Origin of the sequence: Roseibium sp. AS2 (genome assembly GCF_038900065.1) — a bacterium.
Lineage (GTDB): Bacteria > Pseudomonadota > Alphaproteobacteria > Rhizobiales > Stappiaceae > Roseibium.
Genome location: NZ_JBBMQN010000003.1, coordinates 574911 through 631866, shown reverse-complemented (window position 1 = coordinate 631866; position 56956 = coordinate 574911). Strand labels below are relative to the sequence as shown.

55 protein-coding genes (2 of these 55 only partly in view) are annotated in these 56956 nt (G+C 61.1%); 36 read left to right on the top strand and 19 right to left on the bottom strand.

Annotated features, from left to right (window positions below):
- The 3 genes from WNZ15_RS11845 to WNZ15_RS11835 form a co-directional block, all read left to right on the top strand.
- On the top strand, positions 1 to 844 hold the 3' portion of the coding sequence (locus WNZ15_RS11845; RefSeq protein ID WP_342893172.1) for an NAD(P)-dependent oxidoreductase. It extends 44 nt beyond the left edge of the window; 844 of the gene's 888 nt are visible here — the last part of the coding sequence; the start codon falls outside the window, past its left edge; its stop codon occupies positions 842 to 844.
- The gene (locus WNZ15_RS11840; RefSeq protein WP_342893171.1) at positions 841 to 1173 is read left to right on the top strand and encodes a hypothetical protein; all 333 of its coding nucleotides are present in this window, start codon (positions 841 to 843) and stop codon (positions 1171 to 1173) included. The genes WNZ15_RS11845 and WNZ15_RS11840 overlap by 4 nt, the downstream gene beginning before the upstream one ends.
- 126 nt (positions 1174 to 1299) lie before the next feature.
- On the top strand, positions 1300 to 2316 hold the full coding sequence (locus WNZ15_RS11835; protein ID WP_342893170.1) for a LacI family DNA-binding transcriptional regulator: 1017 nt from the start codon (positions 1300 to 1302) through the stop codon (positions 2314 to 2316).
- A gap of 7 nt (positions 2317 to 2323) precedes the next feature.
- On the opposite strand, the gene WNZ15_RS11830 is transcribed toward WNZ15_RS11835, so the two are convergent.
- Genes WNZ15_RS11830 through WNZ15_RS11820 form a run of 3 tightly spaced genes read right to left on the bottom strand, consistent with a single transcriptional unit; the run spans position 2324 to position 5048 of the window.
- A complete protein-coding gene (locus WNZ15_RS11830; protein ID WP_342893169.1) occupies positions 2324 to 3307 on the bottom strand; it encodes a DctP family TRAP transporter solute-binding subunit in 984 nt (327 codons plus the stop codon).
- Between the two features lie 17 nt (positions 3308 to 3324).
- On the bottom strand, positions 3325 to 4605 hold the full coding sequence (locus tag WNZ15_RS11825) for a TRAP transporter large permease subunit (RefSeq protein WP_342893168.1): 1281 nt from the start codon (positions 4603 to 4605) through the stop codon (positions 3325 to 3327).
- Positions 4602 to 5048: a TRAP transporter small permease gene (locus tag WNZ15_RS11820; RefSeq protein ID WP_342893167.1), complete on the bottom strand. Its 447-nt coding sequence runs from the start codon at positions 5046 to 5048 to the stop codon at positions 4602 to 4604. Before WNZ15_RS11820 ends, WNZ15_RS11825 begins: the two co-directional genes overlap by 4 nt.
- 197 nt (positions 5049 to 5245) lie before the next feature.
- Between WNZ15_RS11820 and WNZ15_RS11815 the strand changes: the two genes are divergently transcribed.
- Positions 5246 to 6238 (top strand): LacI family DNA-binding transcriptional regulator, encoded by a 993-nt coding sequence (locus WNZ15_RS11815; protein ID WP_342893166.1) that lies wholly within the window; start codon positions 5246 to 5248, stop codon positions 6236 to 6238.
- Between the two features lie 72 nt (positions 6239 to 6310).
- On the opposite strand, the gene WNZ15_RS11810 is transcribed toward WNZ15_RS11815, so the two are convergent.
- A complete protein-coding gene (locus tag WNZ15_RS11810) occupies positions 6311 to 7336 on the bottom strand; it encodes a LacI family DNA-binding transcriptional regulator (RefSeq protein WP_342893165.1) in 1026 nt (341 codons plus the stop codon).
- A gap of 136 nt (positions 7337 to 7472) precedes the next feature.
- Here WNZ15_RS11810 and WNZ15_RS11805 point away from each other — a divergent pair, with 136 nt between their 5' ends.
- The 7 genes from WNZ15_RS11805 to WNZ15_RS11775 all read left to right on the top strand — a co-directional run bounded on the left by WNZ15_RS11805 (position 7473) and on the right by WNZ15_RS11775 (position 15576).
- On the top strand, positions 7473 to 8981 hold the full coding sequence (locus WNZ15_RS11805) for a sugar ABC transporter ATP-binding protein (protein ID WP_342893164.1): 1509 nt from the start codon (positions 7473 to 7475) through the stop codon (positions 8979 to 8981).
- An 11-nt stretch (positions 8982 to 8992) separates the two neighbouring features.
- Positions 8993 to 10015, top strand: coding sequence for an ABC transporter permease (locus tag WNZ15_RS11800; protein ID WP_342893163.1), 1023 nt, complete (start codon positions 8993 to 8995; stop codon positions 10013 to 10015).
- A gap of 23 nt (positions 10016 to 10038) precedes the next feature.
- A complete protein-coding gene (locus WNZ15_RS11795) occupies positions 10039 to 11088 on the top strand; it encodes a substrate-binding domain-containing protein (protein WP_342893162.1) in 1050 nt (349 codons plus the stop codon).
- A 132-nt stretch (positions 11089 to 11220) separates the two neighbouring features.
- Positions 11221 to 11994: an ATP-binding cassette domain-containing protein gene (locus WNZ15_RS11790; protein WP_342893161.1), complete on the top strand. Its 774-nt coding sequence runs from the start codon at positions 11221 to 11223 to the stop codon at positions 11992 to 11994.
- 9 nt (positions 11995 to 12003) lie between these two features.
- Entirely contained in the window at positions 12004 to 13131 is a 1128-nt protein-coding gene (locus tag WNZ15_RS11785) for an ABC transporter permease (RefSeq protein ID WP_342893160.1), read from the top strand.
- Positions 13132 to 13171: 40 nt separating this feature from the next.
- Positions 13172 to 14311, top strand: a complete 1140-nt coding sequence (locus WNZ15_RS11780) for a substrate-binding domain-containing protein (protein WP_342893159.1) — start codon at positions 13172 to 13174, stop codon at positions 14309 to 14311.
- Positions 14312 to 14652: 341 nt separating this feature from the next.
- Positions 14653 to 15576: an SMP-30/gluconolactonase/LRE family protein gene (locus WNZ15_RS11775; RefSeq protein WP_342893207.1), complete on the top strand. Its 924-nt coding sequence runs from the start codon at positions 14653 to 14655 to the stop codon at positions 15574 to 15576.
- Between the two features lie 198 nt (positions 15577 to 15774).
- On the opposite strand, the gene WNZ15_RS11770 is transcribed toward WNZ15_RS11775, so the two are convergent.
- A complete protein-coding gene (locus tag WNZ15_RS11770) occupies positions 15775 to 16647 on the bottom strand; it encodes an IclR family transcriptional regulator (protein WP_342893158.1) in 873 nt (290 codons plus the stop codon).
- 311 nt (positions 16648 to 16958) lie between these two features.
- On the opposite strand from WNZ15_RS11770, the gene WNZ15_RS11765 reads away from it, so the two are divergent.
- The 7 genes from WNZ15_RS11765 (at position 16959) to WNZ15_RS11735 (ending at position 23414) form a co-directional block, all read left to right on the top strand.
- On the top strand, positions 16959 to 17945 hold the full coding sequence (locus WNZ15_RS11765; RefSeq protein WP_342893157.1) for a TRAP transporter substrate-binding protein: 987 nt from the start codon (positions 16959 to 16961) through the stop codon (positions 17943 to 17945).
- Between the two features lie 82 nt (positions 17946 to 18027).
- Positions 18028 to 18639, top strand: a complete 612-nt coding sequence (locus WNZ15_RS11760; RefSeq protein WP_342893156.1) for a TRAP transporter small permease subunit — start codon at positions 18028 to 18030, stop codon at positions 18637 to 18639.
- Entirely contained in the window at positions 18636 to 20000 is a 1365-nt protein-coding gene (locus WNZ15_RS11755; RefSeq protein ID WP_342893155.1) for a TRAP transporter large permease subunit, read from the top strand. Before WNZ15_RS11760 ends, WNZ15_RS11755 begins: the two co-directional genes overlap by 4 nt.
- Positions 20000 to 21355, top strand: a complete 1356-nt coding sequence (locus WNZ15_RS11750; RefSeq protein ID WP_342893154.1) for an amidase — start codon at positions 20000 to 20002, stop codon at positions 21353 to 21355. Before WNZ15_RS11755 ends, WNZ15_RS11750 begins: the two co-directional genes overlap by 1 nt.
- A 4-nt stretch (positions 21356 to 21359) precedes the next feature.
- The gene (locus tag WNZ15_RS11745) at positions 21360 to 21557 is read left to right on the top strand and encodes a hypothetical protein (protein WP_342893153.1); all 198 of its coding nucleotides are present in this window, start codon (positions 21360 to 21362) and stop codon (positions 21555 to 21557) included.
- 4 nt (positions 21558 to 21561) lie between these two features.
- Positions 21562 to 22524 carry a D-glycerate dehydrogenase gene (locus tag WNZ15_RS11740; protein WP_342893152.1) on the top strand — a complete coding sequence of 321 codons (963 nt, stop codon included), beginning with the start codon at positions 21562 to 21564 and terminating at the stop codon, positions 22522 to 22524.
- A gap of 17 nt (positions 22525 to 22541) precedes the next feature.
- Positions 22542 to 23414, top strand: coding sequence for an NAD(P)-dependent oxidoreductase (locus tag WNZ15_RS11735; protein ID WP_342893151.1), 873 nt, complete (start codon positions 22542 to 22544; stop codon positions 23412 to 23414).
- Positions 23415 to 23559: 145 nt separating this feature from the next.
- Here the strand turns inward: WNZ15_RS11735 and WNZ15_RS11730 are convergent, their stop codons facing one another.
- Positions 23560 to 23835 (bottom strand): hypothetical protein, encoded by a 276-nt coding sequence (locus WNZ15_RS11730; protein ID WP_342893150.1) that lies wholly within the window; start codon positions 23833 to 23835, stop codon positions 23560 to 23562.
- Positions 23836 to 24029: 194 nt separating this feature from the next.
- Complete coding sequence (locus WNZ15_RS11725) at positions 24030 to 25469, bottom strand: short-chain fatty acyl-CoA regulator family protein (RefSeq protein WP_342893149.1); 1440 nt, start codon at positions 25467 to 25469, stop codon at positions 24030 to 24032.
- Positions 25470 to 25702: 233 nt separating this feature from the next.
- Between WNZ15_RS11725 and WNZ15_RS11720 the strand changes: the two genes are divergently transcribed.
- Positions 25703 to 26005 carry a LuxR C-terminal-related transcriptional regulator gene (locus WNZ15_RS11720; RefSeq protein ID WP_342893148.1) on the top strand — a complete coding sequence of 101 codons (303 nt, stop codon included), beginning with the start codon at positions 25703 to 25705 and terminating at the stop codon, positions 26003 to 26005.
- Positions 26006 to 26199: 194 nt separating this feature from the next.
- Here WNZ15_RS11720 and WNZ15_RS11715 read toward each other — a convergent pair whose 3' ends face one another.
- Together WNZ15_RS11715 and WNZ15_RS11710 are read right to left on the bottom strand one after the other, a co-directional pair.
- Positions 26200 to 27138 (bottom strand): LysR substrate-binding domain-containing protein, encoded by a 939-nt coding sequence (locus tag WNZ15_RS11715; protein WP_342893147.1) that lies wholly within the window; start codon positions 27136 to 27138, stop codon positions 26200 to 26202.
- Positions 27139 to 27362: 224 nt separating this feature from the next.
- Complete coding sequence (locus WNZ15_RS11710; protein ID WP_342893206.1) at positions 27363 to 28166, bottom strand: creatininase family protein; 804 nt, start codon at positions 28164 to 28166, stop codon at positions 27363 to 27365.
- A 175-nt stretch (positions 28167 to 28341) separates the two neighbouring features.
- Here WNZ15_RS11710 and WNZ15_RS11705 point away from each other — a divergent pair, with 175 nt between their 5' ends.
- The 5 genes from WNZ15_RS11705 to WNZ15_RS11685 all read left to right on the top strand — a co-directional run bounded on the left by WNZ15_RS11705 (position 28342) and on the right by WNZ15_RS11685 (position 32670).
- Positions 28342 to 29340, top strand: coding sequence for a putative metalloprotease CJM1_0395 family protein (locus WNZ15_RS11705; protein ID WP_342893146.1), 999 nt, complete (start codon positions 28342 to 28344; stop codon positions 29338 to 29340).
- Positions 29341 to 29492: 152 nt separating this feature from the next.
- On the top strand, positions 29493 to 30650 hold the full coding sequence (locus tag WNZ15_RS11700) for an MFS transporter (protein WP_342893145.1): 1158 nt from the start codon (positions 29493 to 29495) through the stop codon (positions 30648 to 30650).
- A 97-nt stretch (positions 30651 to 30747) separates the two neighbouring features.
- A complete protein-coding gene (locus tag WNZ15_RS11695; RefSeq protein WP_342893144.1) occupies positions 30748 to 31569 on the top strand; it encodes an ABC transporter ATP-binding protein in 822 nt (273 codons plus the stop codon).
- A 172-nt stretch (positions 31570 to 31741) separates the two neighbouring features.
- The gene (locus WNZ15_RS11690) at positions 31742 to 32263 is read left to right on the top strand and encodes a MarR family winged helix-turn-helix transcriptional regulator (RefSeq protein ID WP_342893143.1); all 522 of its coding nucleotides are present in this window, start codon (positions 31742 to 31744) and stop codon (positions 32261 to 32263) included.
- Positions 32264 to 32421: 158 nt separating this feature from the next.
- Positions 32422 to 32670 (top strand): hypothetical protein, encoded by a 249-nt coding sequence (locus WNZ15_RS11685; protein ID WP_342893142.1) that lies wholly within the window; start codon positions 32422 to 32424, stop codon positions 32668 to 32670.
- A 71-nt stretch (positions 32671 to 32741) separates the two neighbouring features.
- Here WNZ15_RS11685 and WNZ15_RS11680 read toward each other — a convergent pair whose 3' ends face one another.
- Together WNZ15_RS11680 and WNZ15_RS11675 are read right to left on the bottom strand one after the other, a co-directional pair.
- Positions 32742 to 33815, bottom strand: coding sequence for a tartrate dehydrogenase (locus WNZ15_RS11680; protein WP_342893141.1), 1074 nt, complete (start codon positions 33813 to 33815; stop codon positions 32742 to 32744).
- A 111-nt stretch (positions 33816 to 33926) separates the two neighbouring features.
- Positions 33927 to 34271, bottom strand: a complete 345-nt coding sequence (locus WNZ15_RS11675; RefSeq protein WP_342893140.1) for a methylated-DNA--[protein]-cysteine S-methyltransferase — start codon at positions 34269 to 34271, stop codon at positions 33927 to 33929.
- A gap of 244 nt (positions 34272 to 34515) precedes the next feature.
- Here WNZ15_RS11675 and WNZ15_RS11670 point away from each other — a divergent pair, with 244 nt between their 5' ends.
- The 4 genes from WNZ15_RS11670 (at position 34516) to WNZ15_RS11655 (ending at position 38064) form a co-directional block, all read left to right on the top strand.
- Positions 34516 to 35421: a DMT family transporter gene (locus tag WNZ15_RS11670; RefSeq protein WP_342893139.1), complete on the top strand. Its 906-nt coding sequence runs from the start codon at positions 34516 to 34518 to the stop codon at positions 35419 to 35421.
- A gap of 263 nt (positions 35422 to 35684) precedes the next feature.
- Complete coding sequence (locus WNZ15_RS11665; RefSeq protein WP_342893205.1) at positions 35685 to 36269, top strand: L,D-transpeptidase; 585 nt, start codon at positions 35685 to 35687, stop codon at positions 36267 to 36269.
- Between the two features lie 152 nt (positions 36270 to 36421).
- A complete protein-coding gene (locus tag WNZ15_RS11660; protein WP_342893138.1) occupies positions 36422 to 36853 on the top strand; it encodes an OmpA family protein in 432 nt (143 codons plus the stop codon).
- A gap of 119 nt (positions 36854 to 36972) precedes the next feature.
- Complete coding sequence (locus WNZ15_RS11655) at positions 36973 to 38064, top strand: LacI family DNA-binding transcriptional regulator (protein WP_342893137.1); 1092 nt, start codon at positions 36973 to 36975, stop codon at positions 38062 to 38064.
- Positions 38065 to 38374: 310 nt separating this feature from the next.
- Here WNZ15_RS11655 and WNZ15_RS11650 read toward each other — a convergent pair whose 3' ends face one another.
- The 4 genes from WNZ15_RS11650 to WNZ15_RS11635 form a co-directional block, all read right to left on the bottom strand.
- Positions 38375 to 40012, bottom strand: coding sequence for a BCCT family transporter (locus WNZ15_RS11650; RefSeq protein ID WP_342893136.1), 1638 nt, complete (start codon positions 40010 to 40012; stop codon positions 38375 to 38377).
- Positions 40013 to 40043: 31 nt separating this feature from the next.
- Positions 40044 to 40457 (bottom strand): universal stress protein, encoded by a 414-nt coding sequence (locus WNZ15_RS11645; RefSeq protein ID WP_342893135.1) that lies wholly within the window; start codon positions 40455 to 40457, stop codon positions 40044 to 40046.
- A 312-nt stretch (positions 40458 to 40769) separates the two neighbouring features.
- Positions 40770 to 42938 carry a diguanylate cyclase gene (locus WNZ15_RS11640; RefSeq protein ID WP_342893134.1) on the bottom strand — a complete coding sequence of 723 codons (2169 nt, stop codon included), beginning with the start codon at positions 42936 to 42938 and terminating at the stop codon, positions 40770 to 40772.
- 151 nt (positions 42939 to 43089) lie between these two features.
- The gene (locus WNZ15_RS11635; protein WP_342893133.1) at positions 43090 to 44271 is read right to left on the bottom strand and encodes a pyridoxal phosphate-dependent aminotransferase; all 1182 of its coding nucleotides are present in this window, start codon (positions 44269 to 44271) and stop codon (positions 43090 to 43092) included.
- 269 nt (positions 44272 to 44540) lie between these two features.
- On the opposite strand from WNZ15_RS11635, the gene WNZ15_RS11630 reads away from it, so the two are divergent.
- The 5 genes from WNZ15_RS11630 to WNZ15_RS11610 all read left to right on the top strand — a co-directional run bounded on the left by WNZ15_RS11630 (position 44541) and on the right by WNZ15_RS11610 (position 48883).
- Complete coding sequence (locus WNZ15_RS11630) at positions 44541 to 45608, top strand: GTP-binding protein (RefSeq protein ID WP_342893132.1); 1068 nt, start codon at positions 44541 to 44543, stop codon at positions 45606 to 45608.
- An 11-nt stretch (positions 45609 to 45619) separates the two neighbouring features.
- Entirely contained in the window at positions 45620 to 46597 is a 978-nt protein-coding gene (locus tag WNZ15_RS11625) for a WD40 repeat domain-containing protein (RefSeq protein ID WP_342893131.1), read from the top strand.
- Between the two features lie 28 nt (positions 46598 to 46625).
- A complete protein-coding gene (locus WNZ15_RS11620) occupies positions 46626 to 47126 on the top strand; it encodes a DUF2937 family protein (RefSeq protein ID WP_342893130.1) in 501 nt (166 codons plus the stop codon).
- 127 nt (positions 47127 to 47253) lie between these two features.
- The gene (locus WNZ15_RS11615) at positions 47254 to 48150 is read left to right on the top strand and encodes a LysR family transcriptional regulator (RefSeq protein ID WP_342893129.1); all 897 of its coding nucleotides are present in this window, start codon (positions 47254 to 47256) and stop codon (positions 48148 to 48150) included.
- Positions 48151 to 48334: 184 nt separating this feature from the next.
- Complete coding sequence (locus WNZ15_RS11610) at positions 48335 to 48883, top strand: TetR/AcrR family transcriptional regulator (protein ID WP_342893128.1); 549 nt, start codon at positions 48335 to 48337, stop codon at positions 48881 to 48883.
- Positions 48884 to 48935: 52 nt separating this feature from the next.
- Here the strand turns inward: WNZ15_RS11610 and WNZ15_RS11605 are convergent, their stop codons facing one another.
- Positions 48936 to 50009, bottom strand: coding sequence for a Glu/Leu/Phe/Val dehydrogenase dimerization domain-containing protein (locus tag WNZ15_RS11605; protein WP_342893127.1), 1074 nt, complete (start codon positions 50007 to 50009; stop codon positions 48936 to 48938).
- A 294-nt stretch (positions 50010 to 50303) separates the two neighbouring features.
- On the opposite strand from WNZ15_RS11605, the gene WNZ15_RS11600 reads away from it, so the two are divergent.
- On the top strand, positions 50304 to 52142 hold the full coding sequence (locus WNZ15_RS11600) for a DUF1007 family protein (RefSeq protein ID WP_342893126.1): 1839 nt from the start codon (positions 50304 to 50306) through the stop codon (positions 52140 to 52142).
- A 24-nt stretch (positions 52143 to 52166) separates the two neighbouring features.
- Here the strand turns inward: WNZ15_RS11600 and WNZ15_RS11595 are convergent, their stop codons facing one another.
- The 3 genes from WNZ15_RS11595 to WNZ15_RS11585 form a co-directional block, all read right to left on the bottom strand.
- The gene (locus WNZ15_RS11595; RefSeq protein WP_342893125.1) at positions 52167 to 52925 is read right to left on the bottom strand and encodes a gamma-glutamyl-gamma-aminobutyrate hydrolase family protein; all 759 of its coding nucleotides are present in this window, start codon (positions 52923 to 52925) and stop codon (positions 52167 to 52169) included.
- A 72-nt stretch (positions 52926 to 52997) separates the two neighbouring features.
- Positions 52998 to 53666: a response regulator transcription factor gene (locus tag WNZ15_RS11590; RefSeq protein WP_342893124.1), complete on the bottom strand. Its 669-nt coding sequence runs from the start codon at positions 53664 to 53666 to the stop codon at positions 52998 to 53000.
- A gap of 8 nt (positions 53667 to 53674) precedes the next feature.
- Positions 53675 to 55036, bottom strand: a complete 1362-nt coding sequence (locus WNZ15_RS11585; RefSeq protein ID WP_342893123.1) for a cache domain-containing protein — start codon at positions 55034 to 55036, stop codon at positions 53675 to 53677.
- Positions 55037 to 55224: 188 nt separating this feature from the next.
- Between WNZ15_RS11585 and WNZ15_RS11580 the strand changes: the two genes are divergently transcribed.
- Complete coding sequence (locus tag WNZ15_RS11580) at positions 55225 to 56325, top strand: TRAP transporter substrate-binding protein (RefSeq protein ID WP_342893122.1); 1101 nt, start codon at positions 55225 to 55227, stop codon at positions 56323 to 56325.
- Between the two features lie 73 nt (positions 56326 to 56398).
- Positions 56399 to 56956: the 5' portion of a TRAP transporter small permease subunit gene (locus WNZ15_RS11575; RefSeq protein ID WP_342893121.1), read on the top strand. It continues 477 nt past the right edge of the window; only the first 558 of its 1035 coding nucleotides appear in the window; its start codon is at positions 56399 to 56401; its stop codon lies beyond the right edge, outside the window.

Sequence of the window (56956 nt, the reverse complement as noted above, 5' to 3'; positions counted from 1 at the left end):
CGCAATCGGTGCGCGACTTGCCGAAACGGGCAACAGGCTGATGGTCTTTGATCCGGATTGCGAGAAAGTGGCCGCGCTGGTGGACAAGGGCGCGCTAGCTGCGGCGTCCGCCGCTGACGCCGCGAGCCGGTCGGATTATGTCATCACCAGTCTCAATTCGCCCGGAATCGTCGAGATTGCGGTCTTCGGCGAAAAGGGGATTGCCAGTGGCGCAAGGCCAGGAACGCTGATCATCGACATGTCCTCGATCGATCCGGATGCAACCAGGGAACTGGCCGGCAGGGCCGGGGCGGCCGGCCTGCGCTGGGTCGACAGCCCCCTTTCGGGCGGAGCGCCCAAGGCCCTGGTCGGCGAGCTGACGCTGATGGCGGGCGGCTCTGCCAAGGATGTCGCCGATGCGCACAATGTTCTGAAACATGTCAGCGCCAATTACACCCATATGGGCCCGGTCGGATCCGGACAGACGACCAAATTGATCAACCAGGTCCTGTGCGGGCTGGGGTTCCTGGCCGTGGCAGAAGCAACCCAGCTTGCGCTTGATGCGGGGGTTGACGCTGCAAAGATCCCGCAGGCGCTGAAGGGCGGGCGTGCGGACAGCGCGATCCTGCAGGAATACATGCCGCGTTTCGTGGAGCGCGATTATCGGCGCACCGGCCGGATCGACAACATGGTCAAGGATCTGAACGGGGCTCAGGATCTGGCCCGGCGCACGCACACGTCGATGCCGTTGACGTCCCTTTGTGCCGAAATTCACAGAATGCTGACCGCATCCGGACTAGGCGGCGAGGACCAGGCGGCGCTCATGGAGTTTTTCAAGGGACCAGAGAAGGAGCACTTCAAATGATCACCCGTTTTGCGCTGTTCGAAGGCAGTGTCAGACCCGGCAAGACCGAGGCCTTTCGCACCGCAGTCAAGGAACGGCTGGTTCCCCTGTGGACGCAGTTTCCCGGAAACAGCGATGTCCGCGTGATGTTTGGCGAGGAACGCGACGAGGGAGCGCCGGAATTTCCGTTGATCCTGGCAATCTCCTATCCGGACAGGACCGCGATGGCGGGGGCACTTGAAAGCGACGTGCGGGACCGCTCGCGTGAGGTGACCGGCGAAATCGTCTCCGAGTTTTTTGAGGGCAGGATCCATCACCACGTGACCGAAGCGAACGCATACGCAGAATAGGGTCTTTTCGGCGTTTTCCGGCGCAAGACAATACGGACCGGGACCGGTATGGATAGGGCCTGTCGCTGCGATTGCAGCGACAGGCCCATTTTGCGTAACTACAGGCTGAACTCAGGGCGGGAATGAATGCAGCGAACCGTAACGATGAAGGATGTGGCCCAGCGGGCCGGCGTGTCTGTCATGACCGTGAGCAGGGCGTTCAAGCAGCATGCGTCGGTCGGAGAGGACACCCGCAAGCGCATCCTGGAGATTGCCGAGGACCTCGGATATGTGTTCGACAGCAATGCGGCCACATTCCGGTCCCAGCGCACCGGCTTTGTCGCCGTGCTGATTCCATCGATCAACAACGCGAATTTCGCCGACACCGTGGGCGCGCTTTCAGAAGTCTTGAAAGATGCCGATCTGCAGGTGCTGCTCGGATATTCGAATTATGACATTCACGAGGAAGAACGGATCGTCGAACAGTTCCTGAGGCGCCGTCCGGAAGCGATCGTACTGACCGGCGGCCGTCATACCGACAGAACGCGCCAGTTGCTCGAGCGCGCAAACATTCCCGTCATTGAAACCTGGGATCTGCCCGAACAGCCGATCGGTCATGTGGTCGGCTTTTCCAATGCGGCCGCCATGGATGACCTTGTAGGGCATCTGGTGACAACAGGCCGCAAGCGCATCGCCTTTATCGGTGGCGACACGGATGGCGACACGCGCGGTGCGGACCGCCGGCGTGGCTTCATCGATGCCATGACCGGACAGGGGCTGGCGGCCGACCGGCTGATCGGCGCAGGCGACCCGCCGATTTCAATGCGCGAAGGGGCCGATGCCATGTCCAGGCTGCTGGGGAACTTTCCGGACACCGAGGCGGTCATCTGCGTTTCGGATCTGTCCGCATTCGGTGCGCTCACCGAATGCATGCGCAAGGGTGTGAAGGTGCCTGAAGACATCGCGATCGCCGGATTTGGTGCTTATGACATCTCTTCAATCTGCGTGCCGACCCTGACGACAGTCGATCCTCACCCGCTGGAGATCGGCCACAAGACCGGTGAGATCATTGTCTCGCTGCTTCGTGGCGACGGGGTCAGGGCAAACGGCCCGATCCGCCTTGAGATCGGGCCGCTTTTGAGTGTTGGAGGCTCCAGCGCGTAAAGGCTGCTTACTGTTGTGAAGCGTCCTGAATGGCGTTCACGAGCGCATCGCCGTTCTGCGAGATGAAGGCTTCCCAGACCGGCTTGACCTTTGCCTGAAATGCTGCGCCGTCGACATCGCGATTGACCTTCATGCCGGCTTCCTCAAGCGCGGTGATCATTTCGTCTTCCTTGGCAATGCTCAGCTCGCGCTGCATGGCGACGGCTTCGGCGGCGACCTCGACAATCGTGTTTCGCTGATCTTCCGTCAGGCCGTTGAACTTGTTGAGGTTCATGGCGACAGCCAGCGGTGAATAGGCATGCTGGGTGAGGCTCAGGTAGTCCTGGACTTCATAGAACTTGAAGGACAGCGTGACGCCAATCGGATGGTCCTGGCTGTCGACTACGCCGGTCTCGAGCGCCGTATAGAGCTCCGCAACCGGAATCTGTTGAGGGTTGGCATCCAGCGCCGCGAACATGTCGTTGAGGGCCTTGGAATTGTTGACCCGCATCCGCAGGCCGTTGACGTCGTCCGGCGTGCGGATCGGACCCTTGTTGTTGGTCATGTTGCGGTAGCCGTTTTCGGGAAAGCCAAGCCCCTTGAGGCCGTGGGTTTCGAAATCGGCCAGAACGCCTTGCCCGACCTCACCGTCCAGGACCGAGTAGGCTGTCTCACGGGTCGGAAACATGAAGGGAAGGGTGAAGGCTGCCGACTCGGGCATCAGACCCGAAAAGTTGTTGAGGCCGACCATGACAACATCGATGATGCCGGCGCGGGCGCCGTCGATCATCGTCGCGTCGTTTCCGAGTTGTCCTTGCGGGAAGATCTGGACCTTGACTTCGCCCTTCGTTCTCGCATCGACTTCTTTCTGGAAGAACTTGGCGAGATCCTGCTGCAGGTCGGTCTCGGGGGCCGCGTGGGCAAACTTCAGCGTGACTTCCGCAAGCGATGACGTCGCCATGCCCAGGCTTACCAGCGTGGCCAGGCCAATCTGTTTCAAGTGATGTTTCATTGAGAGTTCCTCCCTTCTCAACCGATGAACCATTTCATCGGAACCGTGATGATGCTCGGGAACACAACGAAGAGTGCGAGGAGCATCAGATAGGCGGTGATGAAAGGCCATGAGCCTTTCACCGCCGCAGACATCGGCACGCGGCCGACACCGCACACCACGTTCAGAACCGTTCCAACCGGCGGGGTGATCAGTCCGATGGAGCAGTTGATGACGAACATCAGTCCGAAATAGACCGGATCGATGTTGGCCAGCTTGACCACGGGCATCAGCAGGGGCACCAGGATGAGAATGGTCGGCGACAGGTCCATCACCATGCCGACACACAGCACCAGAACCATGATGACCGCCATCAGCAGGCGCGGATTGTCGACCAGCGGTCCGAGCAGTGCGGCGAGTTGCTGCGGCAGCTGGGCAACGGTGATGAGCCAGGCGGCGACCATGGCACAGCCGACCAGAAACATGACCATTGCCGTCGAGCGGCCGGCATTCACCAGAATGCGGAAAAAGCGCTGGAACGTCATTTCCCGGTAGATGACCGCCGAGACGAAAATCGCGTAGACGGCGGCGACAACCGCCGCCTCGGTCGGGGTAAAGACGCCGAACCGGATACCGCCGATAATGATCACCGGCAACAGAAGCGCCCAGACACCATCGGTGAAGGCGGCCATGCGTTCGGCGGCTGTTGCCCGTTCCAGTGTTTCGAGGTCTTCGCGGCGCATCAGCAGGTTCCAGACGAGCATCAACGCAGCGCCCATCATCAGGCCGGGGACAATGCCCCCCAGGAACAGGTTCTTGATCGAGATGTTGCCGGCAACACCGATCAGGATCAGCGGCAGGGACGGCGGAATGACCGGAGCGATGATACCACCAGCCGCCAGAAGGCCGACCGAACGCCCGTCGGGATAGCCGGCCTTTTGCATCATCGGATACAGGATGGCGACAAGGGCGGCCGCGTCGGCAACGGCGGATCCCGACAGGCCGGCAAGCAGGATTGCGGTCAGAATGGCGACATAGCCGAGACCGCCCTTCTTGTGGCCGATCATGGAAACAGCCATGCGCACGATGCGTTGGGACAAACCGCCCGTGGCCATGACTTCGCCGGCGACCAGGAAGAACGGGATTGCCAGCAGCGGAAAGCTGTCGACGCCGTTGATGAGCGCCTGCGCCAGGATGTCCGCGCTGAAAAGGTTCATTTGCAGCATCAGGGCGATGGCGGCCAGGAGCAGCGCAAAGGCTACCGGCAGTCCGAGCAGGATGGCGCCGATCAGGACGCCGAGGAAAAGCAGGAGGGTCACGGGGTGTTCTCCCGGTTTTCGTCAAAATCCAGAGCGTCCGGCGAGATAATGCGCACAGCCGCGATCACGGTCATGAGAACGGCTGAGATGACACCGGCCAGGTAAAACAGGGCAGAGGGGAGACCGGTGAGCTGGGAGATGTTGTTCCAGTTGGCGTTCATCTGGCGAAACGCCCCCCAGAACAGCATCAGGACCGATATCAGAATGACCAGATAGGCGAGGCGCCGCAGAAAGGGGACCAGTCGCGGCAGAAACGCCTCGGCAACTTCGGTCACCGCAAGGTGGTCTTCACGGCGCAGCACCACGGCGGCCCCGAGCATGACGACCCAGACCAGCCCCAGACGTGACAATTCGACCGAGGGTCGCAAGCCGGATGAAAATCCGTACCGCAGGACCACGTTGGTGAAAACCAACACGATCATTGCCAGGAGCAGTGCCGCCATTGTCCAATCAATGACGCGCCATAACTTCCGCCAAATAACCAACGTTTCCTCCCGAAAGTTGACCGCTCAAGCGCGAAACAGTGTTAGGTTATCGATAACCTGATTTATTTGTTATCGGTAACACGCTAGATTGTCAACGGAGCTGCGACAGATATCCGGGCGCGGCAACCAGCGCAGCCGGAGGGGAGGGTCAAGACATGGTCACGCTTGCGGACGTCGCCAGGCTCGCGAAGGTCAGCACCATGACCGTTTCGAAAGTTCTGCGCGGAACCGGCGCTATTTCAGACCAGACAAAGACGCGCGTCTTCGAAGCCGCTGACGAACTCGGCTATGTCCCCAACCGGCTGGCCGGATCGCTCAGCACACAAAAAAGCATGTTGGTTGCGGTGCTTATCCCCTCGATCGCCGATACGATCTACGCGGAAATCATCAGCAGTCTGCACAGTCTGCTGGACCGGGCCTCGCTGTCGATCTTCATAGCCGAAAGCCAGATGGACCCGGAGGTCGAAGAACGCCAGATCCAGGAGCTGCTCAGTCTGAGGCCAGCCTTTCTCGTGCGCAGCGGCGGGATTGCGTCCACCCAGCGCACACAGCTTCTGCTGCAGCGATTTGACGTGCCGCATATTCAGATCTGGGACGGCGACGATCCCCAGGGGCAGGTCACTGTCGGTCCGTCACATGTCGAGGCGGGAAAAATCGCCGCGCGTCATTTTCTGGAGCTTGGATTGGGCAAGGTCGCTTACGTCGGCGCGGAAACGCAACTGGACCTGTGTGCGTCCCGGCGCATGGACAGTTTCATTGCGGACATGAACGCGGCCGGTGCGCAGGTCAGCGTTGTGACGGATCCGGACGTCCCGCGGCAAGCCGAAAGCGGTGAACTGCTCACACGTCGGCTCTTGGAGGAGGGACCGAAAGTCGAAGGCATTTTTTATCTCAACGACGCCATGGCGATCGGTGGCTTGAGAGTTCTTCTGAAGGCCGGATGCCGGGTGCCGGAAGATGTCCGGGTGCTGGGTTTCAACGGCACGTCGCGGGAGCAGACGATCAACACCCGCCTGACCACAATCAGCACCGACGGCCACCGGATCGGCGAGGCGGTCGCCGACGCCATTCTGGCAAGCGCCGGCGGACAGGTTGCGGAAAGTCACATTCTGTGTCCGTTAACGCTGGACCCCGGCAACACGACCTAGGGTAATCAGGCTTTGCTCGAGACTTGGCGGATTTCGGTTTCGGCTGCGTCGGAAAGTCTTGGTGGGGCGGCGTCAGACAGTGTCTCCCGGGACAAGCTGAAAACCGACGTCGCTGACGGGTGTCGCGCTGTCTCCATTGACCTTGAGCAGAAGTTTTTCGGCCGCAAGCTGGCCGATGCGCAGATGGTTCACATGGACCGTCGTCAGGCGGTAGGGCAGCACCGAGGCGATCGGAAGCTCGCCCCAGCCGGCGATCCCGATGTCACCGGGTATGGAGATCTGTTGGGCCTGGCAGAAATGAACCGCGCCGACCGCCATGTTGTCGTTCTGGTAAAAGATCACCTCCACATGCGGATCTGACGACAGCAATTGCTCGGTTCCGTAAAATCCGGGATAAAATCCGGGAATGTCGTTGAGACAAAGCTGCCTGGTGAGCTTGCCGCCACCATCCTGAATTGCCTTGGCGTAGCCGTTCAGGCGCGATGTGGCCGCATTGGCCGCGTCGTGGGACGTTCCGACATAGCCGAAACGGGTGTAGCCTTTCGTCAGCAGAAAACGCCCCATGTCGTATCCGCTGTCGAAATGATTGAGCCCGACGCACATGTCCACGGGGCTTGAATTCAGGTCCCAGATTTCAACGAGCGGGACATTCGCGCCTCTCAGGATCTGGATGGCCCGGGGCGAGTGGGCGCGGCCGGTGAGAATCAGGCCGGCCGGCTGCCAGGACAGCACCGTTTCAATCCAGTTCTCTTCCTCGCTCTGAACATGCTGGGTCATGCCGAGCACGGTCTGGTGATTGAAGCTGGCCAGCTTGCGGTCGATCCCTTCCAGAACGTGGGTGAACACCTCGTTGCCGAGATCGGGAATGCTGACACCTATGAATGTCGACTTCTTGTCGCCCGCGAAGACCGTCGCGAGCCGGTTCGGCAAATAGCCCAGGCGCTCCACTTCCGCCATCACCTTGGCGCGCGTTTTTTCGGAGAAGCCGCCTTCGTCACGCAGCACACGGCTTGCGGTCATTTTCGAGACGCCGGCGGCCTTCGCAACTTCCGCGAGGCTTATCTTATTGTTTTTATTTTGTAATTTAGGTTCTGACAAAATTTACGTTACCGGTAACTTTTTGATTGACTTCGAATTGTGACGGGCGGATGATAATCCTACGTTACCGGTAACTCAATCACTGTCTTGAGGAGAAGGCCGTAAGGTTGGGGATGGTAACGATGGGAGGAAGACCGTGCCAGGAAGTTTGAAGAACCGTCTTTTCTTTGACGGTATCCAAAAGCATTTCGGTGGAACTTATGCCGTTCGAGACGTCTCGCTGTCGATCGACCGGGGCGAGATCGTCGCTCTTCTGGGCGAAAACGGTGCCGGCAAGTCAACGCTGATCAAGATCCTGGGCGGCATCCACAAGCCGGATGCGGGCAGGGTGCTGATCGACGGTGAGCCCTATGAGCATCGTCCGGGCGGCTTCGGCCAGCGGCAGGCCGTTGCGTTCATTCACCAGGACCTGGGGATGATCGAGTGGATGACCGTGGCGGAGAACATGGCTCTGGCGCTGGGCTTTTCAAAAAAATTCGGACTGATCAAATGGAACGACGCGGAGCAGTTCGCCGAAGTGGCACTGAAACGGGTCGGATGCGATTTCTGCCCGTCGACACGGGTCCAGGATCTTTCGCGGACGGAAAAGTCCCTTGTCGCGATTGCCCGTGCGCTGGCGGTCGATTGCGATTTTCTGGTTCTCGACGAGCCGACGGCCTCCCTGCCCACCGATGAAGTTGTCCGGCTTTTCGAAGCCCTGCGCCCGCTGCGCGACAGCGGTGTCGGCATGATCTACGTGTCCCATCGCCTTGATGAAATCTTCCAGATTGCCGACCGCGTTGCGGTCCTCAGGGATGGCGAACTGGTCGGTGTGCGTGCGATCCAGCACACGACCACGGAAGAGCTGGTTCACATGATCGTCGGGCGCAAGACCCGCCAGGTCAGCAAGCTGAACGAAGCTCCGGGGGCTCCGCTGCTGACGGTCAAGGGGCTTCAGACCAAGTCCGCCGGTCCGGTCGACCTGACGCTGTGCCGCAACGAGTTGGTCGGCCTGGTCGGATTGCGCGGGGCAGGGCATGAGGAAATTGCCCGGGCGCTCTACGGCCTGGAAGATCATCGCGGCGAGGTGACGCTCGCAAACAGCGAAGTCCCCGATCTGAAGTCTCCGAAAACGGCGCTGGATTCCGGAATTGGTCTGGTTGCACGGGACCGAACCGAAGAATCGGTCGCGCTGCCGCTGACCATTCGCGAAAACACGTTTTTGAACCCGCAAGCCACGGGCCGGGGTCTCTTTTCGATCCTGTCTCCCAGTGCCGAGGCCAAAATGGCCGAGGAAATCGGGCGGCAGGTGGCGCTGAGCCCGAATGACCAGAGCATGGCCATAGAGGCCCTGTCCGGAGGCAACCAGCAGAAGGTCGTGATCGCGCGCTGGCTGGCGACAAACCGGAAACTCCTGATCTGCGAGGACCCGACCGCGGGCGTCGACGTCGGCGCAAAGGCGGAAATCTACGCCCTGCTCAACAAGGCACTGAGCGAAGGGGTCGGCATTTTGCTCGTTTCGACCGATTTCGAGGAGGTCGCAACAATTTGCCACCGCGCCATCGTCTTCAGCCAGGGACAGATCGTCGACGAACTCTCCGGCACCAAGCTTTCGACTGAAAACCTGATTCAGGCTGCGTCAGCCAGCAACGCCGCGGCGGCCTAAGGACACCAACAATGCAATCACTTGAATCCCATGCGCTCGAGCCCACCAAGGCCGAAACCCAAGGTCTCTCGATCCGGGGGAAACTCCTGCGGCTGCTGCCGGTCTATGGTCTTGTGATTTTGACCGTCTTCCTGATCGTGTTGTTTTCGATCCTGTTGCCGACAACCTTTCCGACACTCCTGAACCTGCGGGCGATCGTTTCGGACAAGGCCATTATCGCGCTGTTGTCCCTGGGGGCCATGATCCCCATGGCCGCCGGCCGGATCGATCTGACCGTCGGCTACGGCATCGTGCTCTGGCACATTCTGGCCATCAGCCTGCAGACCCTGTTCGGAATTCCGTGGCCCATGTCGGTGATGATCGTGCTGCTGCTCGGGGCGATGACCGGGTTCTTCAACGGTCTGCTCGTGGAAGTCGCCAAGATCGACAGTTTCATCGCAACCCTCGGCACCGGCACGGTTCTTTACGCGATCGCCCTGTGGCACACCGGCGGGCGGCAGATGGTCGGCGTCCTGCCGGATGGCTTCTATGCGCTGAGCACGACATTCGTCTTCGGCCTTCCTATCACCGGTTTCTATCTGATCGCGATCACCGTCTTCATGTGGCTTGTCCTCGAATACACGCCCGTCGGCCGGTACCTCTACGCCATCGGTGCGAACCAGCGCGCCGCGCAGCTCAACGGCATTCCGACCCGCAAATTCGTGATTGGCGCGTTCATGGCCTCCGGAATGATGACAGCTCTCGCCGGCGTGCTTCTGGCGTCCAAGCTTCGGATCGGCCAGGCGAGCGTTGGACTTGAATTCCTGCTGCCGGCCCTGGTCGGTGCCTTCCTGGGCTCAACGACGATCAAGCCGGGACGGGTCAATGTCTGGGGCACGGTGGTCGGGGTTGCGATCCTTGCCGTCGGCATCTCCGGAATTCAGCAATTCGGCGGCTCGTTCTGGGTCGAACCGCTTTTCAACGGCGTCACTTTGCTGATCGCGATCGGCATCGCCGGCTACGCACAGCGCCGACGGGGGGCGTTGAAAAAATAACGTTCTTGCTCTGGGAGGATACTATGCAGAAACGTGATTTCCTGAAGGTTTTTCTTGCAACAACAATGCTGGCGGGGATGGGGGTTCCCACTCTTGCACAGACAGCGTGGGACGGCCCGACAACGGGACCGGCGGCCGCCGACGGCAAGACCGTCGTGGTGGTCGCGGCCGACCTGAAAAACGGGGGCATTCTGGGTGTCACCAATGGGGTGGAAGAGGCTGCTGCCAGGATCGGCTGGGACGTGCGCGTGCTTGATGGCGCCGGCTCGATACAGGGGCGCACGGCGGCAATCGGCCAGGCCATGGCCCTGCAGCCCGACGGCATCGTCATCAACGGTTTCGACGCGGTGGAACAGCAGGCCGCTCTGGAAGGCGTGGTCGCAGCCAGCATTCCGATGGTCGCCTGGCATTCCGGTCCGAAAATCGGTTGCGACGCCCCCGGAGGAATTTTCGCCAACATCTCGACCGATGCGATGAGTGTTTCGGAAGTCGCCGCGAATTGGGCGATTGACGACGGCGGCAAGGACATCGGGGTGATCATTTTCACCGATTCCACCTATCAGATCGCCATCGACAAGGCAGACCGGTTGCAAGAGACCGTCGAGGCGTCCGGCGGCAAAGTGCTTGAATATGTCGACACGCCGATTGCCGACACCTCGACCCGCATGGGGCCGCTGACCACGACCCTTCTGCAGAAATACGGTGACAGCTGGACCCATGCGCTTGCGATCAACGATCTCTATTTCGATTTCATGGGTCCGGCTCTTGCGGCGGCCGGCATTGCCGCCGCTGATGGACCGCAGGCAGGCTCTGCCGGTGACGGGTCCGAAGCCGCGTTCCAGCGCATTCGAACCGGTGGTTATCAGGCCATCACGGTTGCCGAGCCGCTGAACCTTCAGGGCTGGCAGCTTGTGGACGAGCTGAACCGTGCCGTACAGGGCGAAGCCTGCTCGGGCTACGTCACGTCCCCCGCTCTGGTGACCAGGGACGGGCTTGAGAAGATGGGCGACAGCAACGCTTTCGACCCGGACACACCCTACCGCGAAGCCTACGCCGCCATCTGGGGCAAGTAGTCTTCCTGGTGCGGGCCGCCGGCAGCAGCCGCGGGCGGCCCGCTTAGCGAACCAACTGACGAAACTGCAAATCATTTTTGCCGGGGCTTGGCCGCGGACAGGGAAGGTTTGTCTTCAATTCGGGGTGAACACATGCCTACCGGCGACAACAATTCCGGTCCCTTGGTGTCGATGCGCAACATCACGAAACGCTTCGGCGGCGTGACCGCGCTTTCAAACGTCGATCTGGACGCATATGCGGGCGAGGTCCTTGCCATCGTCGGCGACAACGGTGCCGGAAAATCGACTTTGATCAAGATCCTGACAGGGGTCTATCAGCCGACGGAGGGAGACGTCTTCGTCGGCGGCAAGAAACTGGTGATGAACAGTCATTCCGACGCGATCGCGGAAGGCATCGACGCCGTCTACCAGACGCTGGCGCTCGCGGACCATCTGGACCCGGCGTCCAACATGTTCCTCGGCAACGAACTGACCAGATCGGTTCTCGGGATCACCGTGCTCGACAACAAGCGCATGCGCGAAGAGACGGAACGGGTCCTTTTTGAACGTCTCGGGGTCAGGCTGCGCTCTCTCGATGTGCCGACGGCCAGCCTGTCCGGTGGACAGCGGCAGGCCGTCGCCATTGCCCGCGCGGTCTATCACGAGGGCCTGCGGGTGCTTGTCATGGACGAGCCGACGGCAGCGCTCGGACCCCAGGAAACGGCCCGCACCCTGAAACTGATCATGGCCCTCAAGGCCCAGGGACTGGCCGTCATTCTGATCTCTCATTCCCTTGACGACGTTTTCGAGGTCGCCGACCGGGTGCATGTGCAGCGGCGCGGCAAATGCGCCGGCGTCGTGAGTGTATCGCAGAGCTCCCCGCAGGACGTTCTGGGCCTGATCGTTGGCGCCGAAGAAGCGGCTTAGGAGAAAACAATGACAACGACAACGCATCCGGGGCAGCCGGTGAAGTTCTCCGAACGGATCGAGCCGTTCCTGGCGATCATCGGACCGATGGTCATGATCCTGGCCATTCTCCTGTTCATGGGCGTGGCCGACCCGGCCCGCTATTACAGGCTTTCCAATCTCAACCTGATCCTGCTGGACGCCGCGCTTTACATGCCGATGGCGATGGCAATGACCTTCGTGATCACCCAGCGCGGCATCGATCTGTCGATCGGATCCGTCGCCGCCCTGACCAGTATTCTCATGGCGTTTCTGATCAAGCAGTACGGCTTCTCCACGCCGGTCGCGATCACGGTCGCCCTGGTTCTCGGAGCCTTGTGCGGTCTGGTCAACGGATTGGTGATCACCAAGTTCAAGGTGCCGGATCTGATCGGCACGCTGGCCATGGATCTTGTCTATCGCGGCCTGGCGCTGGTGATCGCGAAGGGTCTCGTGCTTGCACGGTTCCCTGAACTCCTGACCGAAATCGGCAGGGGCCAGATCCCCGGTTTCATTCCCGTTCCCGTCGTGATCGGCCTTCTGACGATGGCGCTCGGCTACTGGCTGTTGAAACGAACGTATTTCGGCCGCTACACCGTCGCGATCGGTTCCAATCCGGAAGCCGCCGAGATGACCGGTATCGCGGTCGACCGTTACAAGGTCTATGCCTATGTGCTGATGGGCGCGGCAGCGGCCCTGGCCGGCGTCATGCTGACCGGCAAGCTCAATGCGATTCAGGCGACTTCCGCGCCCTATTTCAATCTCCACGTGATTGCGGCCGTCGTCGTCGGCGGCACATCGCTGTTCGGCGGACGGGCGTCAATGCTTGGCTCGCTCGCCGGCGTGTTGCTGCTGTCGATGATGATCAACGCGCTGGTCACGCTCCGGATCGAGTTTTTCTGGCAGTCCGTGGCCTCGGGTGTCGTGATCGTTGCCTCGGTCGCACTCTACACCTGGCTGCAGAAAAAGGACCGGGACGGCGCCAGGGGACTGGTTGCCGGGTTCACGACCCCGGAAAGTCTCAAGCTCCTGCGCCTTACAGGCGGCCTGCTCGCAGCGCTCGCACTCCTGCTTCTCATTGGAACTCTGCTCGCCGGCAACACCGTTGCCAGCGGCTGAGATCCATGTTCGCGGAAATTCATCACCAGGGAGGAAAATGATGAACAAGCTACTGATATCCGCACTCGGTCTTCTGGTGCTTTCGGGCACCGGCAGCCAGGCCGAAGACAAACTGCCGCTCAGGGAACTGCCGGGGATCGCGGACAGGGACTACTGGGTTCCCGGCGAAGTCAACGCCGAGGGCAAGCTGGAGGCTTTGCAAGCCGTCGTCGGATCGGAAGGCGTGCCGTTTGCTGGCAGCCAGGAAAAGCCGATTGAAATCGCATTGATCTACCCCTCGGCAGACACCTCGGATTTCTGGGCGCGCAACTTTCTGGCCATGACCAAGAGGCTGGAAGAGCTGGGCATCAAGTACAACACCACGGAGTTCGCAAGCCGTCAGATCGAGCACTCGCTGCAGTCGACCTATGCCAATCAGGTGCTGCAGGACGGCGATATTTACGATTACGTGATCTTCGGTCCTTCGGAACTCGCCATCCAGGCCGACAACATCGACAAATTGGCCGGGGCAGACGGTTTCAGGACATATGTCTGGGCCTTCCATACCCCGATGAAGGATCTGGTAAACCAGCCGGATGTCTGGTTCGATTTCTCTTCGGCCGCCGGTGCGCTGGTGATGTGCGACTACATGCTGGATCGGCTCGGCAACGGCATCACCATGGCCATGAACCGCGGTATCCCGGGGATCACGGACAATCAGCGGTCCGGTGATTTCAAGGATTGCGTCATGGAAAAGGGTGACTGGACCGTCGCCTACGAACACTATGGCGAATATCAGCGCGAAGGCGGCTTCGAAGGCACCAGCCTGATTCTGCAGGCCTATCCGGAAGCCACGATCATTCACAATGCCAACACGGCCATGGCGATGGGCAGCGTTGAAGCCCAGGTTTCCGTCGGCAAGGAGAAAGAAATCTTCTCGACGGGTTGGGGCGGCACCGGCCTTGAGCTGGACGCCATCCGGCGGGGCGAGCTGGATGCAACACCGATGCGCATGGGCGATGATGTCGGCGCGGCGACGGCGGAAGCCATCAAGGCGGATCTGGAGGATCGGGCCGGTGAACTGCCGCTCGTGTTCCTGGGCCGTATCACTGTTGCCCATGACCAGATGGCAGCCGAACAACTCGACGCATTGCAACAGGAAGCGTTCCGCTTTTCCGGTGTCGGTGCCCTGGAGCGTTGATCCTGCAGCCTGTCGAGAACGACAAGCTTCTGTCGGGATCGACCTGAGTTGATCGAAGCCGTCAAAGCAACGCTACCGGTCTTGTCGGATCGGTAGCGTTTGGATCCGGAGCGTTCCTTTGCAGCAAGTTGCGGGCGCTGCGGTTGAAGGGATATCAACCATGTACCGGACCCGCGCGCCGGAAGCTGGCAACCTTCAAATGCGCGGACGCGCCGTTGATACGTATCAGGCAATCCGGGGCTCGGATTCAAGTCACCCTGGAAACCGTATGAAGAAGCAGGGCTGGGGAACCACCCGCCCCGTCCCCTTCGAACTCTTTTGGAAAAACAGCGGGAAGCATGATGTTTGGTGTTTTGGAAGGAACCGGGTTTGAAGTGATCGAACCGGAATTCGCGGCCTGTTTCATCGGCCACGCGCGGGTCGAGCGTCTGTGGACCGGTGCCCGCTGGTCCGAAGGGCCGGCCTGGTTTCCCGCCGGGCGGTATCTCGTCTGGTCGGATATCCCGAACAACCGGTTGCTGCGTTGGGACGAAACCGACGGCTCCGTCTCCGAGTTCCGCACGCCTTCCAACAACGCCAATGGCAATACGGTCGACACGCAAGGACGGCTGGTGAGCTGCGAGCATCTGACACGCCGGGTGACGCGGACCGAGCACGATGGGTCCATTTCGGTGATCGCCTCCCATTGGGAGGGCAAGCGACTGAATTCACCCAACGATGTCGTGGTGAAGTCCGATGGATCGGTCTGGTTCACCGATCCGTCCTACGGCATCCTGATGGACTATGAGGGAGAGCGGGCGGACAGCGAAATCGGGGACTGCCATGTCTATCGGGCGGATCCGGAAACGGGCAAGGTCGAGGTGGTCGCCACCGGTTTCTTCAAGCCCAACGGTCTGGCTTTTTCAGCGGACGAGGCATGGCTCTACGTCTCGGATACCGGCATCACCCATCACGAGGACGGTCCCGCCCATATCGAGAAACTGAAACTGGGCAAGGACGGCAAGACGGTGGAGGACAGGCGCGTGTTCGCGGTTTGCAGCAACGGCATTTTCGACGGCTTCCGGCTTGATCGCGACGGCCGGATCTGGACATCCGCCGCAGACGGCGTGCATTGCCTCGACAAGACGGGGGCGCTGATCGGCAAGATCCATATTCCCGAAATGGTTGGCAACGTGTGTTTCGGGGGGGCAAAACTGAACCGTCTGTTTGTTGCCGGAACCACGTCACTCTATTCGGTCTTTCTGAACGTGAACGGGCTTAAATGAGCAAGTGACGGGTTCGCGTTGAATTCACGGGGTCTTCATGGCGGCAGTCCGGTCGCGGAGAAGATACGCGCGCCCACTCCGCAGGCCCCATGGCACGCGAAGGATGGCTCGGCTGCTCATGACCTCAGGCTTCCGCAACCCAATCAGACAAACGCCCCCACTCACCAGAATGAACGGGGATTTTGGCGTTCCGGAAGCTCAAACTGTAGTGGATTCCAGCGCCGACGTGATCCGGTTCGCCGCATACTGGACCTTGTCGGCAATGCGTTGCAGCTGATTGTCGGGAAAACGGACGCTCGGGCCGGAGATCGACACCCCGGCGATTACCTTCCCGAGCGTGTCGAAAACCGGGGCAGCGATACATCTCATGCCCATGTAGCGCTCTTCGTCATCGAGCGCCCAGCCGAGGTCCCTTATTTTTGCAAGTTCCGACTTGAGATGATCGGGCTGGGTAATCGACTTGGACGTCTGTCTTGCAAGCTTCCTGTCTTTCAGGAAGCGGTCCAACTGGCTGTTGTCCATATGAGCCAGCAATATCTTGCCAACGCCCGATGTGTGGAAGTAACTCGCCGCCCCGTTCTTGATTGACGCTCTGATGGGATTGTCGGATTCCACCTGGATCAGATAAAGCAGTTCTCCGCCGTCCTCGATCGCAAGGTTCGCGGTTTCTCCTGTCAGACGGGCCAGTTCCTCCATTACCGGAGTTGCGGCGGTCATCAGGTTGGAACCGGCCTGGTAGGCATTGCCGACGCGAAAGGCCTGCGCTCCCACGCACCAATGTCCGTCCTGTTCATTGAACAGCACCATGCCGCGTTGTTGAAGGGTTGCAAGGATACGGTGAGTTGACGCGACAGGGGTATTGGTGTTGCGTGAAATTTCTGACAGTGTAGCCTTCTGGTTGTCGGCGAGAAAGACAAGCACTTTCAATCCGCGGTCCAGGGCCTGAACCGTCTGGGTAGGGGTGTTGGGCGCGCGGGTGGTCCCTTTTGGGCGTCCTCTTCGAGAAGGTTGTAGTTTTCCAGCCATAAGCCTATTGCCACCTGATTTTGAAGCGAGAGTATACCAAACCAAAACGCATTTTCAGATCAAAAAATGAAAAATAAAAACACTTTTAAAGCAATGGCTTACCAGTAATTTTGCCTGTTTGAAAATAGGTTTTTCATAAAAATTGACAAATTTGCGAGGTGTTCTATCTTTGGGGGGTCCGCATGGCCGCGGGCTGGGCCTGACCGTCAGGATAACGGCGGCAGCGCACCATTCCATTGGGAGGAAACATGTCTAAATCTATCAATCGCAGAAACTTGCTGCGTGGGTCCGCCGTTGTCGGCGCAGGCGCACTTGCAGCACCGGCTGTTCATGCGCAGGAGGGTCAGACTTTCAAAATGCAGGCCGCTTGGGGAGGCGGCATCTTTCTTGAAAACGCACAGTCATATGTGAACCGGGTCAACGAAATGACCGGTGGCGCCCTGAAAATCGAGCTTCTGCCCGTGAACTCGGTCGTGAAAACCAGCCAGATGCAGGACGCGGTTCACCGCGGTGTTCTGGATGCGGCGCACTATGTGCCGGCCTACTGGTACTCCAAGTCGAAATCCGCCTCGTTGTTCGGAACCGGTCCGTGCTTCGGCTGGTCAAGCCAGGAAGTGCTGGGCTGGGTCAACTATGGCGGCGGCCAGGAACTCTTCGACGAGCTTATGGCGTCTCTCGGACTGAATGTGGTCTCGTTCTTCAATTCGCCGATGCCGGCACAGCCGCTCGGCTGGTTCAAGCAGCAGATCACCGATGCCGATCAGATGAGCGGCCTGAAATACCGTACCGTCGGACTGGCCGCGGATGTCCTGCTGGAAATGGGCATGTCCGTCGTCCAGTTGCCCGGTGGCGAAATTCAGCCGGCGATGAAATCCGGACTGATTGATGCTGCGGAGTTCAACAATCCGACATCGGATCGCGATTTCGGCATGCAGGACGTGTCCAAGCACTATCATCTCGCGTCGTTCCACCAGAGCCAGGAATTCTTTGAAGTCACCTTCAACAAGAAGAAGTACGACGCTCTTGCGCCGGAGCTTCAGGCGATCCTGAAATACGCTTCCGAAGCCGAGAACTCCAACTTCTACTGGCACAACACCAAGCGCTATGCCGACGATCTTGTGACCCTCGCGGAAGAGCAGGGTGTCAACGTCTATCGCACGCCGGACAGCGTGATGCAGGCACAGCTGGAAGCATGGGATGTCGTCGTCGACCGGATCTCGAAAGAAGATCCCTTCTTCGCCAAGGTCGTCGAAAGCCAGATGGCCTATGCCAAGACGGTGATGAACTACCTGAACTTGAACCAGCCCGACTACAAGCTGGCTTACAAGCACCACTTCGGCTGATCTGTCCGCTGATGATTGTTTGAAGGGGAGGTTGCGGTTTCGCGACCTCCAATAGCTGCGGCTGAGTTGGTGAGGGCAGACCTTGATCAAGACAATTCACGCCATCGAAGGGCTGAGCCAGTGGATCGGCAAGGCCTTCGGGTGGTGCATTCTCATCCTGACACTGTCGGTATCTTATGAGGTGTTCGTACGATACGTGCTGAACGCCCCGACCGTCTGGGCCTTTGACGTGATGGTGCAGATGTATGGTGCCCTGTTCCTGATGGCAGGCGCCTACGCGCTGGCGCAGGACGCGCATGTTCGCGGGGACGTGCTTTACAGACTGTTTTCCGTGCGCTGGCAGGCGCGCGTGGATTTCATCCTCTACATACTCTTCTTCTTTCCCGGCATGATCGCGCTGTTCTGGTACGGCTGGGAAATCGCGGCCGACAGTTGGCGCTACAAGGAGGTCAGCTGGAACAGTCCGGCCCGGATTCAGATCTATTTCTTCAAGACGTTGATACCGGTTGCCGGTCTTTTGCTGATGGTTCAGGGCGCGGCTGAAATGATGCGCTGCTGGATCGCCATGCGGGAGGGGAAATGGCCTGCGCGGATCGATGACGTCCGTGAAACGGAAGACATGTTAATGCACATGACTGAAGGAGATCTCAGTTCGGTGACGCATGTGGAAAGCAACAAGGAAAACAATAAATGACCGATCCACAAGTCGCCATCTTGATGCTTTGCCTGTTCATTGTGCTGGTGCTGCTCGGATTCCCGATCGCATTCACTCTGATCGCCATGGGCGTCGGCTTCGGGTTTTATGCCTATTATCAGGGCGCGCCTGACAGCATCGCGGACTTCTTCAACAACAACATTTTTTATCTGCTGAACCAGAACACCTATTCGGTGATGGAAAACGACACGCTTGTCGCCATACCGTTGTTCCTGTTCATGGGGTATGTGGTCGAGCGCGCGAACATCGTCAACAGACTGTTCTTTTCCCTCTATCAGGCTGCGCACAATCTTCCCGGATCACTGGGGATCGCAGCGCTGATGACCTGCGCGGTCTTTTCGACGGCCTCCGGTATCGTGGGTGCCGTTGTAACCCTGATGGGGCTTCTGGCCTACCCGGCCATGAACAAGGCGGGGTATGACAAGAGCTTTGCCTCGGGCATCATTTGCGCCGGCGGCACGCTCGGCATCCTGATCCCGCCTTCGATCATGCTGATCGTCTATGCGGCGATCGCAGAATTGTCTCCGCTGCGGCTTTATGCGGCCGCGGTGTTTCCGGGACTGCTGCTTGCCGGGCTGTACATCGTCTACGTAATCATCCGGGTCAAGATCAACCCCGCGCTTGCGCCGATGCCCGACAAGAAGGACATCCCGCCCAAACGCGAAATCTATTTCAATCTGCTGGTCTCGTTCGTTCCGCTCACGGTACTCATTCTATTGGTGTTGGGATCCATTCTGGGCGGCCTGGCAACGCCTGCGGAAGCCGCCGCCATGGGTGCGCTGGGCGGGCTGGTCCTGGCGGTGGCCTATCGGTCGCTGACCTGGCAGAAAGTCAAGGAAAGCGTCTTTCTGACCGCCAAGGCAACCGCGATGGTGTGCTGGCTGTTTGTCGGTTCGTGGACGTTCGCTTCGATCTTCTCCTATCTCGGCGGACATGATGTGATCGAGCATTGGGTCCTCAGCATGGACCTTGAGCCGTGGCAGTTCCTGATCATGGTGCAGCTGATCATATTCCTCCTGGGATGGCCGCTCGAATGGTCGGAAATTCTGATCATCTTCGTGCCGATCTTCCTGCCCATGCTCGATACGTTCGGCGTGAACCCGTATTTCTTTGCCATGCTGGTCGCCCTGAACCTGCAGACCTCGTTCCTGACGCCCCCCATGGCCATGTCCGCGTACTATCTGAAGGGCGTGTTGAAGGCGCAGATCGAACTGGTCGAGATATTCAAGGGTCTCATGCCGTATCTGGCGATCGTGATGCTGTGCATGGTGCTGATGTACCAGTTCCCGGGCATCGCTCTCTGGCTTCCGGATTACCTGTTCGGCAAGTGGATACCTTGATGAAGCACGAACTCTCCTTGCTCTCCGCGGCTCAGGCTGCGGAGGCCATTCGCAGCGGCCGGATCTCGTCCGAAGCACTTGTCAAAACCTGTCTTGACAGGATCCGGCACAGCGAACCGGACATTGGAGCGTGGGCGCATCTTGTCCCGGAAGAGGCGCTCGAGCAGGCGCGCGCCGCGGATCTTATTCGCAAGAGCGGCCGGGCGACCGGAGCTCTGCATGGCGTGCCGGTTGGTCTCAAGGACATTGTCGATACGAAAGACATGCCCACCGAACAGGGATCTCAAATCAATGCGGGACGGAGACCGGATGCTGATGCGAGGCTGGTAGAGCGCTTGCGCGAGGCCGGTGCGGTGATCATGGGCAAGACCGTCACCACCGAGTTTGCCTATCTCCGGCCGTCATCCACGCGCAACCCGGCAAATACCCTGCACACACCCGGCGGCTCTTCCAGCGGCTCCGCTGCGGCGGTTGCGGCGCGTCACATTCCCCTTGCCGTCGGCAGTCAGACCGGCGGCTCCGTGATCAGGCCCGCGTCGTTCTGCGGGGTGTTCGGATTCAAGCCGACACGGGGCACGATCTCCAGAAGCGGCCTCCTGCGCACGTCCGCGACGCTGGACCAGGTGGGGGTCTTTGCGAATTCGCTGTCCGATGCGGCCCTGCTGGTCGATGTGATCGGCGGCTACGACCAGAGCGATCCCGCCAGCTTTGCCCGTCCCCGGGCCGGGCTGCTGAAGGGGGCCCAAGCAGATGTTCCCGTGGAGCCGACGATCGCGTGGTTCGACATGCCCTATCATGACCGTCTGGCCCCGGATGCACAGGCCGGATTGGAAACCGTGATTTCAACTCTCGGGGCACGCGTCGAACGGTTCTCGGCGAGACCGGAGCTCGCCGATCTGGTGAACGTCCACAAGACGATCTACGACTACGAGATCACGGAAATCTTCGCTGAGACTGTCGCGGCCAACACGGGCGCAGTCAGCCAGGAGCTCCAGGATGCGATTGGGCGCGGGCAGTCGATCAGCCTCGATCAATATCAGGATGCCCTGGCGGTGAAGGCCTCGGCCGAACAGTTCTTTGCCAGGTTCTTCAATGATTTCGACGCCATCCTGTCACCTGCCGCATCCGGGGAGGCCCCATTGATCTGCGAAGGGCATACTGGCGATGCCGTCTACTGCACCGCCTGGACACTTGCAGGCTTGCCCAGCCTGAGCCTTCCACTGCTCGTCGGCGAAAACGACTTGCCTGTCGGGGTGCAGCTGATCGGTGCCGCGGAAGAGGATGACCGATTGCTGCGGACGGCTGCCTGGATACAACGCAGCCTCGCCGGCCACCAAAGTGAAAATGGAGAGTAACAGCATGTCGCGCCTTACAAACATTATCCTGGGTGCGTTTGGCACCGCCCTGATGGCGGTGTTCGTTCTCGGCCTGTCGCAAAGCATCTCGACGGGATTCGCCGGCATCCTGGGGGGGCTGCCCTTTACGATCATCGTCCTCTTTGTCCTTGGGCTGGCGCTGTTCAATCTTTGGGAAGATGCATTCCGGAAAAAGGACTGATCCCATGAGTGGAAAACCCGTTCTGTGGTTGCCCCGCCGTGTTTCCGATTCGACAATTGCGCGCGCCCACCGGAATTACGATGTCATCGTGACGGAGACCGACATGCCCGGTACCGCCGACGAGATCGTTGCCATGAGTGCGAAGGCCGACGCGATGATGCCCTGCCACTCCGAGCATTTCAGTGCCGACGTCGTTGCGCGTCTTGATCCCCGGTTGAAGATCATCGCCAATCATTCTGTCGGCATGGATCATTGCGATATTCCTGCGCTCAAGGCGCGCAATATCGTGGTTACGAACACGCCGGATGTGCTGTCGGATGCGACGGCCGAGCTTGCCATGCTGCTCATGCTTGGGGCCGCGCGGCGGGTTGTCGACGGTGAGAGGCTGGTGCGCACCGGTTCCTGGGACAGCTGGAGCCCGGCCTTCATGGTCGGCAAGCAAGTGTCGGGTTCACGTCTGGGGATCGTCGGAATGGGGCGCGTCGGCCGGGCGTTTGCGGCCAAGGCACGCGGCTTCGATATGGAGATACACTACTACAACCGGTCCCGGTTGCCGGAAGGGCTGGAAAAGGGGGCGGTCTTCCACGAGACGATCGAGAGCCTCCTGCCGGTTTCAGACTTCCTGTCGCTTCATTGTCCGGCGACTCCTGACACGGTCGATCTGATGAATTCCCGGCGGTTCGGGTTGTTGCCCGACGGTGCCGTTTTCGTCAATTCTGCCCGCGGGGCGCTGGTCGATGAAACCGCGTTGCTGGAAGCGATCGGGTCGGGAAAACTTGCGGGAGCGGGTCTTGATTGCTTCAAGACCGAGCCGGGTGGCAATCCGGCATTCGCAGAGTTCAACAACATATTCATGTTGCCACATATCGGCAGTGCTACTGCCAAGACGCGCGATGCGATGGGTTTTCGCGCGCTGGACAATCTGGACGCATTTTTCGCGGGTGAGACACCACGCGACGCATTTTAGAAAAAGAGGAATCTGGTATGGCAAAAGTTGCGTTTCTCGGCCTTGGGGTGATGGGCTACCCGATGGCAGGGTACCTGCAGAAAGCAGGGCATGAAGTGACGGTTTACAACCGTACCGCTGCGAAGGCTGAAAAATGGGCCGGCGAGTACGGCGGCCGTTTTGCCGCAACACCGAGCGAAGCTGCCGCCGCCGCGGATATCGTGTTCAGCTGTGTGGGCAACGACGATGATCTGCGAAGCGTTTGCACGGGAGATCAGGGCGCTTTCAGCGGCATGGCGGCGGGAACGCTTTTTGTCGATCACACCACGGTGTCCGCAAAAGTTACGCGCGACCTTTTCGAGCTGGCCAAGGAAAGTGGAATCGGCTTTGTCGATGCACCGGTTTCGGGAGGTCAGGCCGGCGCCGAGAACGGCCAGCTCGTTGTCATGTGCGGCGGGGATCAGGCCGCATACGACAGGGCCGAACCGCTGATTGATGCGTATGCCAAGAAATGCGTTCGCCTGGGTGAAAGCGGCGCAGGCCAGCTGACAAAAATGGTCAACCAGATCTGCATAGCCGGGCTGGTCCAGGGCCTTTCTGAGGGCCTGCATTTTGCCGAGAAGGCCGGCCTCGACGGGCGGGCGGTGATCGATGTGATCGGCGGTGGCGCTGCCGGAAGCTGGCAAATGGTCAATCGCTACGAGACGATGCTCGACGACCATTTCGAGCATGGTTTCGCTGTCGACTGGATGCGCAAGGACCTCGGTATCTGTCTGGCAACGGCCAACGAGAACGGGGCCAGCCTGCCGGTAACCGCTCTTGTCGATCAGTTCTACAAGGATGTTCAGAAACTTGGCGGTGGCCGCTGGGACACCTCTTCCCTGCTCAAGCGCCTGCGCGCGCTGGGCTGATCCCGCACAAGAACGGATCAGGGCCGGTCGCGTTGCCCGCCCTGATCCGCACCGGATCTTGACGGAAACCATCTGTCCGTTTCAGGCATTCAAAGAAACGATTGGCGACGATCCGCACGTCCGGGCGCAGCTCTGAAATAACATCTTAGAGCATGGCACCATCGAAAATGCCGGAAGGGTGATTGGCGACAAACAGCGCCGGGCCGCTCGTAGGAATGCGGGAGAGATAGTCCGGATTGAGTTTGTAGCTGTATTCGCAGTTTTCGAGGAGCCGACGCACATATCCGGATTTGAGCGGAAGCCGGGGGCCGAAAAACGAGCTGGTCAACTTCCGGTTTGTCCGGTCCTGGCCGAAGACCCTTGCAATCATGCCCGCCACCCAGCGCGGCATGGCATAATAGGATTCAACGTCGACAAGCATTTTGCACATCCAGTCACTGTTCACTGTCCGAATGGTGCTTGTTTATGTTTCGCGGGTAACCGGAACTTGTTGGTTTCGTGAACTCTTTACAACAGCCCGGAATGCCGTCTGCCGATGATGACGGCTTGCGGCCGAACCGAACCGGCCAGCCTTTCCGGACCGCCCGGGCAAGGGGCTGCAATCCGTTTCAGCGCCTAGTCGATGGCGTCGACCTGATACGGCACGATGCCGCGGCGGCCGGATTCGATAAAGGGTTCCTTGTCCAGAGCGGGGAAGGCGCGCTGGTCGCAGGTGTCGCGCGGGCAGATCCGGCAATTGACACCGATCGGTTCGGGCGAGGCGATGTCCTCCACAGCGAGACCGTCGGCATAGACCACGGTGTCGGCATATCTGACCTCGCAGCCGATGCCGAGGGCGTAGCGGCGTTCACCGCTGCGGTAGTCCGGCTGATGTTTGGTGACGCTTGTGGCCACGCACAGATAGCGCACGCCGTCCGGCATCTGGGCAATCTGCGCGGTGAACTTGTTGGAGTTCTGTTCAAAGGCCTGATGCACGTTCCAGCGCGGGCAGGATCCGCCGAACCTGGCGAACTGGAAGCGGGTCGCGCTGTGCCGCTTGACCACATTGCCGGCCCGGTCGATCTTGACGAAATAGAACGGCAGGCCCTTTGCGCCGGGGCGCTGCAGGGTTGAAAGCCGGTGGCAGACGGTCTCGATGCTGGCGTCAAGGCGGTTGGAAAGAAGCTGGATGTCGTGCCGGCTTTCCGAGGCCGCTTTCAGGAAGTCGTCATAAGGCAGCAGCAGCGCGCCTGAAAAATAGTTTCTGAGGGCCAGCCTCGCGATGCTCTCGGCCGACTTCGTCTTGAACCTTGCCCGTTCAACTTCCTCCGAAATCAGGTCACGGACGCAGAGTTCGGCGATCGCGGAGCCGAGAAGAAAGTTTCTGGTCGACTGGGGGACCGCGCGGTAAAGGGCGATGGTGCGGGCATGCTCTTCCTGCCGGATCAGGGTGCCGTCGTAGTCGGGGAATTGGGTGACCGAGATGGCGAACCGGTCCTTCAGCCAGCCTGTCAGGGCCGCGAATTTGGATGGGGCGCGGGCAAGGCCGATCTCGCCCGCGAGGTTTTCCGCGGCCCGGTCGATCGAATCGACATAGTTGTCCATGTAGTGGAAATAGTCGCGGACCTCGTCATACGCGGATTGCTTCAGGCCCGGCCCCTCCACGTCGGAGCCGCCCTGCTGGACCAGGTCGTCGGCGATGGCCTCCCGGTCGTGATAGGTCCGCAGCGCGCCGTAGAGATCCATGATCGCCTTGGTCACGCCGGGCGCCCGGGTCACCAGTTCGTGGATCTCCTGCCGTCCGACCGAGGCACTGTGATACTGGGTGTCTGCAAAGATCTCCTGCAGATCCTGGGCGACCCGGTCGAGATCGTTCTTCTCGAAGGCCGACAGGTCGACGCCGAAGATACGGTTGATCGTCAGCAGAACCGACGCGGTCACCGGCCTGTTGTTGTTCTCGATCTGGTTCACATAGGCGGTGGACAGGCCGATCTTCCTGGCGAATTCAACCTGGGACAGGCCGAAATCGGATCGGATCTGACGCAGCGTGTGGCCTGAAAAAAGCTTTTTGCTCACGCCGGTGTTCTCCAAAGTCATATTGCAAATTATTTGCAATATTCAATATGCATTTTAACATTTTACAATAGCCGGGTAATCATGAACAGTGCCGCAGCATCAAACATTCAAAAAAACACCGGCAAGATGCCCGAATGCATTCAACGCGGTCAGCCGGGGAATGCCGATCAGGTCCGATCGGCCGTCCACCGACCCGCGATACGGACAGTGTCCGAACCCCAAGGAGCAGAGTGATGACAGCCCATTTCGCCCTGACGCCCTGTGCCGCCCGGGACGGCGCTACCAGCGGTTTCGCTGCCGGCATCAGATGGCCGCTCAACCTGAGCGAACTTGTGACCCCCCGGCAACTCGAAATTCTGCTGAAGCTGTGCGAGGGCAAGGTGAACAAGCAGATTGCCTACGATCTCGGTGTTTCCATTGCGACGGTCAAGGCGCATATCCGCAATGCCATCACCCGTCTGGGGGCGAAAAACCGCACCAATGCCGTGGCTATCGTCGCCGCCAACACCGCCATTTTCCAGAACGCGGCGGGCTGACCGGCTTCCCCCCTGCAACTTGAGCTGTGCACCGCCCCATCGGCTGTCCTATCGGCTACGCCGCCCAGAACAAGACAAGGCACCCGGCAGAGGTGCTTGAGAAAAGGCGGCGACTGCCAACCGGTCCAAACCTCACGAGCGCCGGCCCGTGGGGTCAATCGAAGTCTCGGTTGTCGAGGTGACCGGATGGGCCTTCAGGCGCTTCGCCTGATCATCGCGGCCCGGACCAGCGCGACCTCTTCGGACAGAAAATCGCAGAAATCCTTCGCGACGATCGAGATCGGCCTGTGTGTCGGTGTCAGGATGGACAGGTTGTTGTGGATGCGCGGCCGGAACGGCCGAAACACGATCTGGGGTGGTCCCATTCCGCGCCGGCTTTGCTGCTGGGCGTTGTAGGCGGTGACCATGTCGCAGATCAGGGCACACAGGCCGGCTTCCACGAATTGCAGTCCCGGCCAGGCCGTCTGCAGTTCGAAACGCTGATTGAAGCGGACGCCGGCATCGCGGAAACGCGCAAGCGTCTGCTTGTGGCTGCGGTGCTCGGACTGCAGCAGGGCCAGCGGGTAGCCATCCAGTTCCGTGGGCGTGATCACCTCCTTGGAGGCCAACGGATCGGTCGCCGGAATGGCGCACATGCATTCAAGGTCGAAATCGATCTGGTCGAAGGAATTGCGCGCGCGCGGTGTTTCAGCGAAGCCGATGTCGAACTGTTGCCCCGCGATCAGGTCCTCGATCTCCGCCGAGCTCCGGCTGGCGAGGGCCACCTTCACGCTCGGCTTGTCGGCAATGAAGCGTGACAGGCAGTTCGGCAGAAAGTCGGCGGTCGCTTCCGGGATGCCGGCCACCCGCAACTGGCCGTGTTCCCGGTTGGCGAGGCCGCGCAGGGTCCGTTTCGAGACCTCGAGACGCTTCAGGATTGCCTCGGCTTCCTCCAGGAAAAACTCTGCTTCGGGGGTCGGTACCAGCCGGCCCTGTTCGCGCACGAACAGTTTCAGTTCGAGTTCCGTTTCCAGTCCGGCGATGGTCGAGCTGACGGCAGGCTGGGTTCGGCCGAGCGTTCGGGCGGCTTCCGAGATGGAGCCGCTGCGCATGACCTCACGAAAGGTCGACAATTGCCGAATTGACAGATTCATGGTTCTGCGAGAACCGCCCTCCAGAGTTACAATCAAACAATGTGTCGCCTATTCAGGTAAAGGTCAACACTATGCTGAATGCTTTGTCCAGAATAGACTTAAGTATTGTTGGTAAGTTTTATTTAATCAAAAATAACAATCCGAAATATTAGTTATGTTCCAAAAATAATTACCTTCCGAAATTCGTAAGGTGTCCCCGTTTCCGGAGGGCGATTTCCGGCGCCCTACGCGTCCGGGATCCTGAGCCGGCCGACGTCGAAGGCATTGACATCCTGCAGCAGTTCGATGAAGCCACGCGCCGCATGATCGAGCGAGCTGCGGCCCTTGTCCGGCGTCGCGCGGGCCGCGTTCCCGAGCGCCCCCGCAGGGTTGAGATCCTCGGCCATCCAGCCGTATTGCGCCTTGCCGTGCCCGCGCAAGTGTTTGAAATCAGTCAAGTAACGCTGCTGTTCGGACAGAAAGTCCGTTGCCGCATCCATACGCACGAGATCGGGGCGCAAGTGCAGCATCAGCGAGGTTTCGATGTCCCCGCCATGGATGCCGTAGACAAATTCATCTTCCGGATACAGACCTTCCGGCTGGCCGAAGCGCAGCCAGTTGGTTGCGGTCACGAACATGCCGTGCCTTGTCCTGAGTTCGCGGGCGACAATGTCCAGGACCGGGACGTTGCCGCCGTGGGAGTTGATCAGCACGAGCTTGCGCAGACCCGCGCGGGCGACACATTCACCGATCTCAAGCCAGCATCGTGTCACCGTGTCCCAGGACAACGTCAGGGTTCCGGGAAAAGACAGGTGCTCGTCCGACTTGCCGACTGCCTGAACCGGCAGGAATGTGGCCGGAAGATCCGGCGGCAGAAGTTCCAGCACACGGCTGACCTGGCCCTGCGCGATGGTCAGGTCCGTGGAAACGGGCAGGTGGGGTCCATGCTGTTCGACCGCGGCAACGGGCAGAACCGCGATCCAGCTCTCGTGGCCTGGCGCCTGGAAGTCGCGCGTGGTCATGTCTTGCCAATAGGGGCTGGGAAGCATCACGTCGGACCGCCTCGCGCGCTGTTAACCGTCTGACCTGATTTGCACATCGTGAGAAAGCAGGCAAGGGGGACGTGGCCGCAATCAGGCTACCGGCCCCGTTCACGAGGATATGATGCCGGATTCTTAACCGGTGTTTAGAGTTTACTGACTCCTGTCGGGGACAATCTGCGCCATGATCGGCGCGCTCTTGTCAAACACGCCAGCGACCCTTCTGAAAAGCAATGGTGTCGCCAGCGAAACACGGTCCAGCCCGGAGGAGACAAACCCGGGCCGGGAAGGGCTGGGCGCGCGCGAAAGTCAGGCCGGTCAGAGGGCCGCGTCCCTGCGGGCCGGCGGCAGTCCGACGCTGACCGCAGAGGCGGTCATGGTGCTGCAGGAGGCCGACAGTTCAAGCGGCTCGAAGGCACGCGTCCCCGGGGCGCAGACCCGGGCGTCGGAGGAAAATGGCGACGACACGGACGCAGCGCCGGGCAGCCGGAACCGGACGGACGCCAATGCCGGCGGTCAGGTGGGCGCGGGCGCGGTGCAAGGACAGCAAACCGAGGATGAAGAGGACGATCCGGACGGAGACGGCCTGAATGAGGCCGAGGAGAAGCAGGTCTCGGACCTGAAACAGCGTGACGCCGAGGTGCGGGCACACGAACAGGCCCATGCCCGTGTCGGCGGTGCTCACGCGGGGGCGCCGAGCTACACGTTCCAGCAGGGACCCGACGGCAAGCGCTACGCGATCGGCGGCGAGGTGCAGATCGACACGTCAACGGAGCGCTCACCCGAGGCCACCATCCGCAAGATGCAGGTCGTCATCCGGGCGGCGACCGCGCCCGCGGAGCCGTCTTCGCAGGACCTCAAGGTGGCGCAGCAGGCAAGATCGCAACTGTCCGAGGCCCAGGCCGAACTGCGTCAGCAAAAGGCGGAGGAGCTGTCCGGAGACGAGGATGCCGCCGGTTCCGGGGCCGCCCCGGCCGAAACCGGCCCGCCGGAGGGCGTTGCCGGGGCGACCGAAGACGATGCGCCTGCCAGGGCGAAAGGTTCGGAACGCCGCGCCGATACCAGCGCCGCCATTGCCGCGTATGAGGCTGTGTCCCGGTCGGCATCCCAGGCCACATCCCAGGCCACATCGAATCCGGCATCCCCGGATGTCTCGGGGGCGGACGGGCTGGTTGTGTCCTGATCGCAACGGCGTCCTGACGGTCCTGGTCCGCTCTCGCTCCAGCGCATCCGGCGGCCGTCCGCATGCCGCGCGTCCGTTACTTGTCTAACGGGCGGAGGCGTGACAGAAAGGCTTTTCCTTTCGGCACGTCAGCCCTTCAAGAACATCAGACAATGACAAATCCTCACCAGGACCTAGCCTCTGCCGCGCGCCGGGTCGTATCGGCGATCTTCTTCATGTGCGGTTCGTTTATCGGCATCTGGGCGTCCCGTATCCCGCATGTCAAGGCCGGGACCGGTCTCGACGAGAGCGGTTTCGGGCTTCTGCTGCTCGTGATGGCGTGCGGAGCGTTCGCGTCATTTCCGCTGGCCGGGCTGCTGATCGACCGGAGGGGCGCGGCGCCCGTGACCAAGTTCTTCGCTGCCGCCACCGTTGTCGGTTTTCTGCTGGTCGGCCTGGCGCCATCCGTTCCGCTGCTCACCGCGGCCCTTTTCCTGGCGGGATTTTCCTTCGGTGCGCTGGATGTGTCGATGAACGGGTGGGGCGCGGAAGTCGAAACCGCTCTGGGGCGGCCGATCATGTCCTCCTATCACGGGTTGTTCAGCCTTGGCGCGGCGACAGCCGCCCTGCTTGGCGGTGCCGCGATCGAGGCCGGTCTGAGTGTTGCGCTTCATTTCATCCTGTGGGTGGCGCTGACCGCGCCGTTCCTGGTCTGGTTCTGGCGCCAGCCCTGGCCGCAGATCGCCGGGCCTTCGGACGCGGCCAAGGCGCCATTGTTCGCGCTGCCGAAAGGCGCGCTGGTGCTGGTCGGGCTGATGGCGCTCGTGGCGGCGCTCGGCGAAGGCGCGGTCACCGACTGGGCGGCGCTGTATCAGATCGGGGACCTCGGTTACTCGGAAGCGATCGCGCCGACCGCCTTCACCATCTTTTCCACGGCCATGGTCATCATGCGGCTGTCCGGTGACAAGGTCATCGCCCGTTTCGGCGCGGTCCGGGTGGCCCGCTGGAGCGGCCTGGTCGCCTTTGCCGGCTGCCTGCTGCTGGTTTCAGGGTTGAATATCTGGTCGGTCTGGGCGGGCTGCTTTATCATGGGGCTCGGATATGCGGTGCTGTTTCCGCTTGCCATGTCCCGGGCCGCGGGCGATCCGCACATGTCCAGGGGATCGGCTCTTGCCGCCGTTGCCACTCTTGGCTATGGCGCATTCCTGTTCGGTCCTCCCGTTCTGGGTTTTGTCGGTGACCTGCTGTCGCTTCGGGCGTCCTTTGCCGTTGTCGCTGTCCTGACCATGGCCATCCCGCTGCTGGCGGGATCCCTCAAGGTGCGCTCCTGAAACCCGGGCCCTGAAACCCGGGTCCTGAAACCCTGGCCCTGAAATCCCAACCCTGACACCCGGGCCAGGTGGGCCCAAGGCAAGGATACATGATCCCATGTCACAACAAGATCAGGCGCCCGTGGTCGTCTCGCTGAGAAATATCCGCAAGGCTTTCGACACCGGCACGACGGCGCTGGACAACTTCTCCCTAGACATTCGCGAAGGCGAATTCGTGTCCCTGCTCGGACCGTCAGGATGCGGCAAGTCCAGTGCGCTCAGGATCATTGCCGGGCTGTCGGAACCGAGTGCGGGTGGCGTCGAGTGGCCTGCTGCGCAGCCGGACAGGAAGATAGATCGGGAGCGGAACGACCGGGACCTGATCGACCGGGACCTGGCGTTCGTCTTCCAGGAACCGACGCTGATGCCCTGGGCAAGTGTCTTCGACAATGTCTGGTTGCCGTTGCGCGCACGCTGGGTTTCACGCGAGCGCGCCCGCGAGCAGGTGATGGATGCGCTTGCGACGGTCGGTCTTGAGGACGCCACGCAGCTCTTTCCGCGCGAATTATCCGGAGGCATGAAAATGCGCGTGTCGATCGCCCGCGCGCTGATTACCCGCCCGAGGGTGCTGTTGATGGACGAGCCCTTCGCGGCTCTCGACGAAATTACCCGCTTCAAGCTCAACAACGATCTCCTTCGCCTTCAGGCCAGCTTCGGCTGGACGGTGCTGTTCGTCACCCATTCGGTGTTTGAATCGGTCTATCTGTCCAGCCGGATCGTTGTCATGGCGGCCGCGCCCGGCCGGGTGAGCTGCGAGAAAATGATCACGCCCTCGCAGCCGCGCGACGACGCCTTCCGCAATTCCCGGCAGTACAGTCTTTATTGCCAGGAGGTTTCGACGGCCTTGCAAACGGCGATGGACCCCCAAGGCATGGGCTGATCCCCGGTGCGGGCCGCCGCGTCCAATCGCAGCCCAAAACATGCCAGCCGGCGCCCCTGCGGCCAAATCATGCCCGGCTCGTGCAGTGTCATTCGACGGTTAAATACTCCGTCTAGGGTGCGCCGCGTCGACGTTGAGCGTGATTCGAGTTTTTTGGGACGGGGATGGTGCAATGGCTTTCAACTACAAGAAAAGCATAACCTTTCGTCTGGTTCAGGCGGCGAAGGCACAACGGGCCCGTGCGGGATCGCATCTCATGCGGATCGGGCTGCATCCTGGGCAGGAGCTGGTCCTGAAGGTGCTCGCCGATGCGGACGGCAGGACCATGAGCCAACTGGCGCTGGCTCTCGGCGTTCAGCCGCCGACGGTAACGAAAATGGTGACCCGCCTGTCCGCGCAAGGCTATGTCCGGCGCCAGGTGTCCGACACGGACGGGCGTCTGGCCCGGGTCTACCTGACCGATACGGGGCGGGAACTGGTGGTCTTCGTGGACAAGGCCTGGAAGCGGCTTGAACGTGAGGCCATGTCCGGTCTCGACGACAAGGACCGCAAGAAACTGCGCAAGCTGCTGCGGCAGGTGGAAAAGAACCTGTCCATCTCCATCGACGACGATCCCGAACACGAATCCGATTTCGAGACGGACGGCGAGGAGACCCCGGACGCAGGGAAGACCAAGGAACTGTCCGCAGCCTGACTGGAAGATGTCTTCGGGTTTTGCCTGGGAACGGTTCTCGACGGACCGGGCGCCTCGACAACCGGCCGGCCGCCAAGATTAAAAATTGCTCATTTGAATTCCGACGCGTTCGAAACCATCTCTTCTCGAGATCCGGAGCATCGCGGAGCGAGATTGAAATGGCAATGAACTACACGTCGATCAACGAGGACAGGGGGGCCCGCCGCGCTGCGGAGTTGCGGCGCCGGTTCGCGCAGGTTTCCAGCAAGGCCTCGCGCGGCGACGGGTTCGGATTTGGACCGGTCGCGCAACAGCGCCTCCGGCACGTGGGCGCTTCGCGGCGCTCCGAACTGCATTCATTTCTGGCCTGGAGCGCTCTGGCGGCTGTGGTTGTCGTCATCGGAATGATGCTGTTCAGGGCCCTGTAGCGTTTTGTCCTCCGCCAGGGGGGGCGGCCACCGACCCGGCAGATGGGTCGGCGTTCCGCCTGATCGATTGTTCAGATGTTTTCCACGCGGATGGCTTCGCAGACCGCGTCGGTCACATCCTGCGTCGTCGACGTGCCACCGACATCCGGTGTCAGCACGCCATCGTCGCAGACTTTTTCAACCGAGCGCATAAGCCGTTCCGCGGCGTTCGTCTCGCCCAGATGCTCGAGCATTTGCGACGCTGTCCAGAAGGTCGCGACAGGGTTGGCGATGCCTTTTCCGGTGATGTCGAAGGCGGATCCGTGGATCGGTTCGAACATGGACGGGAAGCGGCGTTCCGGATCGATGTTTCCGGTAGGGGCCACGCCGAGGCTGCCGGCCAGGGCTCCGGCCAGGTCGGACAGAATATCGGCATGAAGATTGGTGGCGACGATCGTATCGAGGCTCTTCGGGTCCTTCACCATGCGGACGGTCATAGCGTCGACCAGCATCTTGTCCCAGGTCACATCCGGAAATTCCTTCGAAACCTCCGCAGCGATCTCGTCCCACATGACCATGCCGTGGCGCTGGGCATTCGACTTGGTGACGACCGTGAGAAACTTGCGCGGACGCGACCGGGCGAGACGGAAGGCATAGCGCATGATCCGGGTGACGCCGACCCGGGTGAAAATCGCGACTTCGGTCCCGACTTCCTCGGGTAGGCCCCTGTGCGCACGGCCGCCGTGGCCGGAATATTCGCCTTCGGAGTTCTCGCGGACGATCACCCAGTCCAGATCCCCCGGTCCGACCCCTTCAAGGGGAGACGAGATGCCGGGCAGGATCTTCGTCGGACGGACATTGGCGTATTGGTCAAATCCCTGGCAGATCGGCAGTCGCAGGCCCCACAGGGTAATATGGTCCGGCACGTCCGGCGCGCCGACGGCCCCGAAAAAGATCGCATCGAATTTCTTCAGTTGCTGCGTTCCGTCTTCCGGCATCAACGCGCCGGTGCGCTTGTAGCGGTCCGAGCCCCAGTCGAAGTGTGTCACCTCAAATGCAAAACCGCCGTCGCGTCGCGCCAGCGCTTCCAGCGCCTGCAGCCCTGCCGCGATGACTTCCGGTCCGATTCCATCCGCCGGGATAGCTGCGATTTTATAGTGCTTCATGGCTCTTGTCTGTTCCTTCGAAGGGTTGCCATTCGCTGGGTTGGCGCCGCACGGTCACTCGGTGCGATCTGATCCATTTGCTCAGATGGGCCATGCTCACAGGCTCTGATATCAGATCAGGAACGGATAGCCGCCCTCCAGCTTCAACAGGGCTATCTTGGTTTCGGTGCCGCCGTCGCCGGAATAGCCCCCGAGGCCTTTTGCCGACAGGATCCTGTGGCAGGGAATGACGATCGGGATCGGATTGGCGCCGCAGGCCTGCCCGACAGGCTGGCCGTAGGTGTTCAACTCTCGTGCAACGTCCCCGTAGGTGCGCGTCTCGCCATAGGGGATCGCCAGCATCGCCTTGAAAACGGCCTGGTGAAGCTCGCCGCCTTTCGGGGCGAGAGGCAGGTCGAAATCTTTCAGGTCTCCGGCCAGATAGGCTTCAATCTGCCTGGCGGCCTCTTCGAGCAAAGGTGTTTTGTCTTGGCGAGAAGGGGTATTCCATAGTATCCGGGTTATCGCGCCGTCACTTTCAAAGATCGACAGGCGCCCCAGCGATGTATCAATTTCCACAACAGGCATGCCGGCTTCTCCCGCTTGTCTCCCTCTTCAGGTAACGGCTGGCAGACCGTGTCGCAACCGGAGTGTTCCAGCAGGAACGGTCCCTCCCGTGTCATTCATCTGCGGATGAGCAATCGAAAAAGGCTTGCTGCCAATGGCGCAAGACAGACAGAAACAGCCTGCACGCGGAACCGCAGCGGTGGCCGCGCCGCTTGCGGGCATCGGTCTCATCGTCCTGGCTTGCCTGAGTTTTTCGATTCTGGACGCGATCGCGAAATATCTCTCCGCCAGTCTGCCGACGCTGCAGATCGCCTGGATGCGTTTCGTCAGTCATTTGCTGCTGGCTCTGGTCCTGTTCCAGGTCTGGAAAAAACCTTCGCTGCTGAAGACCCGGCGGCCGTTCCTGCAGATCGTCCGCGCCTTCTGTCTGCTCGGGACCACCGTTTTCAACTTCCTGGCGGTGCGCCACCTGCAACTGGCCGAGACAATGGCGATCATGTTCGCCGGTCCCTTCGTGATCACGGCGCTTGCCGGACCGCTCCTGGGAGAATGGGCCGGTCTGAGGCGCTGGGTTGCGATCATTGTGGGGTTCATCGGTGTTCTGGTGGTGACCCAGCCGGGCCTTGGCGGCATGCACTGGGCGGCGATCTATTCGGTCGGCGCGATGACCTTCTACGCGTTCTATGCGATCCTGACGCGCCAGCTCACGGCGACAGATGGCTCCGCGGGCATGCTTATCATTTCCGGCCTTGTTGCCAGCCTGGCCATGGCTCCCTTCGGGATCTCGGTCTGGCAGACGCCGCCGGACATCCTGAGCTGGGTCCTGCTCCTTGCCACCGGCGCACTCGGTGCCGGCGGGCATTACCTGTTCATCATGGCGCACCGGATCGCTCCGGCCCCGGTGCTGGCGCCGTTCATCTATATCCAGATCGTCTGGATGATCGCGCTCGGCTTTCTGGTCTTCGGCGATGTTCCCACCACCACCACGGTTATCGGTGCCGCCATCGTGGTCGCTTCCGGCCTCTATATTCTGTATCGCGAGCGGGTAAAGGGTCTCTAGAGCCATTCCGGGTCAGATTGGCTCCCGGACTCCATAAAACGGCACCCGAACGGCGCCCGAACGGCGCAGGCATCGGTCCATCAATCGGGGCGGGCGGTTGACGGGATCAGCGACTTCCTCTCTTAATGGCGCCTTGTGTCGGACTACGCCCATGAGTGAAGACCGCCAACCTGTTTGAAAGCCGATCTTTTTTGGGGGATAGGATGGAACTGAACCGCCGAATTTTTCTCGGAGCCGCCGCCGCTGCCGCGGGAACTCTTGCCATGCCGCATGTGGCGCGGGCGAATGCCGCCGCCGATGCGTATTTCAACGGCTATCATCCGGACAGCGGATTTGAATATCGCCGGACCAACTTCAAGCGCATCGATCCCGTCTGGCACCGCCAGATGGTGAAATATCTCAGCGACGAACCGCCTGGAACGGTGGTTGTCGATACTAACAATCATTTCCTTTACTGGGTCTGGGAAAACAACACCGCGCTCAGGTATGGCGTCGGTGTCGGCCGCGAGGGGTTCCAGTGGTTCGGACGCGCGCGGATCGACCGCAAGGCTCTGTGGCCACGTTGGGTTCCGCCGCCCGAAATGCTGCAACGCCAGCCCGATCTGCCGCGCAAGGTCGACGGCGGAGCGGCCAACAATCCGCTTGGTCCCCGGGCGCTGTATCTCTACCGGGACGGACGGGATCTGGGCTACCGGCTTCACAGCACGCTTGAGCCCTGGAGCATCGGTCACGACGTTTCGAGCGGCTGTATCCGGATGTTCCCGGAAGACGTGATTGATCTCTATCAGCGTTGCCCGAAGGGAACAGGCGTGCTGGTGCTGGAGCACCTGGGGGCGAATGCCGGTTGAGGCCGGCTCGTCGTAAAGACGACCGAGAAGGAATTGGGGGCTTTCTTTTGAAGAACAGGTTTGGCCGGCTGGGCCGGAGCGCGCTTGTCGCGCTGATATGTGGAATTGGGGCCGCCGGTTGCAACAGCGCGGGCGGATTGTCTTCACCGAACGTGACCAATGCGCCGGTCGCCGGGTTCGAGAACATTTCTCCCGGGTCCGAGGAAGAGTTCATCATCAATGTCGGCCGCCGGATCTATTTCGAGCAAGGCTCCGCCGTTGTTACCGACGAAGCCCGCGTGACGATCGAGAACCAGGCCCGCTGGCTAAAGAGCAACAAGAAATGGCTGGTCAAGGTTCAGGGTCATGCCGATGATCAGGGCAGCGAGGCCGCGCAGAAAACCCTGTCGACCCGGCGCGCGGATGCGGTCATGGCCGAACTGGCCAAGCTCGGCGTCGGCAAGAACCGGATGTGGGTCAAGGGATACGGAGTGGAACGCCCGGTTACGGATTGCGCCGAAGTGACCTGCAAGTCGCAGAACCGCCGGGTGGTCGTCAATCTCAGGGAAGAGTTCGACGAATCCGCCCCTCAGGCGAAACGCTAAAGTGGTGCGCGGTCCTGTGGCCGTGCACCGCTCCGGGGCTGTCGCCCAAACGGAATACCGGCTTACCCGGGGGCCTGGACGGTCGCCCTTACCGCCGCTGCGGTCATCGAGAAGTGTGAATGCCTGAAGACAACGGATCCAAGCCTTCCTCGCCGAAAATTCCGCTGAAGCCCGGCCAAAGGCTTACTCTCGGGCATATCGCCGATCAGCTCGGCATCTCCACGGCCACGGTTTCGCTTGCCCTGAGGGACAGCCCTCTGGTCGCGGAGGAAACCCGGGCGAAGGTCAAGAGGACCGCCGAGGAAATCGGTTATATCTACAACCGGTCGGCGGCCTCCCTGCGCACGTCGCGCAGCCAGATCGTCGGCGTTGCGGTGCACGATATTCTCAATCCCTATTTCGCCGAAGTGTTCTCCGCGCTCGAGGATGTGCTGGAGGAGCAGGGGCAGATGGTTTTCATCTGCAACCACAGGGACGATGTGAAGCGCCAGCGCGCGTTCGTCAACACGCTGCTGCAGCACCGGGCGGACGGCCTGATCCTGTGCCCCTCGGTCGGAACATCGGCCGAGGAGATCAACCGGCTGGTGGATCAGGGCATCCCCGTGACGCTGGTGGCGCGCGAGGTTCCCGGGGTCTGGGCTCCTTGCGTGCGCGGGGACGATCTCGCCGGGGCCTACCAGATCACCCGGCATCTCATCGGGCAGGGGCACAAGGACATCGCCATGGTTGGCGGTCGCCGCGGGAGTTCGACCGGCCGTTTCAGAAACGCGGGCTGGCGCAAGGCCCTGGAGGAAGCCGGACTGGAACCCGACAGGCAGTTGGACCTTCCGGAAATGATGACCCAGGCCGATGGCCGGGAAGCTGTTTCGAAGGTCCTGGACGCGGAGCGGCGCCCGACCGCGATCGTCGCCTTCAACGACCTGGTCGCATTCGGCCTGATGACCACGTTCCGGCGGGCCGGTATCGAACCGGGACCGGACATGGCCATCACCGGGTATGACGATATTGACGGCGCGGACGCGCGCACGCCGGCCCTGACCACAGTCTCCGCCCAGCCCGACAAGATCGGCCGCCTCGCCGCCTTGACGCTTTTGCGCCAGATCGCCGGCGACAGGGTTCCGAACAAGCCCATCGTGATCGAGCCCGACCTGCGGATCCGTGAAAGTTCTCCGCCGCCGGGGATCCGGCTGGCGCCGAAACTGGCCGAATAGATAAAATTCCGCGATCGATCGGGGCATGTCTCGGACCGCTGACAAACCCGCAGGGTCTTTCCGGCCGGTCTGCAGCGCAGCTGCATGGCCAGAGCCGGAAACCAGCGCGTACTTCGCGCCACAGGCGCGGCTTCATTCCTGATTTCAGATATTTGACTGCTCTGGTGCTCGCCTTCGCTTGCGCTGACATGCCGGATCCCGGATCAGCGCGCAACGTCGCTGCACTTGTCCGCGATGACCAACCGAGAACCTGTCAACAACCTGACGGGCGGCCGGTGGCCGCCCGTTTCCGGTCGCGGGGCGTTCGCTGTCAGCGTGGCTCGTCGAGCAGGCCCTTGATGATCGTGTAACACGCCAGCAGCAGCACGATCGTGAACGGGAACCCGGTGGAAACCGCCATGGCCTGCAGGGCGCCGAGCCCGCCGCCAAGCAACAGGGCGATGGCGACCAGTCCCTCGAAGGTGCACCAGAACACACGCTGGGACACCGGTGCATCGACCTTGCCGCCTGCCGTGATCGTATCGATCACCAGGGAGCCGGAATCCGAGGACGTGACGAAGAACACGATCACCAGGACAATGGCGATGAACGATGTGATTGACGCCATCGGCAGGTCGGCGAGCATGCCGAACAGCGACAACTCCGGGCTGTAGCTGGCGATGACATATTCATGCACCTTGCTGCCTTCCAGGGTCAGGGCCTGCTCGATCGCCGTTCCGCCGAAGGCCGTCATCCACAACACGGAGACAATCGTCGGAATGATGAGCACGCAAATCACGAACTCGCGCACCGTCCGTCCCCGGCTGACGCGGGCTATGAACATGCCCACGAACGGCGACCAGGAGATCCACCAGGCCCAGTAGAAGGCGGTCCAGCCCTGCCGGAAGCCGTCGTCCTCCCGGCCGAACGGCATCGACAGCGGAACGATTTCCTTTGCATAGGAGGCGATGTTGGAGAAGAAGCCCGAAATCAGCGCGGATGTGGGCCCGGCCGCTATCACGAAGACCAGCAGCAGCGCCGCGATCAGCATGTTGATTTCCGACAGGACCTTCACGCCGCCGTCGAGACCGCGCAGCACCGAGATCAGGGCGACTGCGGTGATGCCGATGATCAGGATGACCTGTGCTGTGACGCTCACCGGAATGCCGAACACGAAGTTCAGACCGGCATTGGCCTGCTGCGCGCCGAAGCCCAGCGACGTTGCCAGACCGAACAGGGTCGCGAACACCGCCAGGATATCGACGACATGGCCCGGCCAGCCCCAGGTGCGTTCGCCGAAGATCGGATAGAAGACCGACCGCATCGTCAGCGGCAGGCCCTTGTTGAAGGAGAACAGCGCGAGCGCAAGAGCGACCACGGCATAGATGGCCCAGGGGTGCAGGCCCCAGTGAAAGATGGTCGCGGCCATGCCCATGGCTTTTGCGGCGGCGACGTTTTCGGGGATGAGGTTGCCGTCCGCGTCGAAGGGCGAAGGCACGCCCACCGGTTCGGAGAAGGCCATGTGGTAAACCGGCTCAAGCACGCCGAAGAACATCAGGCCGATGCCCATGCCGGCAGCGAACAGCATCGCGAACCAGCCGAAATAACTGTAGTCCGGGTCCGCGTCCCTGCCGCCGATACGCACATTGCCGAGCGGCGTGACGATCAGCGCAAGGCAGACGAGCACGAAGACGTTGCCGGACAATATGAAGAACCAGTCGAGGTTCGAGGTCAGCCACTTGCGCATGGTGTCGAAGATCGGGCCGACTTCGGTCTGAAACGTCAGCGTGAGAAAGACAAAGGCGACGATCGTCAGTCCGGACACCAGAAAGACCGGATTGTGGATGTCCAGGTTGAAGGGGCCAACACTGGCTTCGATGTTGTCCTGCCCGATCTCGTAGTCCGTATCGATGATGTTGGCGTCCCCTTCTGGACCGGGGATGCTCGAATTTTCTGAGTTGTCGCTCATGGGAGCGTTCCTTGTGGTTCGGGAAACTTGGTTATCTGACGAGGAAGACGGATACGTCCGCATGGCTGGCCAGCCGGCCGCCATTGGAGGGCCAGAGGTGATCCGCCAGGTTCGGGACATGGGTCGCCATGACCACAAGATCGGCGCCGGTCTCCCGAACGGCCGTCAGAAGACCTGTGTCGAGATCGATCGCCGGGTCGTGGACGAAAACGGCGTGACCCGATGCATTGATCCCGTATTTGACGCCCTGCGCAGCCGCGAATGCGTCGAGTTTCTGACGGAATTCCTGCGGCGTGTGTGCGACCGACCCGGGCGCGGCGGATGCGACGGCCGCGAACACCACGGGAAGGCTGTCCTGCCTGGCCAGGTAAACACCCGCCGAAACGGCTTTTTCCAGTTTCTCGGCATGATTCAAGTCTATCGGAATGAGTATCTTGTTGAACAACTGTCCCTCCCAGATTTGTGTCCACACCCTGGTTCGGCGCATGGCCGACCGGATTAGATCCGACGGTCAGGGGAAGAGCGCTTCAAAAAATGCGGAAGCGCGGCGTCTGTGCTCGATCGAACGCCGGGCGCTGCCGAGATCATCCGCCGGAGGGGCCGCAATGTTGGTGTTGCCGATGAGGATGTTTCGAGCCGCTCCCTGCCCCTGCGCGGCAGTGTTGCATGCACGGGGGGCCGCGTCAAAGAAACAGCGCCCGCGCGTGCGGTCGCCATCGCGGGGCGGTGATGCGGCAGGCAGGTGTCGCAGGAGGGATCAAAGAGCCGGTGCGGATTCCATCTCGGTCCGGTAGACCATGCACTTGTTGCGGCCGGTCGACTTGGCTTCATAGAGCGCCGTGTCGGCCTTCTGCATGAGCGTGGAGAACTCGACGTCCTCGCGGGCTGCCGCGGCCAGGCCCATGCTGCATGTCACCGTTTGCTGGACATGATCCATCTGGCATTCGTCCATGATCTTGATGCGCAGGCGCTCGCACACCAGCATGGCGTCTTCCAGAGTGGTGTTGTGCAGGATCATGCAGAATTCCTCGCCGCCGACACGCCCGAACACATCGACCGCACGCAAGGCGCCACCAACGGTGTCGGCAAACAGCTTGAGGACCTCGTCTCCGGCGGCATGGCCGTGCAGGTCGTTGATATGCTTGAATTTGTCGATGTCTATCATGACGGCCGTGAACGGGCGCTTGGTTCGGCGAAAGCGCTGAATCTCGGTATTGGCGCGCTCCAGGAAGGCCCGTCGGTTCAGGATCTGTGTCAGATCGTCGATACTGGCAACCCGCTCCAGGTTGATCTTGGCATCCATCAAGGCCTGATGGTCGCGCTGGCGGGCGATTTCATGTCCGACCCAGTCCGCGAACTGGCGTACAATCTGAATGTCGGCCGGCGAAAACGGACGCTTGCGGGGTTGGGCGGCGGAAAAATTGATCGTGCCGTGCACGACGCCGTCTACCAGCAGCGGCGCGCCGATATAGGTTTCCAGCGCGAAGATTTCGAAACAGGGATGCCTGGCGAACTGGGAGTTTGCCGCATTCGCCGTGGCCAGGGGACCGTCGGCGTCGAGTGTCAGGGTGCAGTAGGTGTCCTTAAGCGGAAAGGACGTGCCGGGCTCAAGCTCACCACTGGGGCTGTTGGCATGCGTGATCGTGTAGTGGTCATCGATCACGTGGCTGATGATGCCGAAGGGCAGGTCGAAATGTTCGGTGCCAAGGCGCAGAATTTCAGCGATCTTGTCTTCGTGACCCAATTCGCGCGTGGAGGTGATTGCATAGAGTTCCGCGAGGGTCCGCTCGGTTTTCTTGCGGTCCGTAATGTCCGTAATCAGGACGACAATGCCCTTGACCTGGTCATTTTCAAGAACGCGCGGATTGCAGTCTATCTGGCACTCGCGATGGACGCCGTCCGGGAAATGAAGGCCGACTTCGCTGGACACCTTCTTGCCCTTGCAAGCCTCCTGCAGAAAGGAGCGCATGACTTCGCGCTCTTTCCAGGGCAGGCGATCGCGCAGGCGGGTGCCGAGCAGGTTGTCCGGCGTGCCGTCAAACCACTCGCAGGCGGTCTTGTTGAGAAAGATACACTTGCCGTCCGGATCGACCTCGACAACACTTCCGGTGATGTTGTCGGCCATCAGTGACAGGTTCTGATAAGCGTTTTCCGATTCGGCACGGGCATGTTTGAGCTCGGTGATATCGGCGCGTATGCCGGCGATGCCACCGCTTCTTGTCCGGGTTTCGGAAACTCTCAACCAGCGGCCATCGCTGAGGCTTTGTTCAATGACGGATCCGTTCGCGTTCCGGTGTGCCGCCAGGCGTTTCTCCAGCCACGCCTCGTTGTCGAGGTCGAAGGTATCATACTGCTTCTTGTTGAGGCCGAAGCGCAGGATGTCCTCAAACCGGTTCCCGGGAAAGATTGCGGGCGCGGTCAGGGCGTAAATCTCACGGTAATTGTCATTGCAGATGATCAGGCGGTCTTCATTGTCAAAGATCGCAAAGCCCTCGTTGATCGCATCCACGGCGTCTTCCAGCGTGAGCGCGATATCGCTGAGCTTGTTTTCGAGCGCCTTGCGTTCGGAAAGGTCCCGCGCAATGAACAGGAAACCGGAGAGATTGCCGTCAGTATCAACAAGCGGCGCGCCGACAACTTCGGCGCAGACAGTGGTGCTGTCGCCGCGCAGCAGTTCGAGCGTGTAAGTTTTTTGTTGCGGCCGGTCCGCGGGCGACTGGTAAATCTCGCCCAATTTCTCGAACTGGTCGGTGTCTGAAAAGAAACGCTCTGTCGTGGATCCGACGCAGTCTTCGCTGCTGACGCGCAGGAGCTGTTCCATGGCCTTGTTGACGAACAGAATTTCCCGATCGGCATTGGTGACGACAACACAGTCGGTCATGTCGCCGAACGATTGTTGAAGATCCAATGTGATGCACTCAGCCATGTCCATCCCCGTAGTCACGTCTTTGATCGGGCCTCGGTTTCATACAAGACAATAAAAGTTTAATAAAAGGGATACGCAACGTAAGAATTCAACCGATTTCGGAGCCTATTTACAATTATCCCTTGTGGTGATTGGTAATAGTGCCTATTAATTAAGCTCCTTGGTTGTTTTCAAGTAAATTTTCTATGCGTGCCAGCGCTTTTATGATGTTTTCGGTAGAGTTCGCATAGGATAACCTGATGTATCCTTCGCCCAAAATCCCGAAATCAGGTCCGCCGATCACTGCGACACCTGCCTGTTCGAGCAATGCGGACGCAAGTTCCTTGGCTTTCCAGCCGGTGTTCTTGATGTTCGGGTAGGCATAGAAGGCCCCGAGGGGCGTCCGGCAGGTCACGCCTTCAATGGCATTCAGACCGTCCACGGTAACCTTCCGCCGGGCATCGAATTCCCGAACCATGTCCCCGACGGCGGTCTGCGGACCGGTCAGTGCGGCAAGCGCACCAAACTGCGCGGGTGCGTTCACGCAGGACCAGGCATTGACGGCCAGCTTGCGCGCCTTGTCCATGAGTTGATCCGGCCAGAGCGAAAAGCCCATTCTCCATCCGGTCATGGCATAGGTTTTCGACCAGCCGTCCAGGAGGATCAGCCTGTCCCGTATTGCCTCGAAAGTCAGCAGGGAAACGTGCTCTGCGCCGTCATAGGTCATTTGTGAATAGATTTCGTCCGACAGGATCGCGACGTCCGGATGGCGGTCGAGGCCGGCAACCAGCTTTTCGATCTCGGCGCGGGGCGTCACGCCGCCGGTCGGGTTGGCGGGCGAATTCAAAATAAGCAGTCTTGTCCTGTCCGTGATCAGCGACAGGGTTTCCTCGGCGGAAAACGCGAAGTCGTTCTCCTCGCGGATCGGGACCGGCACGGGACGTGCCCCGGTGAATTCGATCATCGATCTGTAGATCGGAAATCCGGGATCCGGGTAAAGTATTTCCGCGCCGGGTTCGCCGAACATCAGGATCGCCATGAACATGGTCACCTTGCCGCCGGGGACGACCAGCACGTTGCCGGGATCGGTTGCAACGCCATGCCGTTTCAGAAGATCGGCGCTGACGGCCTCGCGCAGGGGGGCGATGCCGTTTGCCGGCGTATAGCCGTGGTGGCCGTCCCGCAACGCCTTGACCGCCGCCTCGACGATATGCTCCGGCGTCTTGAAATCCGGCTGGCCGATGCCGAGGTTGATAATGTCGCGGCCCTGGCCGGCAAGTTCCGTGGCCCTGGCGAGCACGGCGAAGGCATTTTCCTCACCAATCCGGTCAAAACCGGCAATTGTCTTCAGCACGTGTTGCTCCCCCTGTTCTGGCTCCTGACAGACGTTTAGAACGTGTTTCGCCAATTTGAAACCGTGCGATGGCCAGAAACTGCGAAAGCCCGTGCCGGGTTCCTCTACAGACAGGCGGAACGGTGAACGCCCAAGGCGGTGTTCGACGGGCGGCAATTGCGGAATTTTTTTCCCGGCTCTCCCAATAGCCGGTCGATGTGCTTATATTCGCGCCCAGGACGCCCGCCATGCGGGCCTTATCAAGCAATATCACGCCAGGAAGCTTCGCGATGACTGCGACACAGGACGCCCCGGCCCAGATTCCCGTCACCGTGCTGACGGGGTATCTGGGGGCCGGTAAAACCACCCTTCTCAACCGGATCCTGACCGAAAATCACGGCCAGCGGTATGCGGTGATCGTCAATGAGTTCGGCGAGGTCGGCATCGACAACGATCTTCTGGTCGAATCCGATGAAGAAATCTTCGAGATGAACAACGGCTGCATCTGCTGCACGGTGCGCGGTGACCTGATCCGCACCGTCCAGAACCTGATGAAGCGCAAGGGGGCCTTCGACGCGATCATCGTCGAAACCACCGGCGTGGCGGACCCGGCGCCCGTGGCCCAGACCTTCTTCATGGATGACGACGTCCGCGCTTCGGCGAAGCTGGATGCGGTGGTCGCCGTCGTCGATGCCCGTCATGTGCTGCAGCGGCTGGAGGACACGGAAGAGGCCGAGGACCAGATCGCCTTTGCCGACGTGATCCTGCTCAACAAGACCGACCTCGTGTCGGACGAGGAACGGGCCAATGTCGAAGCCCGTATCCGGGCGATCAATCCCTATGCGGTCCTGCACCACAGCGAGCGCTGCGGCGTCGACATCGCCAAGGTCCTGGACCGGGGTGCATTCGATCTGGATCGTATCCTGTCGCTCGATCCGCATTTTCTGGAACACGGGCATCACGCGGATGACTGCGGTCCGGACTGCGACCACGATCATGACCATCATCACGGACATGACCATGACCACGGTCATCACCACCATCATCATGACGAGAACACGCATTCGGTGAAGAGCATCTCGCTGACAGCCGGAGACCTCAACCCCGACATGTTCTTTCCCTGGATCAATCAGGTTACCCAGGTGCAGGGGCCGAACATCCTGCGGATGAAAGGCATTATCGCGTTCAAGGACGATCCGCAGCGTTATGTGATCCAGGGGGTTCACATGATTGTCGAGGGCGATCACCAGCGCGACTGGAAAGCCGACGAGCCGCGGGAGAGCCGGCTTGTCTTCATCGGGCGCGATCTCAACTGGGATGTGCTGAAGGACAGTTTCCAGGCTTGTGCCGCGCAATGAGGAATTGACACTTGCCGACGATTGCACCTTTGGAGCTGGACGGCTTTGTCGTCAGGGCCGGCTTCCTGAAAGACTGTGCCTGTTTCGCGACCGGGGAAGGAGAGGTCCTTTTCTCCGCCGCGGGCGAGCATCGCTGCAGGCCGCACAAGGCCGGCCTGCTGGCCGCGGAAATCAGCCGTGACGGGTCCGGCCTGATCACTTCGGGGGACGATGGCTGCATCCATGTCACCGGCCCGGACGGGTCCAGCGCCCTTGTTGCCGAGCGGCCGCGAAAGTGGATCGACCTGATTGCGGCCGGTCCGTCCGGTGCGGTCGCCTTCGCCAGCGGACGCACCGCCTGGATCCGGTTCGGCGACGGCCGGGAAAAGGAGTTTGCGCATGAACGCGCGGTCGGCGGTCTGGCGTTCGCGCCCAAGGGCATGCGCCTGGCGGTGTCCCGCTATGACGGGGCGAACCTGTGGTGGGCCAATACCGACGGAGCGCCGGTCGAGCTTTCCTGGAAAGGTGCGCATCTGGGCACCAGCTTTTCGCCGGACGGCAAATACCTTGTCACGGCGATGCAGGAAAACGCGCTGCATGGCTGGCGGCTGTCGGACACCCAGGACATGCGCATGACCGGCTACCCGGCCAAGGTGAAATCCTTCAGCTGGTCGCTCAAGGGCCGCTATCTGGCGACGTCGGGGGCAAATGCCGCGATCCTGTGGCCCTTTTTCGGAAAGACCGGCCCGATGGGGCAGACGCCGTTGCAACTCGGAACGCGCGGGGACGCACTGGTCACGGCGGTCGCGTGCCATCCGAAAGAGGAAGTCGTTGCGATCGGTTATCAGGATGGCATGATCATGATGAGCCGGTTCACGGACAATGCGGAAGTTCTGTTGAGACGGCCGGGAAAAGGCCCGGTGTCATCGATGGACTGGGACGCGGACGGCACGCGGCTGGTCTTCGGAACGGAGACGGCCGAGGCCGGTATCGTCAGTCTGCAGGATTGACGGGCCGGACTGCGAACGGGAGATCCGGATGGCGCGGATACTGTTGTTGATTGCCATGCTGATGAGCGGAACGGCGACGTCCCAGTTGCCGGAATTCTCGCAGCAGTACCGGCAGCGCCTCGGTGGCGCCATCGACGCGCTGGAAGAGATTCTGGCCGATTTCAACAGGGATGCCCAAAACCACGGCTTGACCTCCGCAGAGGCAATCGCGCGCCAGAAGTCGTCCGGGGACGCTTTTGTCCGCGCGCGGGGCGACAGCATGCTGAACGCCGAGATCCGTCTCAGCCGCCTTCAGCAGCAACAGGCTGAACTTGAATCGGCAGGGCCGATCGAACGGCTGATGATTTTTGCCCGCGGCTTCGATCCGCAACTGGCCCAGGCGACGGCCGAGGACTACGAACCGGCCGTCCCGGTGACGATTGCCGGGTTCACCAGTGCCGGTGCCGGTGCGTTTGCCGGGTACCTGGTCATGCGCATCCTGATCGGTTTTGGCCGTCTCGGGCGCCGGCGCAGACCGCGGCACGGCTGACCCGGCATTTCCGGCCGCCGGCACGCCCTTTTTCCCGGCGCTGCGCTGGGCCGGAACAGGTTTTAGTGCCCATCGGGGGCATGGCGTACACGGGTCATCGGGGACCCGGTCACTGGAAGGATGCCGGATGGACGCAATCACGCGGATGCGCTGCTTCATTCAAGTTGTCGACGCAAATGGGTTCTCTGCTGCAGCCCGGGAAATGGGCCGGTCGAAGGCGCTGGTCTCGAAATATGTCGGCGAGCTGGAAGACGAGCTCGGTGTCCGGCTGTTGAACCGGACCACGCGCCAGATCTCGATGACGGAAGTCGGCGAAGCCTACTACAAGGAAGCGGTGGAAATCCTGCAGCGAATTGATGATCTGCAGGCGTCTGTGCAGTCCTCGCACGAGGAAGTGCGCGGCCGCCTGCGGATCTCCGCTCCCCGGTCCATGGGGGATATGCTGCTCAACAGGGCGATGATGGACTTCCTTGTCCGGCACCCGGAGATCAACCTCGACCTGCGGCTGGAAGACCGGTTCGTCGATCTGGTCGAGGAAGGCTTCGATCTTGCGGTCCGGGTCACGCAGCTGGACGATTCCAGCCTGATTGCCCGCAAGATCGCGCCTTTCCGCACTGTGGTCTGCGCCAGTCCGCAAACCATCGAGAAATACGGAGCGCCCAAGGTCCCGTCCGACCTTGCTACCCGCCCCTGCCTGATCGACACCAATTACCGCTACAAGCAGAACTGGGCTTTCGAGGAAAACGGCCAGCGGAGTTCCGTGGTGGTCAAGGGGCCGCTGGAAATCAACAGCGCGGCAGGTGCCCGGGAAGCCGCCTTGTGTGGCCTGGGCTTTCTCAGGACACCGTTGTTCTTTGTCTCCGAAGACATCGTCTCGGGAAGGCTGGTCACGCTGCTTGAGGACTATGAGGAGCCGATGCGCGGCATATATGCGGTCTACCCGCACAGGCGGCATCTCAGTGCAAAGGTCCGCGCCTTCGTCGATTTTCTCGTCGAGACTTTTGCGAGAAAGTCCTGTCCGTGACGGAGGGCGAGTGCCGGATGCCAGGCGGCCTGGACCGGAATTCCGGCGCATGTGTCAGCGATCTCAATGGTCGTTGCGGCTTCGGGGCCGATCAAATGGTTCGTGGCCTGCCAAACGGTGACCGTGAATGCGGCACCTTTGTCCGGCGACACCACGACTTGAATGGGGAAGCCCGGAGCCCAACATGTCAGCGATGAAAGAGCCTCAGGAACAAATCGCCGCCCGACTGGAACAGGTTTTCTGGAACAGGGGATTTGCGGAGCCGAGCGTGCCCGAGTTGCGGGCCGGGGCCGGTGTCAGCATGCGCACACTCTACCGTCATTTTCCATCGCGGGAAGCCATGATCCTGGGCGCGCTTGAATACCGTCACCGCCGCTATCTGGACTATGTCCGCAGCGGCACTGTCGAGCCGGGGCTCGCGGCGGCCGAACAGCTTTTCGACAAGCTTGGTGGCTGGATGCGCCTGACCGAAGGCAAGGAATGCCTGTTCAGGCAAGCTATGTCAGCCAATCCCGACAGCACCGACATCGAGTCCATGGTCAGACGCCACAAGAAGGAGCTGCTCGGTTTTTTCGGCGCATTGAGCGGCCAGGACCGGTTTGCGGCGACCCTCTATATGCTCCATGAAGGCGTTACCGCCTGCTACGCCGAGTTGGGCGAAGCGGCTGTGGAGGATGCCAAGGCCCTGGTGCGCCTGATGTTCAAGTCCGCGAACGAGCGCGAACTCTCCTGATACCTGCGGGGAGCGGGCGGCGTTCCCGCCGCTTCCTGCGCCGGAACGGGCCTCAGGCCCTGGCTGCTCTGGCGAGCCGCTCTTCGGCCATGGCATCGGCAATCCGTTCAGGCGTTGTTTCCTCTCTGGCGGAGCGGGCGAAGATGGCCGACAGGGTCTCGCCGATCGAGAGCGTCTTTTGCCGTACCTCCGTGTCGTCGCCACCCGGTGTGGCCAGCGCGATGGAAATCACCCCACCGGCATTGATCGCGTAGTCCGGCGCGTAGAGAATTCCGCGTTTGCGCAGGGCATGCCCGTCCGCCGGTGTCTGAAGCTGGTTGTTGGCTGCTCCGGCCACGATCCGGGCCCGGATATGGGGGATGGTTCTGGCGTTCAGGCCGGCGCCGAGGGCGCAAGGCGCGAAAATGTCGGCCTCGACCATATGCGCTTCTGCGGGGTCGACGGCGGCTGCGCCGAAGGCGTCCACGGCCCTGAGGACAGCGGGCACGTGAATATCCGACACGATGAGCCTGGCCCCTGCTTCGTGGAGCCGCCGGGCAACGTCGTGGCCGACATGGCCGAGCCCCTGGACAGAGACCGTTCTGCCGTCGAGGTCGGGGCTGCCGAAGACGTGCCGCGCCGACGCCTTGATGCCCTCGAACACACCCAGGGCAGTATAGGGGGATGGGTCACCAAGGCCAGTGGCGCTGGTGCCGCGCACGTGATCGGTCTGGCGTGCCACCGCTTCCATGTCACCGGTTGTCACACCGACATCCTCCGCAGTGATATAGGTGCCCGACAGGCGCTCCACGTGGCGCCCGAAGGCCTCCATCAGTGCCGGCGTCTTGTCCTTGCGCGGGTCAGCGATGATCACCGCCTTGCCGCCGCCAAGATCGAGTCCGGCCAGTGCATTCTTGTAGGTCATGCCGCGGGAGAGGCGCAGGGCGTCGGTCAGGGCGTCGCCCGGGTGGTCGTAGGGCCAGACGCGGCAGCCGCCCAGAGCGGGGCCGAGGGTGGTGTCATGGACCGCGATGATCGCGCGCAGGCCGTTGGTCCTGTCGTGCACGAAGACAACGTCCTCATGGCCGCTCATTTCCGGGTGGTCGAACACGGTGCTGTGGTGGATGGATGTATGCAAAGCGTTCATGTCTGGCTCTGTAAGGTCGTTGTTGCTGGGAATATTTTAGCCCTGTCGATAGGAATGTTGTCTTTTTTCTTCTGGATTCACTCGGGCATGTGATTGTTTTGATCCATATCTGGATCTTCCTTGTGAAAATTTTTCCGATCCGATTTTTGCACTGCACTGTAGGGCCGGTCATCTTCCTGCCGTCTTCTCTGGTCAAGGGAGAACGGACATGCCATGTAAACATATTACATCTGACACTTGAATCTGGCGGGATGGATCGTGCGGACTTTCGTTGCCTCTACGTGCGGAACCTGTTTGGGGACCGGCTTCCGGCTTTGCCTGGGACTTGTGCTCCTGCTGGCGTCGCTGACGGGTGTTTACGCCCATCCCCATGTGTTTGTGGAGGCGCGATCGAAACTGGTGTTCGACAGCGCCGGGAAAGCGGTGGCGGTCAATCACGTGTTCCGGTTCGACGATGCCTTTTCGGCTTTCGCGATTCAGGGCTTCGACACAGACAACGACGGTGTCTATTCGCGCGCGGAGCTGAGCGAGCTGGCCAAGGTCAATGTCGAGAGCATGGCGGACTTCGGCTTTTTCACCTTCGGCGACAACGCGCGTGTCGAATTCGATTTCGGCGAACCGACCGACTACTGGCTCGAGGTCGCCACCGTGCCGCTCAAGGACTATTGGGTCATGAAGCCCGAGGACTTCGAGGCCATGCAGGAAGACGTCCAGATGAATGGCGGCGCGATGCCGGACGACGTCAAGCTGCTCGAACTGCATTTCACACTGCCGTTCAAGGAGGCGAGCGACACGCAGCAGGCGATCACCCTGGACGTCTACGATCCGACCTACTACGTCGACTTCCGGTTTGGCCAGGAAGACGAGGCCATCGGGACCGTGAACGCGCCGTCAAGCTGCCATGTGGCGCGCCGGGAGCCGCCGCCTCTGGACGACGCGACCGCCTATGCGCTGGCCCAGATCGGTCCGGACCAGCGCGATCTGCCGCCTGAGCTGCAATCGGCGGCGGCCTCGCAGATCAACCAGATGATCGTGACCTGTGGTGAGCCTGCCGCTGTGGCGGCTGCCGGCCAGGCGCTGCCCGAGGCGTCTGGCCCCGATCAGAACCGGGTGAAGGCCGTCACCGAAACGGCACAACAGGATGTCGCGGTGATCGAGGGACTGGAAAATCCCGAGGTTCAGGTCGGATTTCTCGATGGTATCTTCGGCACGATCGCCGTCAAGCAGCGGGAATTCTATCAGGCACTGGTCGCCAGCCTGCGTTCATTCCGGAGCAACCCGAATGCCGGATGGCTGCTGATGGGCTTGTCCTTCGCCTACGGGATTTTTCATGCGGCCGGTCCCGGCCACGGCAAGGCGATCATCACGTCCTATGTCGTCGCCAACAACGAAACACTCCGCAAGGGCGTCGTTCTGTCGTTCGCATCCGCGTTCGCGCAGGCATTGACCGCCATCGTTCTGGTGGGTGGGCTCGCGGTCGTGTTCAACCTGACCAGCATCGCCATCACGGACACCGCGCACTGGTTTGAAATAGGGTCCTATGTGCTGATCACCGGTCTTGGCGCCTGGCTCTTGTGGCAGAAGGCCATCCGGCCCGTCCTGGTCCGTTTCTCCGTCTCCTCCGCCGACGGCGCGCTGGCGCTGGCCGGAGCAGGTCATGGTCATTCGCACCACGATCACCACCACGACCACTCCCACCATCATGGGGGGCATTCACACGGGCACCATCATCACGACTTCGGCGCGGACGGCGTGTGTTCGTCCTGCGGTCACGCCCACGCGCCGACACCGGACATGATCCAGGGCAAGATCACGGTGACGCGCGCGCTTTCCATCATTCTGGCGGTGGGCCTGCGCCCGTGTACCGGCGCGCTGGTTGTGCTGGTGTTCGCCCTGTCGCAAGGCATGATCGCCGCGGGCATCACCTCGACGCTCGCCATGGCGGTCGGGACCGGTATCACCGTGTCGCTGCTGGCCGGACTTGCGGTCGGGGCGAAGGACCTGGCGGTCCGTCTCTTCGGCGAAGGCAGCGCCATGTCCGTGCGGATCCACCGAACAATCGAGATCGTCGGCGCGGCGGTGGTCTTTCTCCTGGGCCTGACCTTGCTGATCGCGGCGGTCGGCTGGGGATAGGCCCCCCCGTGCTTCAGCCCGGTTTCACAGCCCCAGACGTTTTTCACGGTAGGCACGGGCGGCATCGCCGAAGGCCTTGAACAGTTTCTTCGAGGGACCATCCGTGGTTACCCAGTATTCGGGATGCCACTGGGTGGCGAGCATGTAGCCCGGACTGTCTTTCAGGGACACGGCCTCGATCGTGCCGTCTTCCGCACGGGCCTCGACAACCAGCCCCGCACCCAGGGCGCCGACGGCCTGACGGTGCAGCGAGTTGACGTCGAAGGCGTCCACACCCAGAACGTCCGCCAGGCAGCCGCCGGACCTGGCCTCCACCGGGTGGGCAATGCGGAAACGCTCCTCCTGCCTGTCAGAAGTGGGCGCGCGATGATCGTTGCGGCCCTCCAGCGCCTGGATTTCCGTCAGGAGGGTGCCGCCCAGGGCGACGTTCAGCTCCTGCATGCCGCGGCAGATCGCAAACACCGGAACGCCACGCTCCACGGCCCGCTTGAGAAGCGGCAGGGTGGTTGAATCGCGGTCCGGATCATACGGCCCGTTTTCTTCCGTAGGGTCTTCGCCATAGAATTGCGGATTGACGTTGGAGCGCGAACCGGTGGCGAGCACGCCGTCGACCTGATCGAGGACCGCGTCAAGGTCCAGTTCGGCCCCCAGTGACGGCAGGATCATCGGAATGGCATCCGATCCGCTGACGACGGCCTGAAGATAGGTCGATGTCGCGGCGTGCCAATTGTAGCCTTCAAAGGCTTTCACGTCTGCGGTTACCAGGACGAGCGGTTTGGTCATGTCAGAGCCTGCGCAAGAGAGAAAATCGGTTCCGGTCGGAGGACTTGAAGCCCAGATGTAGCGGAAGACCGGTCAGTCCAGCAATCCCAGATCCTGCGCCACCTTGTAGAGCTGCGCCGCATTCTTGTTGCCGACCTTTTCGCGGAGGTTCAGCCGGTGCGATTCCACCGTGCGCACGGAGATGCCAAGCTCCTTGGCGACTTCCTTGTTCGGCTGTCCCTTCGCGATCGCGGTCAGTACCTGGCGCTCCCTGTCGGTCAGCCCGTAAGGGTCCGCCACCGGCGCCGACGTGCCGGCACCCACGAGGGTCGGCCCGACCGCGGAGGAAAAATAATAGCCGCCATTGGCGACGCTGGTGATGGCCGTGATCATTTCCGCGGCCGAAATGTCCTTCAAGATGTAGCCGCGCGCGCCGGCCTGGACGACACCGCGAACATATTCCGGGTTGTCGTAGACAGACAGGATCAGGACCGCCACCTGGGGAAGGGACTCGCGCATCCGGGTTGCGGCTTCCAGACCGTTCATCACCGGCATGGAGACATCCATCAGCAATACGTCCGGCCGCAGCTCGGCCGCGAGGTCGAGCGCGTCCCGGCCGTTGGTCGCTTCGCCGACGACTTCCAGTTCGGGGATCTTCAGAAGCCGCGCGCGGATCCCGTCCCGTACCAGTTCGTGGTCGTCCGCGAGCAGCACCCGGATGGGGCGGGTGACGGTTCCGGACAAAGGGGAATGCATTGTCATGGCCACCATCATGCCGCCTTTGCCGAGACGTTGTCGAGCGGCATCTGAACCTTGATCTTGGTGCCGCCCGGGCCGCGCCGGCTCAGGGTCAGCTTGCCGCCGTAGGTCTCGATGCGCTCGCGCATGTTGCGGAAGCCGAGGCCGCCGGATTTGGGCAGCGGGCGCGGCAGGCCGACACCGTTGTCCTCGACGCACAGAACGAGGTTCTGGAGACCGACCTTCAGGCTGATCGTGACCTCGCTGGCCCGGGCATGACGGGCAACGTTGGTCATGCATTCCTGCACCACCCGGTAGAGCGCCGTCTTGGCGCCCTCGGGCAGACGGCTGTGGCATTGCTCGGCGGTGACATTGACCGTGATGCCCGACTGGTTCTGGAATTCCTTGCCGAGACTGCCGAGGGCCGCTGACAGGCCCATGTCATCCAGGACGCTGGGCCTCAGATCCCGGGAAATCCGCCGGACTTCGGCAATCGTTCCGTCCAGGGTCTGCAGGCACTTGGCCGCGTGCCCCTGCAGGCCGGGGTCGCGGTTGGCCTCGCTGTGGATCAGTTCCACACCATAGCGGACCGATACCAGCAACTGCGAAATGCTGTCGTGGAGCTCTGTCGAGACACGCTTGCGCTCCTGTTCCTGGACCTGAAAGATCCGGTTGGTCAGTTCCTTCAGCTTGCTGTCGGCAAAGCGCTGTTCGGAAAAGCGCACGCCGGCGATCAGCGATCCGGCGATGATGATCGTCGCCAGCGTGATCATGAAGATCACGAACAGGGTCTGGCGGATGCTGCGGGTGAACTCGGCCCGGATGGCGGCAACTTCCTTGGCGATGTCGTCCGTGTAGAGACCCGTGCCGAGCATCCAGTTCCATTTGTCGAGCAGGATCGCGTAACCCAGCTTTTCCTCGACCGTGCCTGTCGACGGCTTGTGCCAGACATAATGATGAAAGCCGCCGCCGCCGGTGGCCTGGCTGATCAGGTTGCGGATCACGTAATCGCCGTTGTCGTCCTGCAGGTCCCACCAGTTGCCGCCGACCAGATGCGGCAGTTTCGGATGGACGACGTTGGTGCCGTCGAGCGTGTAGACGAAGAAATAGCCGTCATAGTCGAATGTGAGGTTGTGCAGGATTTCCCTGACCTTGTCCTTGGCGCTTTCGGGCCCGCCGGGCTCGTCGGCGTAGATCTGCTGGATCGAGGTCAGGGCCAGGTCGACGTAGTTGCGGATTTCCTGGCGCTTGGCGGCCAGAATGCGTTGTTCGACCGACCGTGTCTCGGCGTTGATGAGTTCGCGGGACTGGTAGTAGGTCGCACCGCCGATCAGCAGGGAGACCGCGATCAACGGCAGGATCGTGATCAGCAGCAATTTGGTCTTGAACGTCACCTGTTTCGCCCTCTTGTTACGCAAGCGGTCCTTGCACCGGAGATCTGTTGCGCAGATCTCAGTAGTATTACCGAGAAGGTGCGCAGAACCACGAATAGCGCAGGCCCCTTCCGGTCAACTAGACATACGCCGGGATCGGTGCAAGTGTGTTTCCGGTCCGCTATTTGGTCCGTTTAGGGAGGAAACTAATGGATCGTCGTTCGTTTATCAAAAAAGCCGGCCTTGGCGCTGGCGGTATTGCTGCAGGTTCCGCGCTCGCCGCTCCGGCCATCGCGCAGGGCGTCAAGGAAATGGTCATCGTGTCCACCTGGCCGCGGGATTTCCCGGGTCTCGGTGTGCCCGCGCAGCGTCTTGCAGCCCGCATCGCAGAGCTGACGGAAGGCCGTCTCAACGTTCAGTATTTCGCCGCCGGCGAACGCGTTGGTGCCTTTGACTCCTTCGACGAAGTCGCATCCGGTAACGCGCAGGCCTATATCGGCGCTGACTACTACTGGAAGGGCAAACATCCGGGCTGGGCCGCCTTCACGGCTGTTCCGTTCGGTCTCACCTACACGGAAATGGACGCCTGGACCAAGTTCGGCGGCGGCCAGGAACTGTGGGACGAGCTGGCCGGTGAATTCGGCCTGAAGAACCTTGCCATGGGCAACACGGGCGTCCAGATGGGCGGCTGGTTCAACAAGGAAATCGAGACCGCCGACGACCTCAAGGGTCTGAAGATGCGTATTCCGGGCCAGGGCGGCGACGTCATGGCGAAACTGGGCGCGTCTCCTGTGTCCCTGCCGGGCGGCCAGATCTACGAAAACCTCGTTTCCGGCGCCATCGATGCCACCGAGTGGGTTGGTCCCTTCAACGACTACTTCATGAAGTTCTACGAAGCGGCCAAGTACTACTACTACCCGGGCATGCATGAGCCGGGCGCTCAGCTAGCGATCGGCATGAACAAGGCGTTCTGGGACGGCTTGGACAAGGTCGATCAGGAAATCATCAAGGCTGCTTCCAACGAAGAGAATGCACTGACGATGGCGGAAACCAACGCCAACAACGGTGTCTACCTCAAGCGTCTCATCGAAGAGCACGGCGTTGAACTGCGCGAGTTCTCGGACGAGATCTACGACAGCTTCGGTGAAGCTGCGCAGGAAGTTCTCGAAGAAGCGATGGATCACTCCCCGCTGTCCAAGAAGATCTTCGAAAGCGTGATCAACGCGCGCCAGGAAATCGGCAGCTGGATGGCGATTTCCGATGTGGCCTACAGCAACAAGCGCAACCGTTATCTCGGTATTCCGGAATAATCGGAAAGCGGTTAAAGGGACGGGAGAAATCCCGTCCCTCTTTCATAGACAAAGTTAAAAAGGCACAGCGACGATGACGGCCTTGGACATGGTTCAAGACGGCTCGCCTGTCATGAAATCCGGTGAAACGCCTTTGCCGGAAAGCGCCCGCATCTCACGCCTGTTCGGCTGGATCGTATTGGCCATCATGACGGCGTTTTTGATCAACAATTATCTGACCTACTGGCAGGACCTTCCGGGCATTGCGCCGATCTACGGGGGCGCGGCGAACGGATCGCTGCCGCTGCTCTGGTCGTGGCTGCAACTGGCGGTCTATGGCGCGCTTGTGCTGGGTGCCGTGGCCTATGTGCTGAAAAACAGCCGGACACTGCGCCAGGACAGCGTGCGTATCTGTTCCATCAATGCCTTTCTGATCCGTGCGGCGTTCTTTGCCGTTCTGATTGTCGGCTTCGTGGACAGCGTGATCTCGTTTCTGCGCATCGAGGACCTGCTGCCCCTGCTGACCGGTCAGGATCTCGCCGACGACCTGGGCAAATCCAGGTTCCGCGGCGCCTATGTACACATGCCGCTCATCGGTCTGTCGGTGATCATCGCCGCCTTCACCCGCACGCTCGGGTTCACCTGGCTGGCG

Bases quoted from the DNA above. Each gene is read 5' to 3' on its own strand.
- WNZ15_RS11700 (WP_342893145.1), top strand. From the start codon at position 29,493: ATGACAAATCCTCACCAGGACCTAGCCTCTGCCGCGCGCCGGGTCGTA.
- WNZ15_RS11730 (WP_342893150.1), bottom strand. From the start codon at position 23,835: ATGCTTGTCGACGTTGAATCCTATTATGCCATGCCGCGCTGGGTGGCG.
- WNZ15_RS11795 (WP_342893162.1), top strand. From the start codon at position 10,039: ATGCAGAAACGTGATTTCCTGAAGGTTTTTCTTGCAACAACAATGCTG.
- WNZ15_RS11705 (WP_342893146.1), top strand. From the start codon at position 28,342: ATGATCGGCGCGCTCTTGTCAAACACGCCAGCGACCCTTCTGAAAAGC.
- WNZ15_RS11775 (WP_342893207.1), top strand. From the start codon at position 14,653: ATGTTTGGTGTTTTGGAAGGAACCGGGTTTGAAGTGATCGAACCGGAA.
- WNZ15_RS11680 (WP_342893141.1), bottom strand. From the start codon at position 33,815: ATGAAGCACTATAAAATCGCAGCTATCCCGGCGGATGGAATCGGACCG.
- WNZ15_RS11665 (WP_342893205.1), top strand. From the start codon at position 35,685: ATGCCGCATGTGGCGCGGGCGAATGCCGCCGCCGATGCGTATTTCAAC.
- WNZ15_RS11840 (WP_342893171.1), top strand. From the start codon at position 841: ATGATCACCCGTTTTGCGCTGTTCGAAGGCAGTGTCAGACCCGGCAAG.
- WNZ15_RS11755 (WP_342893155.1), top strand. From the start codon at position 18,636: ATGACCGATCCACAAGTCGCCATCTTGATGCTTTGCCTGTTCATTGTG.
- WNZ15_RS11715 (WP_342893147.1), bottom strand. From the start codon at position 27,138: ATGAATCTGTCAATTCGGCAATTGTCGACCTTTCGTGAGGTCATGCGC.
- WNZ15_RS11695 (WP_342893144.1), top strand. From the start codon at position 30,748: ATGTCACAACAAGATCAGGCGCCCGTGGTCGTCTCGCTGAGAAATATC.
- WNZ15_RS11765 (WP_342893157.1), top strand. From the start codon at position 16,959: ATGCAGGCCGCTTGGGGAGGCGGCATCTTTCTTGAAAACGCACAGTCA.
- WNZ15_RS11780 (WP_342893159.1), top strand. From the start codon at position 13,172: ATGAACAAGCTACTGATATCCGCACTCGGTCTTCTGGTGCTTTCGGGC.
- WNZ15_RS11590 (WP_342893124.1), bottom strand. From the start codon at position 53,666: ATGACAATGCATTCCCCTTTGTCCGGAACCGTCACCCGCCCCATCCGG.
- WNZ15_RS11670 (WP_342893139.1), top strand. From the start codon at position 34,516: ATGGCGCAAGACAGACAGAAACAGCCTGCACGCGGAACCGCAGCGGTG.
- WNZ15_RS11630 (WP_342893132.1), top strand. From the start codon at position 44,541: ATGACTGCGACACAGGACGCCCCGGCCCAGATTCCCGTCACCGTGCTG.
- WNZ15_RS11740 (WP_342893152.1), top strand. From the start codon at position 21,562: ATGAGTGGAAAACCCGTTCTGTGGTTGCCCCGCCGTGTTTCCGATTCG.
- WNZ15_RS11790 (WP_342893161.1), top strand. From the start codon at position 11,221: ATGCCTACCGGCGACAACAATTCCGGTCCCTTGGTGTCGATGCGCAAC.
- WNZ15_RS11605 (WP_342893127.1), bottom strand. From the start codon at position 50,009: ATGAACGCTTTGCATACATCCATCCACCACAGCACCGTGTTCGACCAC.
- WNZ15_RS11690 (WP_342893143.1), top strand. From the start codon at position 31,742: ATGGCTTTCAACTACAAGAAAAGCATAACCTTTCGTCTGGTTCAGGCG.
- WNZ15_RS11835 (WP_342893170.1), top strand. From the start codon at position 1,300: ATGCAGCGAACCGTAACGATGAAGGATGTGGCCCAGCGGGCCGGCGTG.
- WNZ15_RS11710 (WP_342893206.1), bottom strand. From the start codon at position 28,166: ATGCTTCCCAGCCCCTATTGGCAAGACATGACCACGCGCGACTTCCAG.
- WNZ15_RS11745 (WP_342893153.1), top strand. From the start codon at position 21,360: ATGTCGCGCCTTACAAACATTATCCTGGGTGCGTTTGGCACCGCCCTG.
- WNZ15_RS11655 (WP_342893137.1), top strand. From the start codon at position 36,973: ATGCCTGAAGACAACGGATCCAAGCCTTCCTCGCCGAAAATTCCGCTG.
- WNZ15_RS11800 (WP_342893163.1), top strand. From the start codon at position 8,993: ATGCAATCACTTGAATCCCATGCGCTCGAGCCCACCAAGGCCGAAACC.
- WNZ15_RS11610 (WP_342893128.1), top strand. From the start codon at position 48,335: ATGTCAGCGATGAAAGAGCCTCAGGAACAAATCGCCGCCCGACTGGAA.
- WNZ15_RS11820 (WP_342893167.1), bottom strand. From the start codon at position 5,048: ATGGCGGCACTGCTCCTGGCAATGATCGTGTTGGTTTTCACCAACGTG.
- WNZ15_RS11750 (WP_342893154.1), top strand. From the start codon at position 20,000: ATGAAGCACGAACTCTCCTTGCTCTCCGCGGCTCAGGCTGCGGAGGCC.
- WNZ15_RS11685 (WP_342893142.1), top strand. From the start codon at position 32,422: ATGGCAATGAACTACACGTCGATCAACGAGGACAGGGGGGCCCGCCGC.
- WNZ15_RS11615 (WP_342893129.1), top strand. From the start codon at position 47,254: ATGGACGCAATCACGCGGATGCGCTGCTTCATTCAAGTTGTCGACGCA.
- WNZ15_RS11620 (WP_342893130.1), top strand. From the start codon at position 46,626: ATGGCGCGGATACTGTTGTTGATTGCCATGCTGATGAGCGGAACGGCG.
- WNZ15_RS11595 (WP_342893125.1), bottom strand. From the start codon at position 52,925: ATGACCAAACCGCTCGTCCTGGTAACCGCAGACGTGAAAGCCTTTGAA.
- WNZ15_RS11720 (WP_342893148.1), top strand. From the start codon at position 25,703: ATGACAGCCCATTTCGCCCTGACGCCCTGTGCCGCCCGGGACGGCGCT.
- WNZ15_RS11735 (WP_342893151.1), top strand. From the start codon at position 22,542: ATGGCAAAAGTTGCGTTTCTCGGCCTTGGGGTGATGGGCTACCCGATG.
- WNZ15_RS11815 (WP_342893166.1), top strand. From the start codon at position 5,246: ATGGTCACGCTTGCGGACGTCGCCAGGCTCGCGAAGGTCAGCACCATG.
- WNZ15_RS11785 (WP_342893160.1), top strand. From the start codon at position 12,004: ATGACAACGACAACGCATCCGGGGCAGCCGGTGAAGTTCTCCGAACGG.
- WNZ15_RS11830 (WP_342893169.1), bottom strand. From the start codon at position 3,307: ATGAAACATCACTTGAAACAGATTGGCCTGGCCACGCTGGTAAGCCTG.
- WNZ15_RS11640 (WP_342893134.1), bottom strand. From the start codon at position 42,938: ATGGCTGAGTGCATCACATTGGATCTTCAACAATCGTTCGGCGACATG.
- WNZ15_RS11650 (WP_342893136.1), bottom strand. From the start codon at position 40,012: ATGAGCGACAACTCAGAAAATTCGAGCATCCCCGGTCCAGAAGGGGAC.
- WNZ15_RS11580 (WP_342893122.1), top strand. From the start codon at position 55,225: ATGGATCGTCGTTCGTTTATCAAAAAAGCCGGCCTTGGCGCTGGCGGT.